Origin of the sequence: Streptomyces sp. NPDC049813 (assembly GCF_044465085.1) — a bacterium.
In the GTDB taxonomy this organism is placed as follows: domain Bacteria; phylum Actinomycetota; class Actinomycetes; order Streptomycetales; family Streptomycetaceae; genus Streptomyces.
The window spans coordinates 1-57109 of record NZ_JBITLI010000002.1 but is presented as its reverse complement, the minus strand read 5'-3'; the positions used below and the strand labels follow the sequence as shown (position 1 = coordinate 57109).

The following is a 57109-nucleotide window of genomic DNA, read 5'->3' as shown; positions in this document are numbered from 1 at the left end:
CGGCAGGCAGCTCGTGAAGAAAGGATTCGGTAAGTACTACCACCAGGGGCCGGGCCCCCGCTGGAGCGAGGCGGACCGGCGCAACGTGGAGGCGTTCCAGCGCGCCCAGGGCTGGCGGGGCAGGTCCGCGGACGGCTATCCGGGGCCCGAGACCTGGCGGCGGCTCTTCTCATGACGCGGCACGCCGGACGCGGCCCGGCGCCCGGCCCGGCCCCCGGACGCGGCCCGGCCCCCGGACGCGGCCCGGCCCCCGGACGCGGCCCGGCCCCCGGCCGCGGCCCCGGCGCAGCACGGAACGCAGGAACGGACGCGGTGTGGATCTCAGGACGGAGGCGCGGATGAGCACGACGACGGAACAGCCGGTACAGGTGGCGGAGGAGCCGACGGCGGGGGACGGGCCCGGCGAGGGGCGGACGGCGGGCGGCGGCGACGCGGTGGCCGCGGTGCTCGGGCTGCGCGGGACCCGGGTCATCCGCAACGAGACGACCACCGAGATCCCCGTGCACCTGCTCTTCCGGGACGACCCGGACCCGGTGGCCGTGCCGCTGCGGCCCGCGGTGGTGGGCACCGGAACCGGCGGCGGCCGCCCCGCGTCCCCGCCGAGCCCGCGGGACCGGGCCGTGCCCGCCGTCGACCCAGAACTGGGGGAGCGGCGCGGGCGCGTGCTGCCCGGCGCGGTCGGCGTCCTCGGCGGGGCCGCGGGCCTGGCCGGGGCCGCCGGGACGCTGGGCTGGGCCGGCCTGCTGCCGCGGATCGTGACGGAGGTGGCCGGGCTTCCCGGGTACGAGGGCGCGGGGCTCGGCGTCCGGCAGTGGGCGGCGTTCGCGGGCTCCGGAGCGCTCACCCTCTTCGGCCTCGGCGGCCTCGCGCGCGGCCGGGCCGGGCGTGCCTGGGTGCTCACCCTGTTCGGCCGCTACCGGGGGAGCGTGCGCAGGTCGGGGCTGCTGTGGGTGAACCCGCTGCTGCTGCGGCGCCGGGTCGACGTACGCCTGCGGCACTGGCGCAGCGAAGCGCTGCCCGCGGTCGACGCGAACGGGGTCGCGCTGCGGGTCGTCGTGCTCGTCGTGTGGCGGGTCAAGGACACGGCGCGGGCGACGCTCGGCGTCGAGGACCACGAGGAGTACCTGCGCGCGTGCGTGGAGGCGGGGCTCGCCCGGGTCGTGTCGCAGCTGCCCGTGGACGCTCCGCCGCCCGTCGCCGACGCGGCCGCCGCACAGCCGGGCGCGCCGACGCTGCGCGACGCGGAGGCCGTCGGGGAGCTGCTGACGCGGCGGCTCGCCGCGGACGTCGGGAGCGTCGGCGTCGAGATCTTCTCGGCGCAGCCGACCAGGATCGAGTACGCGCCCGAGGTGGCGGCGGTGATGCGGCGCCGCCGGGTCGCGGCCCTCGACGCGCAGCACCGCGACGGCGTGCTCACCTCCGTCGTGGACTCGGTGGAGGAGACGATGACGCGGCTGACGGCCCGGGGCCTGGTCGAGCTGGACGACTACGAGCGCAAGGCGCTCGTGAAGGACCTGACGGTGGCGTTCTGCACGGGCCGGGGTGAGTGAGCCGCGGTGAACCACCGGTGAGGTGAGGGGGCCGGGTCCCGGGGGTGTGCGGGGCCGTGGCGGCCGGTCCGTTCCGGTGCCGTACGAGACCGGGTCAAGTCTTTGTATGGACACGGCCAACTCCCGGCCATACATTGGGGGTTGGTCTAGACCTGAAACACTCGGCACCGCTGTGCGCACGGCTTCCGGTACTCCCCACACCCCCAGGAGCGGCAGCATGCGAAAGAAGATCTACGCGGCCTTGCTCGGCCTCACCACCGCCGGGGCGTTCGCGCTCTCCGCGGGCGGCGCGAGCAGCCACGGCTACACCGACCTGCCCATCAGCCGGCAGAAACTCTGTGCCAACGGCACCGTCGCCAACTGCGGCAACATCCAGTGGGAGCCGCAGAGCGTCGAGGGCCCCAAGGGCTTCCCGGCCGCGGGCCCCGCCGACGGGCAGATATGCTCCGGCAACCACGGCGAGTTCGGGCAGCTCAACGGGGCCCGGCAGCCGAACGGCTCCGCCTGGCCGACCACCAAGGTGACGGGCGGTCAGAGCTACACGTTCCGCTGGCAGTTCACCGCGCGGCACTCCACCACGGACTTCCGCTACTACGTCACGAAGAACGGCTGGAACGAGAGCCAGCCGCTGACCCGCGCCGCCCTGGACACCACCCCGTTCCTCACGGTGCCCTACAGCGGCCAGCCGCCGGCCACCCTCTCGCACTCCGGCACCCTGCCCTCCGGCAAGTCCGGACACCACGTGATCCTCGCGGTGTGGACGATCGCCGACACGGCGAACGCCTTCTACGCGTGCTCGGACGTCACCTTCTGATCCCTCGCGGGCGGCCTCCCCGTGCGCCGGTCCTGTCGCGGGCCGGCGTGCGGGGTCGCGCGCGGCAAGGCACGTAGCAGGTCTCCACTTCTGACGGTGCGTCAACTATGGTGCGCCGCCATGGGACCGACGACGCGCACCTTCGCGGAACTCGTCCAGGAGCGCTGGGGCGACCACCGGCCCGGGCTCGCCTTCGAGGACCGGGTCCTCAGCCACCACCAGCTGGCCTCGGGCGCGGCCGCGCGGGCCGCGCTCCTCGCCGGTCTGCTGCCGCGCGGTGCCGCGCCGCACGTCGGGGTGCTGCTGGAGAACACACCCGAGTTCCCGCAGTGGCTGGCCGCGGCGGCGCTCGCCGGGGCCGCCGTCGCCGGGATCAACCCCACCCGGCGCGGCGCCGAACTGGCCCGCGACATCGCCCACACCGAGTGCCGCGTCCTCGTCACCGAGCGGGCCCGGCTGCCGCTGCTCGACGGTGTCCGGCTGGACGGGGTCCGCGTCCTCGTCACCGACAGCGGCGCCTACGCCGACCTGCTCGCCCCCTACAAGGGCGCGGAGCCGGTGATCGCGGCGGGGGTCGGGCCCGCCACGCGGATGCTGCTCTACTTCACCTCCGGGTCGACCGGCGCCCCCAAGGCCGCGATCTGCACGCAGGGGCGGCTCGCCGCCGCCGGACGGTCCCTGGCCGCCACCTTCGAGGTGCGCCCGGACGACGTGCACTACATCTGCATGCCGCTCTTCCACGGCAACGCCGTCATCGCCGGCTGGGCCCCGGCCGTGGCGGCGGGGGCGGGCGTGGCACTGGCCCGGCGGTTCTCCGCGTCCCGGTTCCTGGACGACGTACGGCGGTACCGGGCGACGTACTTCACGTACGTGGGGCGGGCCGTGCAGTACGTCCTGGCCACCGCCGAACGCCCCGACGACCGGGACAACCCGCTGCGGGTCGGGTTCGGCACCGAGGCGGGGGCGGTGGACGCGGCGCGGTTCGAGGAGCGGTTCGGGGTGCGGCTCGTCGAGGGGTACGGGTCGTCCGAGGGCGGCGCCGCCGTGCAGCGGACCGGCGACACCCCGCCCGGCGCGATCGGCCGCGCCGCGCCCGGCGACGACCTGGCGGTGCTCGACCCCGCGACGGGGGCCGAGTGCCCGCCCGCCGTGTTCGGCCCCGGCGGGCGGCTGGTCAACGGGGACGCCGCGATCGGGGAGCTGGTGAACCGCGGGCGCTCGTCCTTCGAGGGGTACTGGCGCAACGAGGCCGCGTACGCGGAGCGGGTCCGGCGGCACGGGTGGTACTGGACCGGTGACCTCTTCTACCGGGACGCGGCCGGGTTCCTGTACTTCGCCGGGCGCGGCGACGACAAGATCCGGGTGGACGGCGAGAACCTCGCCCCCGCCATGATCGAGAACATCCTCGCGCGCTGGGCGGACGCGGCGGCCGTCGCCGTGTACGGGGTGCCCGACCCTGTCTCGGGGGACCAGGTGATGGCGACGGTGGCGCTTCGCGCGGGGGCCGCTTTCGATCCGCCGGCCTTCGCGGAGTTCCTGCGGTGCCAGGACGACCTCGGCACCAAGATGGCGCCCCGCTTCGTACGGGTGGTGGAGCGGATGCCGGTGACGGCGACGAACAAGGTGCGGCGCGGGGAGCTGCGCCGCGCGGGCTTCTGGAGCGGGGGCCAGGTGTGGTGGCGGCCGGCGGGCGAGGCGGCGTACCGGCTGCTGACGCCGGACGCGTACGAGGCCCTGGCCGGGGTGTACCGGGACCAGGGGCGGGCCGCGCTGCTCCCGGCGCCCTGACCCCCCGGCGATCTTGGTCGCGGGCACCCTCCCGGACCGGGTACTATTTTCCTGTCAGCAGGCGCCGCTAGCTCAGTTGGTTAGAGCAGCTGACTCTTAATCAGCGGGTCCGGGGTTCGAGTCCCTGGCGGCGCACGTTGTCGGTGGCGGGATCTGTTCGCGGTATACGCGAGCGGGTCCCGCCACTGTTGTTTTTGCGCGGCTGCGCCGCGCGTTGTGGGGGCTTCGCCACCCACACCCCCACGGGCCGGGTCGCAGTCCGCCCGCGCAGCCAAGCGCCTCCCGGCCGGGTCAGATCGTCAGGGACAGCACCAGTGGGGTCGCGCTCTTGTTCAGGTGGCGGGCCGCTTCGTGGAGGCGGTGGGCGTGTTCCACGGGGAGGGAGAGCGCCAGGCAGCCCACGGCGGCGCCCGCCGTGATCGGGACCGCGGCGCAGACCGTGCCGACCGCGTACTCCTGGAGGTCGAGGACGGGGACCGTCGCCGGCTGCGTGGCCAGCTTGGAGAGCAGCACCTTCTCGCTGGTGATGGTGCGCGAGGTGAGGCGGGCCATCTTGTGCCGGGAGAGGTGGTCGCGGCGGCCGTTCAGATCGAGCTGCCCGAGCAGGCTCTTGCCCACGGCGCTGGCGTGCGCCGAGACCCGGAAGTCCACCCACTCGTTCACCGCGGGCGCCCCGGGCCCGGCCGCGTACTGCGTGATGCGGACCTCCCCGTCGATGTACCGGCTCATGTAGACCGCCGCGCCCACCGCGTCCCGCAACGCGTCCAGGGTGACCTGGAGCTTCGCGGTGAGCGCCGCCTCCCCGTCCTCGGCCGAGCCGATCCGGTCCAGCGTCTCCCCGGTGACGTACGCCCCGTCCGCGGTCTGCTGGACGTACCCCTCGCGGCGCAGCATCCGCAGCAGCGCGGTCAGCTGCTCCGCCGGCAGCCCGGTCTCGCGCGTCAGCTCGGCCTCGGTGACCCCGGTGCCGCCGTGCGCGACGGCCTCCAGCGTCCTCAGGGCGTACTGCACCGACCGGTGCGGCCGGTGGGACGACACATCGGGTTCGTGCTTCAGCGCCACGGCATCCCCCTGCAAGGATCGGTTCCGGACAGCTGGCTTCGTCCACGATAGCCGTCAACACCCCCGAAAGGGACGGAGGTTGGGGAGATTGGCGGCGCGTTCCGTGCCTCTCAGCAGGAACGCGCCACCCTGGCATATGCCACAGTCACGAACCGGCACGCGCCTGCCTGGTCACAGCACCGCGCTCAGGAACTCCCGGGTCCGGTCATGATCCGGCTCGTTGAAGATCTTCTCCGGGGTGCCCGCCTCGATGACCCGCCCCGCGTCGAACATCAGGACCTGGTCCGAGATGTCCCGGGCGAAGCTCATCTCGTGCGTCACGCAGAGCATCGTGATGTCCGTGGTGTGCGCGATGTCCCGCAGGACGTCGAGGACCCCCGCCACCAGCTCCGGGTCGAGCGCCGACGTCACCTCGTCGAGCAGCAGCACCTGCGGCCGCATGGCGAGCGCCCGCGCGATCGCCACCCGCTGCTGCTGGCCGCCGGAGAGCTGCGTCGGATACGCGTCGCACCGGTCCCCGAGCCCCACCAGGTCGAGCAGCTCGCGGGCCCGCTGCTCCGCCTCGTCCTTGGGGAGGCCGAGCACGGTGACCGGCGCCTCCATGACGTTGCGCAGCACCTTCATGTTCGGGAAGAGGTTGAACTGCTGGAAGACCATCCCGATGTTCTTGCGGACCTCGCGGATGTGCTTCTCGCCGGCCGGCACCAGCTTGCCGTTCTTCTCCTCGTGCGTGAGGTACTCGCCGCCGACCCTGATCGTGCCCTCGTCCGGCTTGAGCAGCGTCATCAGCAGCCGCAGGATCGTCGTCTTGCCGGAGCCGGACGGGCCGATCAGCGTCACGTGCTTGCCCGACGCGACGGAGAAGTCGAGCTGGTCCAGGACCGTGTTGCCGCCGAACCGCTTCACGACCTTGTCGAAGCGGATCAGTTCCGTGCCGTCCACCTTGGGATTGGGCTGGTCTTTGGAGAGGTTCGCATCAGTGGACAAGACGGCGCTCCAGGGATCGCAGGAGAAGGGACGCAAGGTAGGAGACGACGATGAAGGCGACACCGACGACCGTGAGGGCCTCCGTGTACTGGAACGTCTGGGCCGCCTGCAGGCGCGAGCGCTGGAGCAGTTCCAGGACGCCGATGCCCGCGAGCAGCGGGGTGTCCTTCAGCATCGCCACCACGTAGTTGCCGAGCGCGGGCACGACGCGGCGGACCGCCTGCGGCAGGATGACCGCCGTCCAGGTCCTGCGGTAGGACAGGCTCAGCGCGCGGGCGGCCTCCCACTGGCCGGCCGGCACGGCCTCGATGCCCGCGCGGTAGACCTGCGCCGTGTACGTCGAGTAGTGCAGGCCGATCGCGACGACACCGGTGGTCAGCGCGGAGAACTGGATGCCCGCCTCGGGCAGCACGAAGTACAGGAAGAAGAGCTGGACCAGCAGCGGGGTGTTGCGGATGAACTCCGTGATGAGCCCGACGGGCCAGCGCACGAAGCGGGTCGGCGCCCGGAAGGCGAGCGCCCAGACCAGGCCGAGGCTGAAGGAGATCAGCGAGCCGTACAGCAGGACCTGGAGAGTGACGAGGAGGCCGTCCCAGAAGTGCGGCATGAAGTCGCCGACCGCGGACCAGTCCCAGTTCGTCGCGGCTGTGGTGATCACAGGGAGGCACCTCCTCCGCCGCCCACGGGGAGCTGGGCGGTCTCGTTCTGCTGGCGCAGGCTGAGCTTGCGCATGACACCGGACCCGCTCTCGGGCCGCTGCCCGATCCCTGCCTTGGTCCTGCGCTCCAGGGCCCGCATCCCGCGGGTCAGCAGGAACGCGATGACGAAGTAGATGAGAAGCGTGAGCGAGTAGATCTCCGTGCTCTCCGTCGTCGCCAGGCGCACCAGGTACGCGGCGAAGGAGACGTCGCCGATGCCGAGCAGCGAGACCAGGGCGGTGCCCTTGAGCAGCTCGATCAGCAGGTTCGAGAACGGCGGGATCATCTCCGGCACGGCCTGCGGCAGCAGGATCAGCCGCAGCCGCTGCCACGGCGTGAAGCTCAGCGCGACCCCCGCCTCGCGCTGCGCGGGCGCCACCGCGTTCAGGGCACCGCGCACGATCTCGGCCCCGTACGCGCCGTAGGAGAGCCCGAGGGCCAGGACGGCGGCCCACATCGGGACGAGCGACCAGCCCGCGAGCTGCGGCAGGACGAAGAAGATCCAGAACATCAGGACCAGGGCGGACGTGCCGCGGAAGATCTCGGTGTAGAGGCCGGCCACGAACCGTACGATCCACAGCCGGTGCGTGCGGGCCGTGCCGACGCCGAAGGCCACCACGGTCGCGAGCGCCGCGCTGTAGACGGTCAGCTGGATCGTGATCCAGATGCCGGGCAGTACCCAGTGTTCCCACAGTCCGGCGGTCATCGGCACAGCTCCTCGGCGGTCAGCGTCGTCATCTCCGCCTTGGTGAAACCGAACGGCTGGAGGATCCGGAACAGTTCGCCGCTCTTCTTCATCTTGTGGATCTCGACGTTGAAGGCGTCCCGCAGTTTCGTGTCGGTGGGCCGGAAGGTGAAGCCGCCTCCGTCGACGTGCTTCTTGCCGTCGACCGTCGGCGCGAACGGCTCGGTGTGCTCGGCCTTGCGGCTCTTCTTGGTGACCTCGCGGGTGGTGAGGGCGGTGCCCGCGAAGACGTCGATGCGTCCCGCCTCCACCGCGTTGAGCCCGGCCACCTGGTCCTGGAGGATCACGATGTCGGACTCCTTGTACCCGGCGTCGACCGCGTACTGGATCTCCGCGTACCCGGTGCCGGTGCCGAACCTGGCCTTCGCCTTCACGACGTCGGCGTAGTTGTGCAGGTTCTTCGGGTTGCCCTTGCGGACGATGAAGGAGTCCAGCATCTGGTACTCCGGGTCGGCGAAGATGACCTGCTGACAGCGGTCCTTGTTGATGTACATCCCGGCGGAGACGACGTCGAACTGCTGCGTGTTCAGGCCGGGGATGAGCGAGGCGAAGTCGGTGGCCACCGGCTGGACGTGGCCGACACCGAGCCGTTTGAAGATGACCTTGGCCAGTTCCACCGCCTCGCCGGTGAACTCGCCGTCGTCGTCGATGTACCCGTACGGCACCTCACCCGCGATGCCGAGGCGTACCGTGCCCTGCCCCTTGAGGCGGGCGAGCGTGTCCCCGTCCGGCACCCGGCTGCAGCCTGCCGCTCCCAGGGTGCCCAGGGCGCCGAGCGCGCTCGCGCCGATCAGTAGCGACCGTCTGCGAAGAGGGCGTCTCTCCGGAGTCTCGTTTCTACGTATCTGAGTTGGTGGAGCCATGGGCGCGCGGCTACCCGACCCGACGCAAGGTATGCCGATCAATTCACGCCGCGTTCCCGGGGGATGCGGTCTTGACCCACCGGGGTGAGCGGGGCAGACCATGGCGGGCATGGCTGACTCAACGGACCGGTTCATCGAAGTCTCCCTGGCCAAGCGGGGGGTGGCCTGCACGGCGAAACTCCTCGCCGACCGCGCGCCGCTGACCTGCGCGGCGGTGTGGGACGCCCTGCCCCTCGTCTCCGACGTCTACCACGCCAAATACGCCCGCAACGAGATCTACGCCCTGTTCCCGGCATTCGCGGAACAGGAGCCACCGCTGGAGAATCCGACGGTCACTCCCATTCCGGGCGACCTCTGTTATTTCTCCTTCAACGGAACGCAGTTGGGCACCCAGTCGTACGGCTACGGCGCCGGCGCCTCCCTCGCGGCCGGCGCCCCCGTCATCGACCTCGCGCTGTTCTACGAGCGCAACAACCTGCTCCTCAACGGTGACGTGGGGTGGGTGCCCGGCATCGTGTGGGGGCAGGTGGTGGAGGGCCTGGACGAGATGGCGGCGGCGTGCCAGGACCTGTGGCGGGCAGGGGCGGTGGGTGAAACGCTCGGATTCAAGCGGGTCTAGCGCTCGCCCGGCGAGAATCAGCCCCTCCGGCGATTGAGGAGCGGGGTCCGGGAAAGCAAGCCCCTCCGGCGATTGAGGAGCGGGGTCCGGGGCGGAGCCCCGTGGCCTGAGCCCGGACGCGGGGTCCGAGCCGAGCCCCTCCCCTCAAGCGCCGGGCGGCGGGCCCGAACCCCCCGCCACCCCAGCCTCGTACAACGCATGCGCAACCCTGAGCACCAGCCCGTCCGCATGCCGCGCCCCGACCACCTGCAACCCCACCGGCAAGCCCCCGGCGAGGCCGACCGGCACCGACGCCGCAGGCTGCTGCGTCAGATTGAACGGGTACGTGAAGGGCGTCCAGCCCGTCCACCGCCGCAGCCCCGACCCCCGCGGCACCTCCACCCCCGCCTCGAACGCCGTGATCGGCAGCGTCGGCGTCAGCAGCACGTCGTACGTCGCGTGGAACAGGCCCATCCGCCGCCCGAGCGCCATCCGCGCGTCCACCGCCGCCAGATAGTCGAGCGCGCTGAAACGGGCGCCCCGCGCACAGATCTCCCGCAGCCCCGGGTCGAGCAACTCCCGCTGCGCCGCGGGCAGCCGCTGCACCACCCGGGCCGCACCGCTGAACCACAGCACGTGGAACGCCTCGACCGGGTCGGTGAAGTCGGGGTCGACCTCCTCGACGTACGCCCCGAGACCGGCCAGCCGCGTCACCGCCTCCCGCACCCGCGCGGCGACCCCCGGCGCCACGGCGACCTGCCCACCGAGCGAGGGCGAGTACGCCACCCGCAGGCCGCGCACCCCGTCGCCCAGGCCCGCCCGGAAGCTGCCCGCCGCCGGGGCGAGCCCCGACCAGTCGCGCGGGTCGGGGCCGCTGATCACGTCCATCATCAGCGCCGCGTCGGCCGCGCTGCGCGTCATCGGGCCGACGTGCGCCAGCGTCCCGAACGCGGAGGCCGGATAGAGGGGGACCCGCCCGTACGTCGGCTTCAGCGCGAAGATCCCGCAGAAGGCGGCCGGGATGCGCACCGAGCCGCCGCCGTCCGTGCCGAGCGAGAGCGGCCCCGCACCGGCGGCGACCGCCGCGGCGCTGCCGCCGCTCGACCCGCCGGAGGTGCGCGCGGGATCGTACGGATTGCGGGTGACCCCCGACAGCGGCGAGTCGGTGACGCCCTTCCAGCCGAACTCGGGGGTCGTGGTCCGGCCGGTGAAGACGGCCCCGTGCTCCCGCAGCCGCGCCACGGCCGGTGCGTCCTCGTCCCACGGGCCCCGGACCGGCACCGTGCGCGACCCGCGCAGCGCCGGTTCGCCCCGCTGCAACAGGAGGTCCTTGACCGACACCGGCACACCGTCCACCAGGCCCTGCGGTTCGCCGCGCCGCCACCGCCGCGCGCTGGCCTCGCCGGCGGCCAGCGCGCCGGCCGCGTCGACCCGGACGAACGCGTTCAGGTGCGGCTGGGTCTCCTCGATCCGGGCGAGTACCGCCCGGACGGCGTCGACGGGGCTGAACTCCCCCTTGCGGTAGCCGTCGAGCAGGTCCTGCGCGGTCAGTCCGGTGAGCTCGCTCGTCATCCGCCCCTCCACCCCGTGGCGCGGCGCCACGGATCAGCGTTTCAGGATCAGCGTTCCGGTCGGCACCGCGGTCCGGCGCCCGGGATCAGTTCCCGGGGACATACCCACGATCCTTGTCCACTACATTCGTCAGCGGCCGGCCGTCTTCCCAGCGTCCGAACAACTCCACGAACTGGCGCCCCAGTTCGTCCCGCCAGCCGACCGTGTCACCACTCATGTGCGGGGAGACGAGCAGGCCGGGAGCGGTCCACAGCGCACTGTCCGGCTTGAGCGGCTCGTGCTCGAACACGTCGAGCGCGGCGCCCGCGATCCACCGCTGGTGCAACGCGGCCACCAGGTCGTCCTCGACGACCAGCGGCCCGCGCCCCACGTTCACGAAGCGGGCGCCGGGCTGCATGAGCCCGAACCGGCGCGCGTCGAACATGGCGCGGGTCTCCTCGGTCAGCGGCGCCGCGCACACCACCCAGTCGGCGCGTGCCAGCAGCCGGTCGAGGTCGGCGGGCCCGTGCACTCCGGCCCGGGGCCGCCGCCCGACCAGCGCGGTGACGATGCCGAGCGCCGCCAGCTGCGCGGCGATCGCATGCCCGATGGGGCCCGAGCCGACGACGCAGGCCCGCGTCCCCGCGATCCGCTGCGACTCGCGGTGGCGCCACTCACGGGACGCCTGGAGGGCGAGGGTGCGCGGCAGGTCCTTGGCCATCGCGAGCACGAGCGCCGCGACGTACTCGGCGATGGGGCCGTCGAAGACACCGCGGGCATTGGTCAACACGGTGTCGGAGTCGATGAGTTCGGGGAACATCAGCCGGTCGACGCCGGCGCTCGCGGTGTGCACCCAGCGTGGCCGGGGACCCGGGCCCGGCCAGGCCGCGCGCACCGCGTCGGAGAGGAAGTCCCACACCAACAGCACGTCCGCTTCACCCAGTTGGGCGCGCAGTGCGTCCGTGTCCGTGCCGTACGGGGCGTGCAGTACCCGGGCCCGGCCGGTGAGGGCGCCGAGCCGGGGCGCCGGTTCGCCCGGCGCGGCGTCCAGGACGAGGACCGTGGGCCGGGCGCCGGCCGCGCCCCCGGGGCGCGGTTCGCCGGGACCGGACACGGCGGGGAAATCGTTTCGCAACGCGGCTCCGCTTCTCTGGAGGGGCAGGCCGGGCCACGGCCGCCGGAATCGCCGAAATGACCGGGAACATCGCGATCATGACGGGTGGACCGTCTCGCGGCATCCATCTGACATGGGCGGATTGACCACGCTGGCACCTGAACCTACCTTCGTCAACAGGGGTGTTGCGCGCGCTCGTCCCCCTCCTCTTCGCTGTCCCGACGTCCCGGCGGCGGCCCGCCGGCTGAAGCACCGCAGGGCACCATCACGTCAGCTGAACTTGGGGCATGCTCTATGGACGTCTCTTTCCTGGGGGGACCGCAGCCGCAGCGCGGCGTCGGCGTGGTCGCACCGTTCGACTTCGCCCTCGACCGCGAGCTGTGGCGCTGGGTGCCCGACGAGATCTCCCTCCACCTCACCCGTACCCCGTTCGTCCCGGTCGAGGTCAGCCTCGACCTCGCGCGCCTGGTCAGCGAGCACGAGACCCTCGGCGAGGCGGTGCGCGCCCTCGGCGCCGCCGAGCCCGAAGTCCTCGCGTACGCCTGTACGTCGGGCAGTTTCGTCGGCGGCATCGCCGGGGAGCGCGCCCTGTGCGAGGCGATGCGCCGCTCGGGCGAACTGCCCTCCCTCACCACGTCCGGCGCGCTCCTGGAGGCGCTGACCGAACTGGGCGTCCACCGCGTCGCCCTCGTCACGCCCTACACCAGGTCGGTCACCGAGTCGCTGGAGGAGTACCTGAACCAGGCGGGCGTCGAGATCGCCGGGTGCGCCGACCTCGGCCTGACCCGGCACATCTGGAAGGTCCCCTACCGGGAGGTCGCGACGATGGCGCGGGACGCGCTGGGCGGGGCGGCCGACGCGCTCTTCATCAGCTGCACGAACCTGCCGACGTACGACGTCATCCCGCAGCTGGAGGCCGAGCTGCGCATCCCGGTGATCTCGGCCAACCAGGTCACGATGTGGGCAGCCCTGCGCCGACTGGGTACGCGGGCGGTGGGGCCCTATCAGGCGCTGCTCGACCCGGCGGCGCGACGGCAGTGGCCCCTGCCGGACGAAGGACTCCGGCCCGGACACGGCCTCCCGGAACTCCCGGAGGGCCAGGAAGGGTGGGCATAGGTCATGACAGCGCTCGGATTTCTCTACCCGGGACACTCCGCGGAGGACGACTATCCGCGCATCGAGATGTTGCTCGACAGCGACATCCGGCTGCCCGTCGTCCACACGGACATCGGTGAGGACGCGCACCGCGTCGACGCGCTCCTGGAGATGGGCGCGCCCGGCCGGCTGGCGGCGGGCGTCGAGGAACTGCGGCTGGCCGGTGCCGAGGCGGTGGTCTGGGCGTGCACCTCCGCCAGCTTCGTCTTCGGCTGGGAGGGCGCGCACGAGCAGGTGCGGGGGCTGGCCGTGGCGGCGGGCCTGCCCGCCTCCAGCACCTCGTTCGCCTTCGCGCACGCCGTCCGCGAGCTGGGCGTCCAGCGGGTCGCGGTCGCCGCGACGTATCCGGCGGACGTCGCCGAGCACTTCGCGGCCTTCCTGAAGGCGGCGGGCGCCGAGGTGGTGTCGGTGCGCGGCAGCGGCATCGTCACGGCAGCGGAGGTCGGCACCTGGGGCCGGGACGAGGTCCTGGCGATGGCCCGGGCCGCGGACCACCCCGAGGCGGAGGCGGTGCTGCTGCCCGACACGGCGCTGCACACCGCGGCGCACGTGCCCGATCTGGAGCGGGAGCTGGGCAAGCCGGTCCTCACCGCCAACCAGGTCTCGGTCTGGGAGGGGCTGCGCCTGGTGGACCGCCGGGTGCACGCCCCGCAGCTGGGCTCCCTGTTCACGAAGGCGCAGGTGGTGCAGGCGTGAGCCGGTGACGGCGGCGAGGGACGGTCGCCTCCTGGGACGGCGCACGCGGCGCGCGTCCCAGGGGCGCGGGGAACCGCGCGACCAGCCACGACGAGCCGGCTGCGCGTCCCCGGGCCGGTCCGCCGCGGCGGGGGCGAGCAGAGCTGACCCCCACGGCCTCCGGGACCAGGCCGGGGAATAAAGCGGAGCACGCCTCCGTTAAGCCGGGGTCACTCAGAACCACGTCACCAGGAGGACCCCCGTGCCGGCCAACCACGACGAGATCCGCGGCGCAGCCCACGGCACCGCCCCGACCCCCCTCTCCGTCCTGGACCTGGTCACCGTGGGCGCGGGCCGCACCGCCACGCAGGCCCTGCGCACCAGTGTCGACATCGCCCGGCTCGCCGAGAGCCGCGGCTACCACCGCTACTGGGTCGCCGAGCACCACTCCATGCCCGGAGTGGCCTCGTCGTCCCCGGCCGTGATCCTGGCCCACCTCGCCGCCCACACCGAGCGCGTCCGCCTCGGCTCCGGCGGCGTCATGCTGCCCAACCACGCGCCGCTGGTCATCGCCGAGCAGTTCGGCACCCTGGAGGCGATGGCCCCCGGCCGGATCGACCTCGGCCTCGGCCGCGCCCCCGGCACCGACGGCGCCACCGCCGCCGCACTGCGCCGCACGGACCGGCTGAACGAGGGCGCGGACGACTTCCCGCAGCAACTCGCCGAGCTGACCCGCTTCCTCGACGACGACTTCCCGCAGGGCCACCGCTACGCGCGCATCCACGCGGTCCCCGGCCCCGTCCAGGCCACCTCGCCCGGCGGCGTCCAGGACCCGCACCGCCCGCCGCTGTGGCTGCTCGGCTCCTCCGGGTTCAGCGCCCGCCTCGCCGGTGTCCTCGGCCTGCCGTTCGCCTTCGCCCACCACTTCTCGGCGCAGAACACGATCCCGGCGCTCGACCTGTACCGCGAGTCGTTCCAGCCGTCCGCGGTCCTCGACGAGCCCTACGCCCTCATCGGCGTCTCGGCGCTCGCCACCGACGACGACGGCACCGAGGCCCGCCGCCAGGTCCTGGCCGCCGCGCTCAACATGGTCCGGCTGCGCACCGGTCGCCCCGGCCTGGTCCCGACGCCGGAGGAGGCGGAGGCGTACCCGTTCAACGAGATGGAGCAGGACTTCATCCGCTCCTGGAACGCCAACGTCATCCACGGCTCCGTCGACGAGGTCCGCACCGGCCTCGACGACCTCCAGAAGCGCACCGGCGCCGACGAGCTGATGCTGACGGCCAACGCCCACAGCGGCGAGGTCCGGCTGCGCTCGTACGAACTCATCGCGGACGCCTACGGGTTGCCGCGGGCCTGACCCGGCCGCCGAGGGCGCCGTACCGCCGACACGCGGGACGGCGCCCTCGCGCGTCTGCGCGCGGCGGCGCCCTACCGCTCGGCCAGCAGCCCGGAGATCCGGGCCGCCGTGACGGGCCGCGAGTACAGCCACCCCTGCCCGGTGTCGCAGCCGATCCGGCGCAGCCGCTCCGCCTGCTCGACCGTCTCCACGCACTCCGCGGTCACGGTGAGCCCGAGCCGGTGGGCCAGCTGCACCATCGCCTCCACGATCACCGCGTCCGCCGGGTCCTCGGGTCTGCCGTCGACCGCCCCGTCCGGGAACCCGCGGACGAACGCCCCGTCGAGCTTGAGCACGGACACCGGGAGCTTGCTCAGGTAGGCGAGGTTCGAGTACCCGGTGCCGAAGTCGTCGATGGCGATGCGTACGCCCATGTCGCTGAGGTCCTGCAAGGCCCGCAGCGGCCGCCCGGTGGAGCCCATCACCGCGGACTCGGTCAGCTCCAGCTGGAGCAGCTCCGCGGGGAGCCGGGTCGCCGCCAGGATGCGGGCGACGTCGGCCACCAGGTCGGAGTCCCACACCTGGCGCACCGCCACGTTCACGCTCACGAAGACCGGTGGCACCCGCGGATGGGCCAGCTGCCAGGCGCGCGCCTGCCGGCACGCGGTCTCCAGGACCCACCGCCCCAGCTCCACGATGGAGCCGTCCTCCTCGGCCAGTCCGATGAACCGATTCGGCGTCAGCAGGCCGAACTCCGGGTGCCGCCAGCGCACCAGCGCCTCCACCCCGCGCAGCCCGCCGTCGTCGAGCCGCACCAGCGGCTGGTACTCCAGGACGAACTCGCCCCGCTCGACGGCGGGCCGCAGCCCGGCGGAGAGGGCCTGCCGGGTCATCCGGCGGGCGTTGCGCTCCGGGTCGTAGAGCGTCCAGCGGGCCTTGCCGTCGGCCTTCGCCCAGTACAGCGTCGTGTCGGCGGCCTGCATCAGGTCCGTCGCGCCGGTGCCGGCGACGGGCCGCTCGACGATGCCGATCGAGGCCGACACGGCGATCCGCCGGCCGGAGAGGTCGAACGGCTCGCGCAGCGCGCTCAGCACCGTCTCCGCCAGCTCCACCAGCTGTTCGGTGCCGGTCGAGCCCTCCATGAGCAGGGCGAACTCGTCACCGCCGAGCCGGGCCACCAGCGGCGCGCCGCCGGCGTGCCGGGCCAGGTCCGCGCAGTGCGTGAGCCGCTCGGCGACGGCGGCGAGCAACCGGTCGCCGATGTGGTGGCCGAGGGTGTCGTTGACCGCCTTGAACCCGTCGAGGTCGAGGAGGCACAGCCCCACCCGGGCCTCCTGCGGAGCCTGCAGGGCGCTGGTGAGCCGCTCGAAGAACAGGGCGCGGTTGGGCAGCAGCGTCACCGGGTCGTGGGTGCGCAAGTGCCGCAGCCCGTCCTGGAGTTCGCGGTGCGCGCTGACGTCGCTGAGGGAGACCAGGACGACCTCCTCACCGGGTACGGGCGAGACGGTGATGCGCATCCACACCGGGTGGCCGGCGGCGTGCTTGAGGCGGCGGGTGCGGCCGAGCGGGGCCTGGCGTCCGCGCAGCACCTCGCGGTAGGCGTCCCAGGTACGCGGATCGGAGGCGAGGTCGAGCAGGTCGGCGGCGACGAGACCGATCAGGGGCGGGGCGCCCGCGCCGTGCAGCACGGCGAGCGCGGCCGCGTTGGCGCCCACGACCAGGCCGCCGCGGTCGACGAGCAGCATGGGCTGCGGCGCGGCGAGGAACGCGGCGCCATGGACGGTGGGCGGCGGCTGCCCGAAGGAGCGGCCACTGTCCGTGACGCGCTCGGGACGCGGGACGGGTGCCGACACCTCCGCCGCGGTCATGGGCCCTTCGGGCTGTGCGCTCACCGCTCGCTCCCGTAGTGCGTCGTCTGGTCGCGTGGTCTGGTGCGGCCGGGTCCGGGCTGGAAAGTGTGCCGATCATAGAGCCAGGTCGGAGGGGCTATCCAGCCTTGCCCAAGGGCGCGGGTGCCACGAAGCGGCCGATCCACGCCCCGCCAGATCGTTTCTGCCCGTCCCTGGCCGTACTTAAGTCGCCGCCCGACCATCTGTGACGGACCGTGACCGCTCGGGGTGTCGGCCCTCACTCTTCCGGGCCAGATAAACAGGGCGAAACCGATCAAACCCCAACACTCTGGGTGAGGTGTTCCTCTCACCCCTCCCGGAGGTCGACTTGCCGCGCCCGCTGCCACCCGAGGGAGTGGACACGCGCCGTCTGCGTGCCGCCGCAGCGGCGCTGACCGCTCTCATCGCCCTGGCCGCCACCGGTCTCGTCGCGGGGCCCGCGGCCGCGACCGCCGGCGACGATCCGTGTGCCCTGGAGCGCACCTCCGCGCACCACTCCGAGGGCCTCGACACCTGGAACTCCGCGTATCCGCGGCCCGTGAAGACCCTGAACGCGGTACTGGTCTTCCTCTCGTTCCCGGACTCGGCCCCGCTGACCACGCCGCAGGAGCTGACCGCCGACTACTTCCCGGCGACCAGCCGCTTCTTCGACCGGGCCTCCTACGGCAAGTTCGACCTGGTCCCGCACGCGCAGCGGTCCTGGCTGCGGATGCCGCGGCCCTCCACGGCGTACGGCATACAGCGTGACTGGAACCCGGCGGGCCGCAGCGCGTATCTGCGGGACGCGCTGGCGGTGGCGGACCCGGAGACGGACTTCAGCGCGTACGACATCGTGTACTTCGTCGCCGATCCGGACGCGCCGGGGGTCGACTCGGACGCCACGAAGGTCGTCAACTTCGACCAGCCGATGCGGGCGGACGGCACCGACATCCGGCGCGCCGTCACGGTCTTCGAGCGGCACCCGCCGGACCGCAACGTCCTCGCGCACGAGACGGGCCACGTCTTCGACCTGCCCGACCTCTATCACCGGCCGTCCGACGGCAAGGGCGACTGGGACACCTATGTGGGCGACTGGGACGTGATGGGCAGTCAGTTCGGTCTGGCGCCGGACCTGTTCGGCTGGCACAAGTGGAAGCTGGGCTGGCTGGAGCCGCGGCAGGTGACGTGCGTGTCCCGGACGGGGGACACGCGGCTGACGCTGGAACCGCTCAGCGCGGGGCCGCGGGCGGCGGGGGCGCCGTTCGGCACGGGTGACGGGACGAAGCTCGCGGTGGTGCGGACCGGCCCGGACACGGCGATCGCCCTGGAGGCGCGCGGCGCGAGCGGCAACGACAGCACGACGTGCACGCAGGGGGTCCTCGTCTACCGGGTACGCGGCGACTCCTCGTCCGGCGGCGGCCCGGTCCAGGTCCTGGACGCCCACCCCGGCAGCGAGGCCTGCTACGGCGACTCGGTCTACCCGCCGCTGGCGGACGCGCCGGTCGGCGAGGGCGAGAGCTTCACGGTCCCCGGCGAACGCATCCGCATCACCACGGAGAACCGCACACCAACAGGAGCCTGGACGGTAACGGTGACCACGTCCTGACCCGGCCGCGCACGACGAACGACCCAGGGCCATGACCCGGCTCGGGAACACGCCCAACGCGGCGGCCCCCGACCCGGCCGGGCCACACATTCAAACGCGGCGGGCCGCGACCCCGCCCACGGGGGTGTGGGTGGCGGAGCCCCCACAGCGCGCGGCGCAGCCGCGCAGAAACAACGGTGGCGGGACCGGTTCGCGCTTTTTGCGAACAGATCCCGCCACCGACAACGTGCGCCGCCAGGGACTCGAACCCCGGACCCGCTGATGCTGCCATCCCCCGGGGGACGACCCCCGGACCCCCAGCCGCCGCCAGACTCGACCAGGCCGGGGCACATATCCAAACGCGGCGGGCCGCGACCCGGCCCGCGGGGGTGTGGGTGGCGGAGCCCCCACAGCGCGCGGCGCAGCCGCGCAGAAACAACGGTGGCGGGACCGGTTCGCGCTTTTTGCGAACAGATCCCGCCACCGGCAACGTGCGCCGCCAGGGACTCGAACCCCGGACCCGCTGATTAAGAGTCAGCTGCTCTAACCAACTGAGCTAGCGGCGCCTGCTGACGTCGTAGACCTTAGCATCCTGATCCGGGGCAGGAAAAATCGATATGCGGGCGGCGCGGACGCAGGCCCATAGGAGGGTCTCGGGGCCGGGCAGCCAGGGGCGGCGGGTGCCGGGGGCGACGAGCCAGCGGGAGTCGGGACGCCCGGCGGCGGGTTCCGTGGGGGCGGGGACGGTGACCGCGTCGCCGGTGCCGTGGCAGAGCAGGGGCGGCACCGCGGGACCCCACTCCTCCCACTCCAGGAGCGAGGGCAGCCGCTGCGCGGTCCCCGGCGCGGAGAACAGGAGCATCCGGCCCCGGTGCGCGGCGACCGGCCCCGACCCGGGCCCCTCGGTCCAGAGCCGGTCCAGCATGCGGCGGCCGAAGATGGCGGGGACGTTCACCACGTCGAAGACGGAACCGCAGGACAGCACCACGGGCGCGGCGGGGCGGGACTGCCAGTGGGCGAGGGTGGAGCGCGGGTACGGTCCCGCGGAGGCGAGCCAGGCGGCGCCCTCGGGGGTGACGCCGCTGGCGTCCAAGTCGTGCGGGGCGCCGGGGGCCGGGGCGAGAGGGGGGTGCACGTGGTTCATGTCCCCCACATCTACCGGGCGTGAGCGACCCGTTCCCCTGAGTTGCCGGAAACGGGGACACGAGCGGCCGCGGGGGAGTATCTTGCCCGTCCGGCATATGCCAGTCGATCTTCCCGGCCCCACGGGGCAGACCACAGGGCCCGGGGCCCCACCCGGCGCACCCCGGAAAGCCCGGCTAGGGCGCCTGCTCCGAACCGCTGCGCAGCAGATCGCGGCCGAACTCGACCATCTTCTTCGCGTAGTCCTCGGTCCACTGCGCCCGCGCCCCGATCTCCGCCGCGGTCAGCCGGTCGAACCGCCGCGGATCGGCGAGCTGGGCCGCGGCGATCGCCTGGAACTCCAGCGACCGGTCGGTGGCCGCGCGGAAGGCGAGCGTCAGTTCCGTGGCGCGGGCCAGCAGCTCGCGCGGGTCCTCGATGGACTCCAGGTCGAAGAAGTGCTCCGGGTCGGCGGCGGCCTCCGCGGGCTCGAAGATCAGCGGGGCGGGCCGCAGCCGCGGCTGCGGGGTACGGGGCCGGTCGGGCTCCGCCATGGTGGTTCCTCCTAGTGCCGGGTCCGGCCCGCTCGGTGCCCGGGCCGCCTTCCATTGTCCGACGCCGCGCAAGGGCGCCTCGGCGCCCGCCCTCCGGCGACCAGCCTGGCGCCCGCCCTACGGTGTCCACGGCACCCGGTGCTCCGCCAGCCGGGCCAGCACGGCGTGGTTGGCCTCCCAGCCGTCGGGGAACTTCACGTCCACGCCCAGCTGCACCGGCTCCGTCGAGGGATGCTCGTCCAGCAGCTCGGCGACCCCGGCCCGGCACACCACGACACACGCGTGCCGGTGCCGCGACGCCAGCACGCACAGCCGGCCCGTCTCCAGATGGAACGCCGTCGCGTCCGGCCGGCCCGACAGCGGATGCAGCACCACCGTCACGTCGTACTCCCGGCCCTGCAACCGGTTGGCCGTGTCCACGGTGACGTCCCGGACGCCCAGCTCGGCCAGCGCGGCGCGGACCGCCGCCGCCTGATCGCGATGGGCGGTGCCGACGCAGATCCGGTCGGCGCCCAACGGCACCTGCCCCGGCCCCCGCTCGGACCGGGTGACGCCCTCCCTGTCGAGCAGCCGCCGCACCACGAGCGCCACCGCCCGCACCGCCTCCGGATCGGTCCGCGGCGTGTGCGCGGCGGGCAGTTCGAGCAGCCCCCAGCCGGCCCCGGCCGCCTCGTCCAGCACCCGGTCGGGGCCGGACCCGTCCGACGGCACGCGAAAGCCCAGCTCCCGCTCGCCCGCGCCGGTGCCGCTGCGGAACGGCGTGAACGGATAGAACGCCCCCGACACCAGCGGCGCCGCCGACGCCGGCAGCCGCCACGACACCGGCAGCCGGTGCTGCGGCAGCTCTGGGTTGTGCGCGAGCAGCGTCGACACCGCCGAGGCCGACGGGTCGTACGACAGGCCCGCCCACTGCTCCGCGCCGACGATCGCGAACGGGTCAAGCTGCCCCGGGTCGCCCACGAACAGCGCCCGCTCGAACAGCCCCGCCACCGCGAGCAGCGCGTCCGAGCGCATCTGGTACGCCTCGTCCACGATGGCGTGCCGCCACGGCCCGCCCGCGTCGGCGGCCTTCACGTGCGCCCACTTCGCGGCCGTCGAGATGACCACCGGCAGCGGCGCCAGGTCGCCGGCCTTCGTCGAGGTGCGCACCAGCGGCAGATCGTCGAGCGCCTTGTCGTAGGCGTCCGGGTCGCTGCTGTGCAGCCGGCCGACGGGCAGCCCGGGATTCCTCTCGTGCAGGCGCAGGACGAGATCGTCGACCTGCGCGTTCGTCTGTGCGACGACCATCAACGGGCGTCCGGCATCGGCGAGTTCGAGCGCGGCCCGCACCACCAGGGTCGACTTTCCCGCGCCGGGCGGGGAGTCGACGACGACGCCGCGCGCGTCACCGTGGAGCGTGTCGCGCAGGATCGCGTCGGTGGCCCGCGTGGCCGCGGCGGACGGGCTGAGCGAGGCCGGGTCGAGCGGGGTCACGGTCACAGCAGGTCCTCCGCGGTCACGGGATCGGGCGTCGAGGCGTCGGTGCCGGGCGGCCCGCCGTGCGTCCACGGCGTCTCCTCCGGCTCCGGCAGCCTGGGCCCGCCGCGCTGCTCGTGCTCGAACAGCGTCCAGCACACCCGGTCGCCCTTGCGCGGCACGGACCCCTCCTCCGGCTCCTTGCCCCGCCCCATCTTGTCCAGCACGCGCAGCACGACCGCGTCCCGCGCCTCGCTCTCGTACGCCACGAACTCGGCCGACTGCGGCTTGCCGTCGAGGGAACGGAACACCTTCACCCGCTCCCCGAGGTGCGGCCGGTCGTCCGTGCGGACCGTGATCAGCGGCCGCGGCCGCTTCTTGTCGTTGTACGCCGCCACGACCTCGGTCACCTCACCCGCGAACGCCTCCCCGGCGAGCCGCCGGCCCGCCATCACCAGCGGGTCGTCGAGCGCCTCCTGCGCGTCCAGGCGGGCCTGCTCCCGCTCGCGCGTCGCCAGCTTGTTCGCCGCGGTCACCGCGTCGTCGCGGCGCGGCTGCGGCGGCTCGCCCGCGGCCACCCGGTCCCGGTGCCCGGTGAAGGACCAGCGGTCCCGCGTCCAGCGCTCCGCCGCCCGCGGCCCCTCCGGCAGCGTGCACAGCAGGTCGAGCCCGCGCCACACCGCGTCCCACGTGGGCCGGGTGCGGGAGGCGACCAGCACGTGGATCTCCCGCTCGGCCGCGGTCAGCTCGGCGAGGCGGCCGTCGGCCCGGACCGCGTCCTCGGCCGCCGCCCACCGCGTACGGGCCCGGTCGTACCGCTCGATGGCCGGCGCGAGCAGCTTGTTGTCGAAGGCGGGGTCGGTGGCGGGACCCGCGGGCGGGCAGCGCAGCTGGCCGTCCGGGTCCCGGTCGAGCTCGGCGCGGAGGGCGGCCTCGGCGCCCGACGTGCCCGGCGGGGCCGCGATCCAGGCGAGCAGCGCGCCCAGGTGCTGGTCCTCCAGGCTCGACTGGCCGGTAGCCCAGTGCCGGGAGAGCAGATCGGTCATGGCGAGCAGCAGCGCGGAGCCCGGGACCCGGGCCCGCTCCCCGAAGTGCGTCAGCCAGCGGCCCAGCAGGGGCACGTGCGGCGGCGCGGGGTACGGCGTCCCGGGGTCCTGCTCCGCGGTACGGCGAAAGCGCATCGAGCGGCCGAGCAGCCGCACCAGCTCGATGCCGGCCCGGCTCGGCACGATCAGCTGCGGGGCGTCCGCGCAGAGCTCGACCTCCACCTTGACCTTCTTGCCGGTCTCCGGGTCGGTCTCGCTGCGCTCGGCGGCCTCGACCCGGCCGGCGTACCCGTCGATGTAGGGCAGGACCGTCTCGGCGAGCTGCGTCAAGAACGTGAAGCGCTGGTCGCGGTCGCGGGGCTGGGGGACGACCAGCAGGCGGGGGGAGGTGCGCTCGGTGCCGACCAGGGCGCCGAGCGGCGCGCCGGTCTCGCCCGCGGTCGTCAGCGGCACGATGACCAGCGGCTGCTGGGACAGGTGCCGGTGCCGGACGGTGGCGACGGGCTGGGCGCGGCCGGTGCTGGTCGCCTCCAGGCGGGCCAGGTGGTCGATCAGGCTCACTGGGCGGGCTCCTGGGACGGGACTCCGGCGTCGGGGGTCAGCACCGGGCGCCTCCGAGGGCCTCGGCGCGCAGGGCGGCCGCGCGGCGCAGCGCCGCCACCGTGGGGTCCGTTGGGTCGCCCGCCTCGCCGTGGGCCGCGGCGAGCACCGCGTCCACCGTGGTCAGGCCGCCGAGTTCGGCCCGCAGCGACCGGCCGAGCGCCGTCACCGCGCCCGCCTGCCGGGACCGGTCCCGGCAGTGGAAGGCCAGCTCGCACGCGGCCAGGCACTCCGGCGCGTACGTGGCGGGCACCGCCTCGACGGCCGCCGCCAGCTCCTCCGCCGGCCGGGCCGGGTCGAGGACGGTGCCGGGCGGCAGCGCGTCCGCGATCTCCTCGATGCGGGTCAGCCGGCGCAACTGGCGCCGGGTCACGGAGAGCTGCTTGCGCACGTCCACGGCGGAGGCCGCCGGCAGGTTCGAGAAGTCCTTCGGGCAGACCAGCACCGCCCGGTCGCGGACCCGCGCGCCGGTGCCCGGCAGCCGCCCGGCCACTTCCTCCAGGGCGAGCACGTAGACCGCCGCCTGCCGCGCGGCCGCGCCCACCTTCGCCGCGTCCGCCGCGCCGTCGATCATCGGGAACGACTTGATCTCGACGACCGTCCAGCTTCCGTCCGGGTGCACCACGACCGCGTCGGGCTCCAGGAAGGCCGGGCTGCCCGCCACGTCCAGGGCGAGCATCGGATGGTCGAGGAACGTCCAGGTGCCGGGGGACTCCACCGCCTCGCGCAGCGCCAGCGCCGTGCGCGCGGTGCGGCCCTCGGGGCCGATCGCCGCCAGGTCGGGGGCGCGGACCAGCTCGGGTGCGGGCTCCGGGGCGGCGGCGTCCACGCGCGCGTGCACCAGGTGCAGCAGCTGGGAGCCGCCGTCGGCCTTCACCCGGGCCTCGAACACATTGCCCCGCGCCAGGGCGAACTGGGACTGGCCGAACGCCGAGGGCGCGCCGAGCGCTTCGGCGAGCCGGGCCTTGTCCACCCCCGCGCCGTCCAGCAGCGCGCGTCTGTCGCACCCCGGGTTCGCCGCGAGCGCCGCCAGGGCGCGGGCGTCCAGGGGGCGCGGCGGATTGTCGGGGCCGCGCACCTCAGCGAGCTGGTGCCGCAGCCCCGTCGCCGGTGTCGTGCGACGTGGCGGCCTTGCGCTGTCGGGGAATTCGCTCACCCGGCGAAGTCTGGCACTCTCCACTGACAATCGGGGACCGAGTGGCGGAAGGGACGGCACGGGAACCGGCGGCGAACGCCGTCGCGGCCCGGTCCCTGATCCGCGCCGCGAGCCGGGTGACCGGCTTCGTCAGGAGCAGCCCGGCGCCCATCACGGCGGCGCCGGCCAGCGCGTCGAAGAAGTAGTGGTTGGCCGTGCCCATCACGACGAGCGTGGTGATCAGCGGGTAGGCGACGCCGGCGGCCTTCGCGTACGGGGTGCGGCCGTTGCGCCACAGCATGACGCCGCACCACAGCGCCCAGCCCACGTGCAGGCTGGGCATCGCCGCGTACTGGTTGGTCATCCCGCCGAGACCCTTGGGCGCGCTGGCGGCCCCGCCCCACCAGCCGTACGAGCTGTACTGCGCCATGGTGTCGACGAAGCCGTGCCCGGCGGTGAGCAGCCGGGGCGGGCAGGTCGGCAGCAGCGTGAAGCCGATCAGGCCGATCAGCGTGGACGTCATCAGCCAGGTCCTGGCCGCCCGGTACAGGTGGGCGCGGCGCCGGAAGATCCAGATGAGGACGGCCGGGGTGACGACGTAGTGCAGCGAGGCGTACCAGAAGTCCGCGGGGACCCCGAGCCAGGGCTCGCGGGTGAACAGACGGTTCAGCGGGTGTTCGAGGTTGAGGTGGACGGCCTTCTCGGCCCGCAATATCGCCAGGCCGTGGTCGACGGCCGTGCTCACGTCACCGCGGGCGAGCAGCCGGCCCGCCGAGTACGCCCCGTAGACCATGAGGATCAGCGGCAGCTCGGTCCACCACCGGAGCCTGACATGGGGGGTCGCCTCCGTGCGTGGTGCGTGGTCGGTCTGCGACATGCGGGCCGCTCCCCCTCTGTTTCGTCCGGCGGCCTCCGGCCACATTGCTCACCCTAAGGTGTATGTGGGGTGCTTCGTGGGTGACCCCTGACCCTCGTAGACGCGGAGATCAGTCACCGGGTTGCCCGCGCGCCGGTCCGCAATCCGGTTACGCGATGATGGAGGGGGCGATGCTGCCCGTTCCTCCCTCGTTCACCCCGTACGTCCCCCGTCTCGTCCGTGTAGTCGTGAAAGGTCCCCGCATGGCACCCCGCATTCTGTTGGCCCGGCACGGACAGACGGAGTGGTCCCTTTCCGGACGGCATACGGGCAGGACGGACATTCCGCTTCTGGAGGAGGGGCGGCGCGGCGCCAAGCTGCTCGGCGAGCGGCTGCACCGGCCCCCCTACGACGGGCTGGCCGCGGCCGAGGTCCGGACGTCGCCCCTGGTGCGGGCGAGCGAGACGTGCGCGCTGGCCGGTTTCGGTGAGCGGGCCACTCCGTGGGACGCGCTCATGGAGATCGACTACGGCGCCTACGAAGGGCTCACGCCGGCGCAGATCCACGAGGAGCGGCCCGGCTGGTTCATCTGGCGCGACGGTGTCCCCGACGGGGAGACGCTCGACGAGGTGACGGCGCGGGCCGACGAGGTCGTGGCCTACGCCCGGTCCGCCGACCGGGACCTGCTCGTCTTCGCCCACGGGCACATCCTGCGCTCGATCGGCGCGCGCTGGCTCGGCCTCCCGCTGGACTTCGCGGCCCGCATCCGGCTCAATCCGACGTCCCTGTCGGTGCTGGGGTGGGCGTACGGGGAGGCGGCGGTGGAGAGCTGGAACGAAACGGGGCACCTGGCGGTGGGCTGAGCCGTCCTACCCCGCCCGGGGTCCGGGGGCCGGCTTGGTCCCGGTCGCGGCTGCGGGCCGGTGGGGGCTGGTCGCGCAGTTCCCCGCGCCCCTGAAGCATGCGGCTCCGCCGCAGCTCCCCCCTGAAGGATGCGGCTTCGCCGCTTGCTTCCCGATGAGATGGCGCACGCAGTGCGCATCTCAGGGGCGCGGGGAACGGCGCGAGAAGCCCCCACCGGCCGGAAGCCGGGGAACTGCCTAAGGGCGCGCCCAACGATGGGGGCCTGCCTGCAAGAACGCCGCCACCCCAGACGCCCGCCGATGCGGCAGCAGCACCCGCGCCGTGCTCGCCACCATCGCCTCGACCCGCGACGACCGCACCTCGCGGAGCAGATGAAGCGCCCGGATCCCGGCGGCAGCCGCCTCGTCGGGCCGCCCCGAGCGGGCCAGGTCGTCCGCCAGCTCGGCCGTGTACAGCGCGGTGTTCCGGGTGAAGTGCGGGTCCTGGAGAGTGACCGCCCGCCGCGCGTGCCGGGCCGCCCGCCGCCAGTCGCCCAGCGCCGACCAGCACTGCGCCTCGAGCCCGGCCAGCTCGGCCTCGCCGTAGAAGGACATCCACTCCGGATCCGCGTCCGACGCGCCCCGCGCGAACAACGCCTGGGCCCGCCCCAGCGCCCGCTCGCAGGCGGGCCGGTCGTCGAGCCCGGCCCAGCCGCCCGCCTCCCGCAGCGCGAGCAGCGACAGCAGCCGCGGCGAGCCGAGCGGCGCCGCCACCCGGGCCGCCGCCTGCGCGGCCCGCACCGCCTCGCGCGGGCGCCCCACGTCCCGCGCGAGGAACGCGGTGTTGCAGAACGCGTGCGCCTCCAGCGCCTCGTCGCCCGACATCCGCGCCGTGGCCAGCGCCTCCGCGTAGTGCGAGCGCGCGTCGTCGTAGCGGCCCGAGTCGTGCGCCAGCCAGCCCACGGAGATGGCGAGTTCACCCGCCCCGGCCTGGAGCCGGTCGGCGACGTCCCGCTGCGCGGTGCCCGAGTCGAGCAGTTCGAAGGCGGTCCGCAGCGGGACCGCGGCCTGCCGGTACAGCCCGTCGGCGCCGTGCCGGTCGTCGAGCAGCCGGATGCGCCGGATCGCCTCCTGCACGGCACGGGCGCCCGCGCGCGCGGGGTGCCGGTCGAGGCCGGCGTCGCCCGGCCCCGCGCCGGGCGGGACGCCGAACGGGGTGAGGGTGGCCACGGCCACGGTGGCCGTCGAGCCGGTCAGGCCGGTCATGAATGCGCGACGCCGCACGTCGCTCTCCTCGTGGTGCGTGTGCTCGGTGACTTCTGGGCTTTCGGCGTCCCGGCCCCGCGCGCCGCGGCCGCGTACCGAGGCACGCGGCGCGAACCCGAGGTCCGTGAGGGACCGGCCGGGGAACATGTGCAGGAACACCCGCTCGTAGGCGTAGTTCGGACAGCGGATCGCGCCGGACTCCACACGTCCGATGTAGCGCGCGTCGCAGCTGACGCACTCGCCGATCTCGCGGGCGGCGCGCCGCACCGCCGCCGCGAACTCGCCCGGTGAGCGCCGGCCGCGCAGCCGCCGGAAGGCGAGGTTCGGGCGCGGGGACGGCGGCGCCGGGGTGTCCGGAGGGTACGCGGACGACGTCATGGGCGGGTCCTCCCGTGCGAACCGTGCCGGGCGGCAGGGGAGCCGTCGGCACCGGGAAGCCGGTGGAGCTCGCGGGCCGGTGACTCCCTTGTTCCGGCGAGGCACGAAGGTACCGGCTGTCACCGTGCCGACACGCAGTGTTTGGCTACAAAACGGATATCTCACCCACGATCTGCCATGAACTGCCATCCTTTGCGGCGGCGTGCCGCCGTAGCCGTTGACGCCCCGAGGCGTTGAACCCGGTGGCGACACCCCCACGGGCCGCGCTGCGTGTCCGCGAAGAGCGAGGAGGGGCCGACGTGATGGACGCCTCACAACCCCCGACGTCACCCTGTGCCGCGCCGCCGCCGACGGTGCGGCGGCTGCCGCCCGAGGAGCAGGCCGGACAGCAGCCGCCCGGCGCCTGCGACCTGGTCACGGTGCCGTCCCGGCAGGGCCTGGAAGCGGTCGACATCCTGCGCCGCGGCAGCGCGGAGCCGGTGGGCCCGGTGCTGCACGACGGCGGCGAGACCCTCGGCTTCCTCGTGCCGCCCGGCACCGCCGCCGGCTGGGACGTCCCGGGCAGCGCCTGTACGCACACCGAGGGCCGGGGCCGCTCGCTCGCGCCGCCCGTCGAGGGCACCGGCTGGCTGCTGCCGCCCGCCCCGGACGGCTCGCGCGACGCCGACCTGGTCACCGACCCCGCGGTGCTGCGGGCCGCGCTCGACGAGGCGGCCCGGCTCATCGAGGCCGCGGACAGCTGCCGCTGAGCCGCGCCGCCGGGCGCCGCGGATAATGGCGGGATGGCACGGGCACGCGGGAACCAGGGGCGCAAGGGCGAGCGGGGCGGCCGGGGCGTCAGGGAGCCCGTCGTGCGCGATGTCGACGGCGGGCTCGCCGAGCTGATACCCGACCGGGAGCGGCCCGCGGGCTGGACGCTCTTCCTCGACGGCGCCCCGCAGTCGCACGTCGACCTCGACGACCCGGCCCACCTCTCCTTCGAGTACCAGCGCCGCATCGGCCACGTCCTGGACCTGGCCGCCGACCCGGGCCGCCCGGTGCAGGCCGTGCACCTCGGCGGCGGCGCCCTCACCCTGGCGCGCTACCTCGCGGCCACCCGGCCGCGCACCACCCAGCAGGTCGTGGAGCGGGACGGGCCGCTGGTCGAACTGGTGCGCAGTGCGCTGCCGTTGGACCCGGGGGCCCGGATCCGGGTGCGGACCGCCGACGCCCGCGAGGCGCTCGGCCGGCTCCCCGACGACTGGGCCGACGTGCTCGTCGCGGACGTCTTCAGCGGGGCCCGCACCCCCGCCCACCTCACCACGACGGAGTTCCTCGCCGAGGTGCGCCGGGTGCTGCGGCCCACCGGCTGCTACGTCGCCAACCTCGCCGACGGGCCGCCGCTCGCGTACCTGCGCGGGCAGATCGCCACCGCCGCGGCCGTCTTCCCCGAACTGGCCCTGGTCGCCGACCCGGCGGTGCTGCGCGGCAAGCGGTTCGGCAACGCGGTGCTGGCCGCCTCCGCGCGGCCGCTGCCGGTGGCCGAGCTGACCCGGCGCGCGGCAGGCGACCCGCATCCCGGGCGGGTGGAGCACGGGCGGGCGCTGGTGGCTTTCGCGGGCGGCGCGGCGCCGGTGAAGGACGCCGCGGCGAAGGCCTCGCCCGCGCCGCCGCCCTCGGTCTTCCGCTGACCGGCCCGGGACCGTACGCGGGCAGCACCCGCGCCGGGTCCGTGCGCGGGCAGCGCCCACGCCGGGGCCGTACGGGGGCAGCACCCGCGCCGGGGCCGTCCACGGGCAGCACCCGCGCCCGGGCCGTATGGGGGTAGCACCCGCGCCGGGGCCGTACGGGGGCAGCACCCGCGCCCGGGTCCGTGCGCGGGGCAGCGCCCGGCTCAGTACGTGGCGATCTCCACGGACGGCCGGTGGTCGTGCCACGTGCAGAACGCCGACACCCGCTGGTCCCCGGACGTGAACTCGACGCGGATCCACGTCGGTTGCTTCCACACCTGCACCGACCAGCCGGCGGCCGGGGTCGCCGACACCAGCGTCGCCGAGGTCGTGCCCAGGTCGAAGACGGCCCGGCCGCCGGCCGTCGCGTAGCTCTTCACGGTGCCCGCCGACGCGGTGCCGGGCGGCGACGTGCCGGGCCGGGGCGGTGCCGACGGCGTCCGGCGCGGCGCGGCCGGCGTCTCCGGCCCCGGCGACCCCGAGGGGCGCGCGGCGTCCGACGACGCGCCGGACGGGCTCCCGGAGGACGAGGAGGGCCCGGGCCGGTGGGTGGACGAGGCGAGCGGTGCCGCCGAGCCGGACGCGTCCGCGACCACCGGCAGCGCCCGCGGCGGGTCGTAGGCCGTGCCCGACATCACCGTGTGCACGCCCCACCACGACAGGGTCACCGCCGCCCCGGTCGCCAGCAGCCACGCCACCGCGTGGACCAGGCCCCGGCGCAGGGGACGCGGAGCCCCGGCTCCTCGCGGCCGGTCCGGGGCCTCGGGCGGTGACGGCGGTGTCGGTTGCATCGCGGGCCATACTGCACCACGCCCGTCACCGCTGTCCCACGGAGCCCGGGGTCACCCGGAAGGAGATCACCCTCGCCCGGATGGCGTACGGTGCCGCCCATGGCAAGTGTGCTCGTGGTCGAGGACGACCAGTTCGTACGCTCGGCCCTCATCCGGCACCTGACCGACGCGGCGCACACCGTCCGCAGCGTCGGCACGGCCCTGGAGGCGCTGCGCGAGGTCGCCCATTTCCGGTTCGACGTCGTCATCCTCGACCTCGGCCTGCCGGACCTGGACGGGGCGGAGGCGCTGAAGATGCTCCGCGGCATCACCGACGTACCCGTGATCATCGCCACCGCCCGCGACGACGAGGCCGAGATCGTCCGGCTGCTCAACGACGGCGCCGACGACTACCTGACCAAGCCCTTCTCGCCCGAGCACCTGTCCGCGCGGATGGCCGCCGTGCTCCGCCGCGCCCGCGGCAGCGTGGCCGCCGAGCCGCCGTCCCGGGTCCTGCGGGTCGGCGGGCTCTCCATCGACCCGCTGCGCCGGCAGGCCGAGCTGGACGGCGCGCGGCTCGACCTGACCCGCCGCGAGTTCGACCTGCTCGCCTTCCTCGCCGGGCGCCCCGGCGTCGTCGTCCCCCGCAAGGAGCTCCTCGCCGAGGTGTGGCAGCAGAGCTACGGCGACGACCAGACCATCGACGTCCACCTGTCGTGGCTGCGGCGCAAGCTGGGGGAGACGGCCGCGCGCCCCCGCTACCTGCACACGCTGCGCGGGGTCGGCGTGAAGCTGGAGCCGCCGCGCCCGGAGCCCGCGTCATGAGGTGGGCGCTGGTCAAGGTCTGCCTGGCGGTCACCACCATGGTGGTGGTGGCGTTCGCCGTGCCGCTCGGCCTCGTCATCAAGGAGATGGCCAGGGACCGGGCGTTCTCGAACGCCGAGCGGACCGCCGCCGCCCTCGGGCCCACCCTCTCCATCACCACGGACCGCGACGAGCTCGCCCGCGCGCTCGCCACCGCGCAGACCGGCGCCGAGGACCGGATGTCGGTGTACGTCCCGGCCGCGGGCGGCAACCCCGAGATACGCCTCGGACGGCTGCGGGTGCCCGCGGACGAGCTGGACATCAACCGGGCCAGGGCCGACGAGGTGCCCGGCGGCTCGGTGTGGCTGCAGCCGATCGCCGTGAGCACCGACAAGATCGCCGTCGTCGAGGTCTTCGTCCCCGAGGCCGAGGTCAGCAACGGCGTGACGACCGCGTGGATCGTGCTCGCGGGCGTCGGCATCGCGCTCATCATCGGGTCGGTGGCCGTCGCCGACCGGCTGGGCGTGCGCATGGTGCAGCCCGCGCAGCGGCTCGTCGGCGCCGCCCACGAGCTGGGCGAGGGCCGGCTCGGCGCGCGCGTCCCGGAGGACGGCCCCACCGAACTGCGCCTGGCCGCGATCGCGTTCAACTCCATGGCCGACCAGGTCGTCCAGCTCCTCGCCAACGAACGGGAGCTGGCCGCCGACCTCTCGCACCGGCTGCGCACCCCGCTGACGGTGCTGCGGCTCAACGTGGCCTCGCTCGGCACCGGCACCGCCGCCGAGCAGACCCGGGTCGCCGTCGAGCAGCTGGAGCGCGAGGTCGACACCATCATCCGCACGGCGCGCGACGCCAAACCGCAGACCGCCGCGGCCGGGCCCGGCGCGGGCTGCGACGCCGCCGAGGTGATCCGCGAGCGGATGGACTTCTGGTCGGCGCTCGCCGAGGACGAGGGCCGCAAGGTGCGGGTCGCCGGGATCGACCGGCCGGTGCGGCTGCCGGTGGCCCGCGGCGAGCTGGTCGCCGCCCTCGACGCGCTGCTCGGCAACGTCTTCCGGCACACCCCCGAGGGCACCGCCTTCGCGGTCGACGTGCACAGCGGCGAGGACGCCGTGATCGTGCTGGTCTCCGACGCGGGGCCCGGCATCCTCGACCCGGAGGCGGCGATGGCACGCGGCCGGGGTTCGGGCAGCGACGGCTCGACCGGGCTCGGCCTCGACATCGTGCGCCGGCTCGCCGAGTCCACCGGCGGCGACGTGCGCATCGGCTCCTCCGTGCTGGGCGGCACCGAGGTGCGGATCTGGGTGCAGCTCGACGGGCGCGGGCCGCGGGCGGGCCACCGCGCCCGTGGCCACCGGGGCCGGGAACGCAAGGGACTGGTCCCGACCTTTAATCGCTCCCGATCCCTCCCTTAAGCGAACCCTAAGATCCGCAAGTCCCTTCCCGGTTGCCCGAATTGACGGTTTCCGGCTCGCTAGCGTGCTGCTCACCCCCCCACCCCCGTACAGCTAAGGCAGGCACGACGATGAGCAGCACGCACCGGCGCAGGGTCAGCGGCAGGAACAAGGCGATAGGCGGCATCGTCGCGGCGGCCGTCGTGGGCGGCGGCGCGTTCGTCTTCGCCTCCAGCGCCTCGGCGGCCTCGGTCGGAGCCGCGTACTCGAAGACCAGCAGCTGGTCCGGCGGCTACACCGGGCAGTACGTCATCGAGAACGACACCGACACGGCGCAGTCCGGCTGGACGCTGGAGTTCGACCTGCCCGCGGGCACCAAGCTCAGCTCGCTGTGGAACGCCGAGTCGACGGTGAGCGGTTCGCACGTCACCGTGAAGCCCGCCTCCTGGGACAAGGAAGGCATCGCCGCCGGCAAGTCGGTCACCGTCGGCTTCGTGGTCTCCGGCTCCGCCGACCCGACCGGCTGTCTCATCAACGACGCGAAGTGCTCCGTCGACGGCGGCGCGACCCCGGAGCCCAGCGGCCGCCCGTCCGAGACGGCGACCCCCACCCCCACCGCGTCGGCCTCCACCCCGGCCGAGCCGACCGGGACGGCGACGGCGAGCCCGTCCTCGTCCTCGTCGTCGTCCGCCGGCACCGGCACGGGCACCGGCTCCACGGCGGCCGCCGGGTTCGCCCCGTACGTCGACACCTCGCTCTACCCGAAGTTCGACCTGGTCGCCTCCTCGAAGGCCACCGGCGTCAAGGAGTTCAACCTCGCCTTCATCACCTCCGGCGGCGACTGCGCCCCGAAGTGGGGCGGCGTGAGCGACCTCGGCAGCGACGAGGTCGCCGCGCAGATCGGCGACCTGCGGGCCGCGGGCGGCGACGTCCGGGTCTCCTTCGGCGGCGCCTCCGGCACCGAGCTGGCGCAGGCCTGCTCCTCGGCGGGCGACCTCGCGGCGGCGTACCAGAAGGTCGTCGACCAGTACAAGCTCACCAAGGTCGACTTCGACATCGAGGGCGGTGCCCTGCCGGACACGGCCGCCAACACCGAGCGCGCCCGGGCCATCGCCACGCTCCAGAAGGACAACCCCGGCCTGAACGTCTCCTTCACCCTGCCGGTGATGCCCGAGGGCCTCACCTCGGACGGCGTGAACTTCCTGAAGAACGCCAAGTCCAACGGGGTGCGGGCCGACCTCGTCAACATCATGGCGATGGACTACGGCGCCTCGTACAGCGGCGACATGGGCACCTACGCCGAGCAGGCCGCGACCGCGACCCAGGCGCAGCTCAAGAGCGCGCTCGGGCTCTCCGACGCGGCCGCCTGGAAGGCCGTCGCGATCACCCCGATGATCGGCGTCAACGACGTCTCCTCCGAGATCTTCAAGGTCGAGGACGCCACGCAGCTGGTCTCCTTCGCCAAGGAGAAGGGCCTGGGCGGCCTGTCGATGTGGTCCGCGACCCGCGACCAGCAGTGCCCGGGCGGCGCCACGAACTCGGCGCAGCCGACGTGCAGCTCGGTCGAGCAGAGCGCGAACGCGTTCCAGAAGGCGTTCGCCGCCTTCAAGTAGGCGCTGGGCCCGACCAGTAGGCCAAGCCATTTCGAGCAACGGGGGTCGCAGCCCCGGCCGGCGCTCCGCAGGAGCCCCCCACCCCGGCCGGGGCCGCGCCATGTCGGCTCGTGGACGGTCGGACGGTCAGCCCGTCGCGTCCCGCCACTCCTGGGCGTAGTCGTCGAAGATGGCCCGCAGGTGGTGGCCGATCTTCAGGTAGTCCAGGTCGTCGAGGTTGGCCAGCGAGACGCGCACCGACCACTGCGGGCCCTCGAAGCCGCCGCCGTTCAGCAGGACCACGCCGGTCTGGCGGGCGAGCCGGAACAGCGGGTCGACCGGCTCGTAGGTGTCGTTCAGGTAGGCCGCGAACTCCTCGCCATGCTCCAGCTGGGCCTGCGCCATCAGGTCCAGCTCGATGTAGTACCCGGCGCGGTGGGGGTCCTCGGCGATCTTCATCTTGGCGCCCTCCAGGAGGAGTTCGAGGCGCTGCTGGACGATGCGGCGGATGCGCAGCTTGTACGCCTGGCCCTCCTCCAGCATGTCGAAGAGCGAGAAGAGGCTGAGCATCACCTGCTGGGGGAGGGAGAGCCCCGCCGTGTGGTTGAGCGCCACCTGCCGGGAGTCGGCGACGAGCCGGTCGATGAACCTGATCTTCTCGGGTTCCAGGGTGAGCGTCCCGTACCGCTTGTCCAGCCGCTCCTTCTCCGCCGCCGGGAGCGCGGCGAGCATCTCGTCGATCACGTTGTCGTCGGCGAGGCCGATGACCCCGAGCCGCCAGCCGGTGCAGCCGTAGTGCTTCGAGTACGAGTACACGAGCAGCGTGTTGCGCGGCAGGTCCGCGGCGATCGAGCGGAAGCCCTCCACGAACGTGCCGTACACGTCGTCGGTGACGATGAGCAGGTTCGGGTTGTCCGTCGCGACGATGTCCTTGATCTGGTTGGCGACGCGCTGCGACAGGGCGAGTGAGGGCGGGTTGGAGGGGTTGACCAGGCAGACCAGCTTGATCTCCGGGTCCGCCAGCTTGGCGACCTCCTCCTGCGGGTAGCGCCACTCGCGCACGCCGGCCTCGGCGAACATGCTGGCCTGCACGTACGTGACGTCGAACTCGTAGGTGTCCAGCTCGGGGATCTCGACGTACGGCGTGAAGACGGGGACCATCAGGGCGATCTTGTCGCCCTTGCGCAGGATGCCGTTCTTCATGAGCGAGTCGAAGATGTAGCACATGGCGGCCGTGCCGCCCTCGGTCGCGAAGTACGAGAAGTCCCCGGCCGGCGGCTTCTTGGCGAACATCTCGTCCGCGATGTAGCCGCGCACGATCTCCTGCGTGTGGTGCAGGATGCGGTCCGGCACCGGGTAGTTGTCGCCGATCGAGCTGTCGGTCAGCTCGTGCACGAAGGCGTCCTTGTCGAACCCGAACCGCTGGATGCCCAGCTGCACGCACTGGGCGAGCAGTTCGATGCCGGGCAGGTCCGGGTGGCGGCGCACGAACGTGTCGAAGCGCTCGTAGGAGCCCGGCTCCTCGGGCATGCCGCCGAGGTTGTCGGCCGTCCACACCCGGCGCGACTCCTCCAGGGCGAAGTAGCCGAGCGCGTAGAACGCCTCGCGGGGGCCCGTGGCGATCCAGTTCGGGTTGCCCCGGCCCGCGTTGAGCATCTGGACGCTCGACTTGTCCTTCTGCCCGGGCTGGTCGCCCTGGGCCTCCTTGGCCAGCTCGATGAAGACGTTCTTCAGCTCGAAGGGGGAGAGGCGGGCGTAACTCTGGATCTGCTCGCGGGTCAGGTTCGTCTTCGGCATGAGGTCTCTGCTTCCTTGCGGTGCTCAGTGGTGGAGGAGGACGATCACGGCGCCCCAGATGGTCAGCAGCACGTTCCCGACGGCGTACGGGATCGTGTAGCCGAGCGTCGGCACCTGGGACCGGGACGACTCGTTGATCGCGCCGATCGCGGCCGTCGTGGTCTGGCCGCCCGCCAGGACGCCCATCAGGATCGGGAAGCGGATCTTCTGGATGTGGTGGCCGACCAGGAAGCCGACGATCAGCGGGACGACCGTGGCCACCGCCCCGAAGACCAGCAGCCCCCAGCCGGCCGTCGACAGGCCGGAGGTGAAGCTGGGCCCCGCGTTGATGCCGACGACCGCGACGAACAGGCACAGGCCGAGGGTGTCCATGAACCACTGGGCGCCGGGCGGCACGTTGCCGAACGTCGGGTACTTGCCGCGGATCCAGCCGAAGACCAGGCCCATGATGAGCGCGCCGCCCGAGGTGGAGAGCGAGATCGGCACGCCGCCCGCGGTCAGCGCGGGGATGCCGATGCAGCCGCCGAGGAAGATCCCCAGGCCCACCCAGATCATGTCGGTCGCGAACGACGTCGGCACGGGCTTGCCGAGCTCCCGCCCCGCGGGGTCCACCAGCCGCTTGGGGCCGGTCAGGACGAGGGTGTCCCCGCGCTCGACCGTGGTGGAGAGGCGGTAGGGGAACTCGGCGCCGGAGCGGTAGAGCCTGTCGACGTAGACGCCCACCATGAACGGCTCCTTGCGCAGTTCGGCGATCGTGCGGCCGAGTTGTGCCTTCTCCGCGGCCACCACGTGCAGCGTCTCCGTCTGGTAGCCGAGCAGTTCCACGTCGTCGGTCTCGGCGCCGATGTGGGTGCGGGCGTCGAAGTCGACGAGCGAACCGCGCAGGGCGCTCAGCGCCACCACGTCGCCCGCGCGCAGCACGGTCTGCTGGTCGTGGTCGAGGATCTGCCCGTCGCGGCGGACCCGGGTGAGGTAGATGCGGTGGCCCAGCTGCTGCTGTTGCTGCTCGAAGTCGTCGATGGTGCGGCCGACGATGTCCGGGCGCTGGATGGTGTAGGCGCGCAGCACCACCTCGTAGTAGCCCTCGTGCAGGTCGGGGTCGTCCTCGGGGGCGTCCAGCTCCTTGGCCAGCGCCGCGGACTCGGCGGCGAGGTCCTTGCGGTAGAGCCGCGGCAGGACGTTCGCCAGGAGCATCGCGCACAGGATCGTGCCGAGGGGGTACGTCACCGCGTAGCCGATGGCGACGAGGTTCTGCTCGTCCTTGGCGGCCCCGCCGGACAGCCCCGGCAGGTTCCCGATGGCGTCCTGGGCGACGCCGATCACCGCGGACTGGGTGAGGGCCCCGCCCAGCAGACCGGCGCTCAGGCCGGGCCCGTAGCCGAGCAGCGCCGCGAAGCCCCAGCAGACCAGGAGCCCCGTGACGCAGACGACGACCGCGTTGACCACCTGCGGCAGGCCGTCCTTCTTGAGGCCGCGGAAGAACTGCGGGCCCACCTTGTATCCGAGGGCGAACAGGAACATCGTGAAGAACAGGTTCTTCACGGTCCCGTCGACGGTGACCTTGAACTGGGCGCCGAGCAGCAGCCCCGCGACCAGGCAGCCGGTGACGGCGCCCAGCGCGATGGCCCGGTAGCGCAGCTTGCCGAAGAGGAAGCCCAGCGCCACGGTGAGGAAGACCAGCAGCTCGGGGTGGGGCTGGAAGATGTTGCGGTTGAGGAAGTCGATCACGTGCGGCCCGCCTGTTCAGGAACCGAGGATGCCGACGAGCACCGGGCCGGTCAGCGGGAGCAGGAAGTTCGAGAGGGCGTAGGTGATGGTGTAGCCGAGCATCGGCACCGAGGACTGCGCCACCTGGGTGACGGCGGTGATCGCGGGGGTCGAGCACTGCTGGCCCGCGATGGCCCCGATCAGCAGCGGCGGCTCGATCTTCAGCAGCTTGCGGCCCACCACCAGCGAGATCGTCGCGGGGATCAGCACCATCGCGATCCCGGCGAACGGCAGCAGCGCCCCGTACTGCTTGATCAGCGGCCAGGCCTGCGGGCCCGACACCAGACCGGTGCAGGCGATGAAGACCGCGAGCCCCATGTCCTTGATGGTGGACGCGGCCTGCGGCGGGAACGCCCCGAACGTCTGGCTGCGCGAGCGGAACCAGCCGAACAGGAGCCCCGAGATCAGGCAGCCGCCGCCGGTGCCCAGCGACATCGGGACGTCGCCGAACTTCACCACGACCTGTCCGAGCAGCGAACCGGCGGCGATGCCGAGCCCGAGGTAGATGAAGTCGGTGGTGTCGTTCTTGACGACCGAGCCGAGCTTGGCGACCAGTTTGGCAAGGCCCGAGCGGGCGCCCACCAGGGTGAGGACGTCGCCGCGGTGCACGACCGTGTCCCCGTTGGCGGGCAGGTCCGTGTCGGCGCGGGTGACGTCCGTGACGTAGACGCCGTCCTTGAGGAACTCGGGGTTCTCCCGCTGGATGCGGTCGATCGTCTTGCCGTCGTCGGCCTTGCGGGTGATCGACACCTGGCTGGTGGCGAGCGGCGAGTCGAGGCCGGGCACGCCCGCGGTCTCGGGGCCGATGAGCCGCCCCGCCTCGATGGTCTGCGCCCGCCGGCCCACCACGAGGACCAGGTCGGAGAGGGTGAGCTCCAGGTCAGGGGCGGGGGTGAGCACCTTGCTGCCGCGTTTGACGGTCTCGATGGTGACCCGCTCACCGAGGCGCGACTCCAGGTCGCCGACGGTGCGCCCGTCGGCCGTCGTCACCAGGAAGGTGCGGCCGACCATGCCGGGCAGCGCGGGCCGCTCGTCCGACTCCAGGCTGCCGCTGCTGCGCGTGCGCTCCCACAGCTCGCGCGCCGCGTCGCGCAGGTTGACGCGCATCAGCATCGGCATGATCTGGCTGGTGTAGAGCACGATGGTGATCAGGCCGAAGAGATAGCAGACGGTGTACGCGGTGGCGACATTGCCCTGGTACTCGTTGATCTGCTGGGCGGTGAGCCCGGAGAGCTTGCCGATGGACTCGGTGGCGGTGCCGACGACGGCGGACTCGGTGGCCGCGCCCGCCAGGATGCCGGAGGCCGTGCCGACGTCGAGGTCGAACCACTTGGCGAGGCCGAACGCGATGCCGAGGACGGCGGCCAGCTCGATGGCGCACAGCACGAAGAAGCGCAGGCTCTTCTTGTTGAGGTTGCGGAAGAACTGCGGCCCCGCCATGTAGCCGAGCGCGAAGATGAACAGCGCGAAGAACACCGTCTTCACGTCGTCGGAGACCGCCGCCTTGGTCCAGGCACCGAGGAGCAGCGAGACGATCAGTGTTCCGCAGATGCCGCCCAGCGTCAGTGGCCCCACGCGCAGCTTCCCGAGCAGGTAGCCGAGCGCGAGGCTCACGAAGAGGACGAGTTCCGGGTGGTCCTTGAGCACGCCCATGGCGGCTCAGCGGAGTTCAGTACGAGCGATACGGGCGATAAGGGTCATGTCGGTAAATTAAGGTCCGGTACGGTTCGCCGCCACGCGGCGTACCGGACCCGGGCGGCTACGCGTCGGCGGGCAGCCCCCCGGCGCGCGCGACCCGGGAGTACCAGGCGGCGCTCGACTTCGGGATGCGGGTCTGCGTCTCGTAGTCGACGTAGACGGCGCCGAACCGCTTGCCGTACCCGTACGCCCACTCGAAGTTGTCCAGCAGCGACCAGAGGAAGTAGCCGCGCACGTCGGCGCCCTGGGCGATCGCCTGGTGGACGGCGGCCAGGTGCGCGTGCAGGTAGCGGACGCGGTCCGGGTCGTGGACGCGGCCCTCGGCGTCGACGGTGTCCTCGTAGGCGGCGCCGTTCTCCGTCACGTAGAGCGGAACCCCGGGGGCCTGAGCGGTGTAGTCAAGGAGTAGGTCGGTGAGTCCGGTCGGGTCCACCGGCCAGTTCATCGCGGTGACCTCGCCGGGCGCGTGGTGGAAGACCACGTCGTCGGCGGCGGGCCAGGGGGAGTGGTCGCTGGCGCCGTGGCCGTCGAGGCGGGGCCCGTCGGTGTCACCGCGCGGACCGGAGACGACAGCGGGGGTGTAGTAGTTCATGCCGAGGAAGTCGAGCGGCTGGTGAATGGCTTCGGTGTCGCCGGCCTGCACGAAGGACCAGTCCGTCACGCGCGCGGTGTCGGCGATCAGGTCCTCGGGATAGGCGCCCCGGAGCAGGGGGCCGGTGAAGACCCGGTTGGCGAGCGCGTCGATGCGGCGCTTGGCGTCCAGGTCGGCCGGGGCGTCGGTGAGGGCGCGCACCACGCTCGGGTTGAGGCTGATGCCGATCTTCGCCCGCGCCGGGAGCGCAGCGCGCAGCGCCGTCGTGGCGAGCCCGTGGCCGAGGTTGAGGTGGTGCGCGGCGCGCAGCGCGGCGGCGGGGTCGGTGCGCCCCGGCGCGTGCACCCCCGACCCGTAACCGAGGAAGGCGCTGCACCAGGGCTCGTTGAGCGTCACCCAGCTCTCGACACGGTCGCCGAGCGCCTCGCCGACGATCCCGGCGTACTCGGCGAACCGGTAGGCGGTGTCGCGCTCGGGCCAGCCGCCCGCGCTCTCCAGCTCCTGCGGCAGGTCCCAGTGGTAGAGGGTCACCATGGGCTTGATCCCGTGCGCAAGGAGTTCGTCGACGAGCCCCCGGTAGAAGTCGAGCCCGCGCTGCACGGCGGGGCCCCGGCCGGTCGGCTGCACGCGCGGCCACGCCACGGAGAAGCGGTAGGCGGTCAGGCCGAGGTCAGCCATGAGGCGCACGTCGTCGCGCCACCGGTGGTAGTGGTCGACGGCGACGTCGCCGGTGTCCCCGCCCGCCACCTTGCCCGGGGTGTGGCTGAAGGTGTCCCAGATGGAGGGCGTCCGCCCGTCCTCCCGCACGGCGCCCTCGATCTGGTACGCGGCGGTGGCCGAGCCCCAGAGGAACCCTTCGGGGAACCGGGTCGCCTCCGGCGGGGCGAGGGTGGGGGCGGTGGTGGCCGCGGTGCCGGTGTGGTCAGTGGTGGTCATAGGAGCGCTCCCATGGGTTGGGGGGAAGTGGAATCAGGGGCCGGCCCACGTGTCGGGGCGGGCGGTCCGCCGAGTGCGGCTCTCGTCGTGGTTGCTCGCGCAGTTCCCCGCGCCCCTACGAGGCGCACTGCGTGCGCCCTCTTGGGGCGGCGGCGAAGCCGCACGCTAAAGGGGCGCGGGGAACTGCGCGAGAAGCCCCACCGGGGGCGCGGCGGCGAGGAGGCCGGAGAACCCCCGACGGGATTCCGCGCACCGCCCCCAGGGGGAGCCGGGTCACCCCTTGACGGCACCCTGCATGATGCCGCCGACGATCTGCTTGCCGAACAGCAGGAACGCGATGAGCAGCGGCAGCGTCCCGAGCAGCGCACCGGCCATGATGACCGAGTCGTCGGGGATGTAGCCGGTGCCCAGGGCGTTGAGGGCGACCTGGACCGTCGGGTTCTCCTGGTTCAGGGCGATGATCGGCCACAGGAAGTCGTTCCAGGCCATGACGAACGTCAGCAGCCCGAGCACGGCCATGGCGGGCCGCGCCGCCGGGAAGACGACGTGCCAGACCACCCGCAAACTGCTCGCGCCGTCCACCCGAGCCGCCTCGATCAGCTCGGTCGGCAGCGCCTGCACCAGGTACTGCCGCATGAAGAACGTGCCGAAGGCGCTGACCAGGGTCGGCAGGATGACGGTCTGCAGCTGGTTGGCCCAGCCCAGGTCCGACATCCACAGGTACAGCGGGACGACGGCGAGCTGCGGCGGCACCATCATCGTGCCGATGGTCGCCATCAGCAGCACGCTGGAGAACCGGAACTTCAGTTTGGCGAAGGCGAACCCGGCCAGCGTCGAGAAGAGCACGGTGCCGACCGTGATGCAGGACGCCACGAGGATGGTGTTCCACATCGCGGTGCCCATGCCGGCCTGGTTCCAGGCCGTCTCCAGGTTCTTGAACAGGTTGCCGCCGAACCAGAAGGGCGGCGGCGTCTGCGCGAGCCGCGCGTTGGTGCGCGAGGCCGCGATCGTCGTCCACAGCAGTGGCGCGAGCGAGACCACGGCGAACAGGACCAGGACGACGTAGGTGACGGGCCCCGCGTGCAGCTGCTTGCCCGCGCCCATGATCCGCCGGCGCCGGACCGGCCCGGCGTCGGGGCCCTGCACCGCCTGGGCCGGGGGCGTCACATCACTGATGGTGGTCATTGGGTCTTCCTCAGCCGTCGGGTGACCAGCAGGTTGATCGCGGCGATGACCAACAGGATCAGGAACATCGACCAGGCGATCGCGGACGCCTTGCCGAGGTTGCCGACGATCCAGCCCTGGTCGTACATGTACAGGCCGAGCGTCTGGTACTGGTGCTCGGACCCGCCCTTGGTGCCGCTGACCCCGCCGAACAGCAGGGGCTCACCGAAGAGTTGCGTCGCACCGATCGTGGAGACGACCACGGTGAACAGGATGGTCGGCCGCAGCATGGGGATGGTCACGTGCCGGAACTGGTTCCAGCGGTTCGCGCCGTCCAGCGCCGCCGACTCGTAGAGGTCCGCCGGGATGGCCTGCATGGCGGCGAGGTAGATCAGCGCGTTGTACCCGGTCCACCGCCAGATGACGATGGAGGAGACCGCGAACTGCGAACCCCAGTCGGACTCGCGCCAGTTGACCGGGTCGATGCCGATCAGGTCGAGCGCCCAGTTGATCATCCCGTTCTCGGGCGAGAACAGCAGCACGAAGACGAGCGTCGCCGCCGCCACCGAGGTCGCGTAGGGAGTCAGCATGATCACGCGCCACACGGTGGAGCCGCGCAGCCGGTAGTTGAGCATGTGCGCGAGCCAGATCGCCACGACCAGCTGCGGCACGGTCGACAGGACGCCGATGCTGAACGTGTTCTGCAGGGCGTTCCAGAAGAAGTCCGACGTGAAGAGGTTGGTGTAGTTGTCCAGGCCCGCCCAGGTCTGGTGGTCCAGGGACGACAGCTGCACGTTGTGCAGCGAGTACCAGGCGGTGTAGAGCAGCGGCACCAGCGAGAAGGCGCCGAAGATGATGAAGAAGGGGGAGATGAACGCGTACGGGGACGCCTTCATGTCCCAGCGGTACAGCCGGCTGCGCCAGGAGGAGCCCGGGGAGCCCGGGGAGGAAGTACCCCGCGGCGTACCGCGGCCTTGAGCGCCCCGGGCCGTGCCCGGCTCCTTCGCGGAGCCGGGCACGGCGTCGGCGCTCGACGCGGAGTGCGCGAGAGCCTGTTCGGAGCTGGTCACTGGCCGAGCACGTCCTTGACTTCCTTGGTGGCCGCGTCCCAGCCCTGGGCCGGGGACTTGCCCTTCTGCTCGACCTGGAGGATGCCGGTGTCGGTGATCGCGGTGAGGATCGGCTGGTCCTTGGCACCGTGGTACGCCGTCGGGATCGTCTTGGCGGCGTCGGTGAAGATCTGCGTCATCGGCGCGTTCGAGAAGTAGGCCGTGGTCTCGGGCGACATCTTCAGGTCGCCGTAGGCGTCACTGCGCGAGGGGAAGCTGGCCTGCTTGGCGAAGACCTTGTCCTGCTGCTCCGGGTCGGTCAGCCACTTGGCCAGCGCGATGGCCTCCTTCTGGTGCTTGCTCGCCTTCGGCACACCGATGAACGAGCCGCCCCAGTTGCCGGCGACGGGCGCGGGCGCCACGTCCCACTTGCCCTTGCCGGCCTCACCGGACTTCTCCTGGATGTAGCCGATCATCCACGGCGGGCAGGCCACGGTGGCGAAGGTGCCGTTCGCGTACCCCTGGTCCCACGGCTTGTCGAACTGCTTCAGCTTCGCCGACATGTTGGAGGTCGCCGCCTGCATGGCGTCGTTCCAGGCCCGCTTGACGCCCTCGGACTTGTCCCAGACGACGTTGCCGTCCTTGTCGTAGTACTGCGTGGTCTCGCTGCTGATCGCCGAGTTGTAGACGGAGGCCGCGGAGTCCACGAACTTGGTGCCGCTGGGCGCCTTCTTCATGTACTGCTTGCCGAGGTCGACGTACTTGCTCCAGTCGCCCTTCCACAGCTTGGCCAGCTCATCGCGGTCGGTGGGCAGACCGGCCTTCTCGAAGAGGTCCTTGCGGTAGCACAGGGCCATCGGGCCGATGTCCGTACCGAGGGCGATCGTCTTGCCGTCCTTGGTGGTGGCCTGGGCGTTCTTGAAGTCCAGCCACTTGGACTTGTCGACTTCCTTGCCGATGTCGATGAACTTGTCGGCCTGGGTCTGCACGGCCTCGGTGATGTTGCCGATCTCGATGGCCTGGACGTCGTCGGTACCGGAACCGGCCTGCAGGCGGGTGAGCGTCTTGGGCCAGTACACGTCGGTACGGGTGGTGACGTTCTCCTTGATCGTGATGTCCGGGTGCAGCTTCATGTACTCGTCGTAGAGGCCGGCCTGCTTGTAACCGAAGGTGCCGAAGGTGCCGACCGTCAGCGTGGTGCCGCCCTTGCCGCCGGCACCCCCGCCCGAGGCATCGTCGGAACCGCCGTCGTCGCTCGCGCATCCGGCAAGCAGCCCTGTGGCCATGGCGGCGACGACCGCGAAGGTCATCGCGCGTCGGGACGTACGGGCAGTGCGCATTTGCGTCCTCCAAGTGCTCTGTTGCTCTGACGTGCCGATCCCGGCCAACGGCCTTGCGGGGCCCGTTCGTTCTCTTGCGGCTCGGGCGGGAAACGTGCGGCTTCTGTATGCGTCCACTAGGGTGGGAGCGCTCCCATGTGTGATGTGTTGAAGGGTCGTCGCTCGGCCCGGGGGTGTCAAGAGACTCGGCAGCGACAACTTGCCGCGGTTATCGGGCTGTTAGATTCCGCGGAGGACTGAGGGAGGTAGGAGTCATGGCGGCTCGCGGCACTCACGGCAGGCGTCCCACCCTCGAGGAGGTCGCGGCCCGGGCAGGCGTGGGCCGGGGTACGGTCTCGCGCGTCATCAACGGATCACCGCGGGTCAGCGACCGCACCCGGGCCGCGGTCGAGGAGGCGGTCGCCGAACTCGGCTACGTGCCGAACACGGCGGCCCGCGCCCTCGCGGCCAATCGCACGGACTCCATCGCGGTGGTTGTTCCGGAGGCCGAGTCGCGGTTCTTCTCCGAGCCGTACTTCTCCGGCATGGTCGGCGGCGTCGGCGTCGCCCTGGCCGAGTCCAACCTCCAGCTGCTGCTGACCTTCGCCCGCGGCGAGCGCGAGCAGGACCGGCTGGCCGCGTACCTCGCCGCGCACCGCGTCGACGGCGTGCTGCTGGTCTCCGTGCACGCCGACGACCCGCTCGCGGACCGGCTGCTCCAGATGGACATCCCGACGGTGATCAGCGGCCCGCGCTCGGCCGACGAGCCGCTGCCCTCGGTCGACACCGACAACTTCGCGGGCGCCCGCTCCGCCGTCGGGCACCTGACGTCGCGCGGGCGCCGCTCCGTGGCGGTCATCACCGGCCCGCTCGACGTGTACGGGGCGCAGCGCCGCCTCGCCGGGTACGAGAGCCAGCTGGCCGCGGACGGCATGGCGTACGACGAGAAGCTGGTGGCGTACGGAGACTTCACCGAGGAGGGGGGCCGGCGCTGCATGGCCGAGCTGCTGGAGCGCAGCCCCGGGCTCGACGCGGTCTTCGCCTGCTCCGACCTGATGGCGTCCGGCGCCCGCCAGGTGCTGCGCGAGGCCGGCCGCCGCATCCCGGACGACGTCGCCCTGGTCGGCTTCGACGACTCGGTGATCGCCCGCCACATGGAGCCGGGCCTGACCAGCGTGCGCCAGCCGACGCGGGACATGGGCCGGGCGATGACGCAGCTCCTCCTCGACGAGATCGCGCTGGCGGCGGACGGCAAGCGGTCCTCCGCGCGGCGGGGGGCGGAGCGGCATGTGGTGCTGCCGACGGAGCTGGTGGTGCGGGCGTCTTCTTGAGGGGGGCTTTGGGGTACCCCGGGGCGTGAGAGTTCGGCGGGGTGACGCTGTTGGTCGCCGCCCGGCGTTGGGGCCTCCGCTCCTAAGGGGCGGGCGACCGCAGCGAGCGCGGCCACGCCGCGGCCGGCACGTCGACGCGCGCGGTTCCCGCTTCGCGATCTCGTACGAGTGGGTGGCGGCGCCCCTTTCCGACGCGCCGCCGTCCGTTCGCCCGTACCCGGCAATGGTGGGGGTGTGGGAGGCGTGCGGCGGCCGCCCGGGGTGCAGGCCCCGAGCGGCCACCCGGACCCGCCGCGGAGGATGCGTGATGAGCAAGCGGCGGGAGCTTGTTCAGTCGGCCTGCGACTCGCCCTTGCGTCGCGGCCAGCTGACGCCCGGCCGGATGCCGGACGAGTTCGTCACGCCTGCGTAGAAGTTCTTGTGGTCGTCGTTGTGGTCCGGGCGCCGGGTGCAGCGCAGCAGGCTCTGCGGCTCGCGGATGTAGCAGACGTGCCGCATGGGTACGAACTCGGCGGTCAGAGTCTTCGCCCATCGGCCCACGCGCGCCGCATCTCAGCGGAGCCAGGGCAGTATTGGCCACCTTCCACACACCCTGAGCAGCTGGCGACATGGTTTATCAGCTGGTTGTAGACAGTGAGCACCGCGCACTGCGGGCACGCCCGCGGGAAGATCCTTCGTCCTGCCTCGTCGTCCCGTTCGCCGAGGTTCACGCTGGCCCGCCCCATGAGGGACAGACCGCACCACGTGCAGTCCCGGCCGCACAACTCGGCCTCGGTCAAATCGATGCTCGGCGGCACGAGAACGGGTTGCACGTCCAGGCCGGCGGCTTTGGGGCTGGTCATCAGAAGGCCTCCGAGGGGGCGGCCGGAGGGACCGACGCCGCGGCGAAATGGGCGGGTTCCCGGGGATGCGGTGTCGGTGGGGCCATGACCGGGACCGTACGACGCCAGGCCCGGCAATTGTTGATCGATTGCGCAAGATTGCGAATCCGAATGGGCCAGTTGCTCGGGTTGCTCAGGAAAGGTCGAGCGAAGCGCGGGCCCGGCCGATCAAGTGCCGGGCAATCGGCCCTTGCTCAGCTGACTCGACGAGCCAGTCCCATGCCCGCTCGTACAAACGGAGATCGTCGTCCGCGCTGAGCCACAGCTCCTCGGTGATCGTCTCGACGATGACCTGCCGCCGGTCATAGATCCAGAAGGAGTGCGCCGGGGTCCGCCGCAGCTCCGCGCCGAAAGGGATGACGGCCAGTTCCACCTGCGGCATGCCTACCACCCCGTACAACCGGTCGAGCTGCGCGGCCATCACGTCATTCGCGCACGACCGGTGGTAGAGCGCCGCCTCGCACAACAGGAACCGGAACGACTTGCCGGGTTCGTACAGGGCCTCCTGCCTGCGCATCCGGGTGGCGACGGCCTTCTCCGTCGTAGCCGGAATCTCGCGGAACGCAGCGTTCGACTCGAAGATGGCGCGGGCGTACGCAGGGGTCTGCAACAGGCCCGGGATGCGGGCCACCTCGAACGCGCGGATCAGCCGCGTCGCCTCGGTCTCGCGGATCGCCAGTTTTTGGCGCTCGGCGTGGCCGCCTGCCAGCTGCCGGCGCCACGTGCGGTGCTTCAGCTCGACGCCCGCCCGCAGCCCTTGGAGTTCCGGCTCGACATCGGGGCGGCCCACGGCCGCGGCCCACACGGTGATGTCGGACGCGGTCGCGGTCTGCTTGCCGTTCTGGAGGCGGCTCACCTTCGACGGTTGCCAGCCGAGCTTGGCCGCGATGGCCTTTCCTTCCAGGCTCGCCTCGGCGCGCAGCTCGGACAGGCGCGCGCCGAGGATCTGCCGGGCTTCTTGGAAGTCACTCACGCACTGGAACGTACCCCGCGCTGAAACTCGCTGGTAGGCACCGCGTGGTGCCAGGCCGTGTCGCGGGCCTGGCAGGCGGCCAGGACGTCGGTGGGGTCCTCGGTGACGTACACACCGAGGGTGGTGTCCTTCTCATCGAACGCGAAGCGGACCAGGGTCCTGGAGTCGAACAGCCAGAAGTCGAAGTCTGGCAACCGCAGTTCCCGGGCCCGGGCCCGGGTGAGGTTCCGGATGTCCTCACCTGCTGCCACGTTTCCGAGCCCGCCGGCGAGGAGGAACTCCTGCCCCTGCGTCGCGGGCTCGTCGACGATCCGTACCCGCTCGAACCGCTTGCCTGCGGCGACCTGAGCGCGGACATTCTCACGCCAGGCGTTGTCCGGGTCGGCGGCGATGTCCTCACCTGCGAGCCAACGCGCCCACCTCGTGCTGTTGCGGTCGGAGGCGTAACCGCCGCGGGTCTCCAGGCGCCAGGCAGTGTGCCGGAAGCCGCGGAACAGGTGGCTGACCTCTTTGAAGGGCACCAGCTCCGGAGCTGCGGTTCGCGGCGCATACTGGGTGAGGAGCGAGCGAGGGACGCGGACGAACGACTCGGACGGTTTCACGTCGCGCAGTTGGACCAGGTGGGCGGGGTCGGTCTCGACGTCCCCCTGGACGAGGATCTCGTCCGTCTCGGAAATCTCATACAGGGTGGGGCAGTCGCCGTCGTCGCTGGTGGTGCCGAGGAACCGCAGCGTCATGTCGTCCTCCGTCAGCGAGTGTTGGACGATCAGCATGTCCCACATTGACGAGCCGCCGTGCGCTCATTGCGCGGAATTGCAAATCCCCTCGCGGCAGGCACGATTGCTCGCAACCAGGCATGCCAATGGCGCCGCAGCCGTGCGGCGGCTGTGCGGCCTGACCGGGCCCCACGCCGCACAGCCGCCCGCCTCGCAGGCGTCCGCCCGTCGCGCTCTGCGTCGATCTTGGGGCACCGCCTGGCCACGGCCTCGGCCACGACAAAGGCCCGACCCGCTTTCGCAGGTCGGGCCTTGATCATTCAGGGTGAGTGACGGGACTTGAACCCGCGGCCACCTGGACCACAACCAGGTGCTCTACCAACTGAGCTACACCCACCATGTCCGGTCTTCTGTCGCTCTTCCGACCGGCCGAGAAAAAGTGTACAGGGTCCGAAGGGGTGCTCGCGCACCCCTTTTCGGGACCCCGTACGGATGGACGGGGGACGGGCCCCAGAGGGGCTACTGCGCAGGCAGGACGTGCTTCGCGGCGATCGTCTTCGCCGTGTCGGAGTCGGGTCCGGGCTGCGGGACGAAGATCGCCTCGCGGTAGTAGCGCAGCTCGGCGATGGACTCGCGGATGTCGGCGAGCGCCCGGTGGTTGCCGTTCTTCTCCGGACTGTTGAAGTACGCCCTCGGGTACCAGCGCCGGGCCAGTTCCTTGACCGAGGACACATCGACGATCCGGTAGTGGAGGTACTCCTCCAGCGTCGCCATGTCACGCAGCAGGAAGCCGCGGTCGGTGCCGACCGAGTTCCCGCAGAGCGGGGCCTTGCCCGCATCCTTGACGTGCTCACGTACATAGGAGAGGACCTGCGCCTCGGCGTCGGCGAGCGTCGTACCGCCCGCCAGTTCGTCGAGGAGCCCCGAGGCGGTGTGCATGTTCCGCACCACCTCGGGCATCGTCTCCAGGGCCTCGTCCGGCGGGCGGATCACGATGTCCACACCGTCGCCGAGTACGTTCAGCTCCGAATCGGTGACCAGTGCGGCCACCTCGATGAGCGCGTCGTTCGCCAGCGAGAGTCCGGTCATCTCGCAGTCGATCCACACCATGCGATCGTTCATGCGACCAACCCTACGGGTCGGACCTTCCCGCTGGCAGACGACGGTCGTCAGCTTCCTTGCCGCCCTACGCGTCCCGCGGCTTCCTACGGAGCCGAGCGCGGCCCGGGCAGGCTCGCGCGGCCCTGTGCGAACACCTCGGCGGCCTGCTTGACGCCCTCCGCGTGCCCCGCCGGGCCCGTCTGCATCGAGGCCGCGGGCGCGCCCAGCGTGTGCGCGGCGGCCGCGGTCCGCCGGGACTGCGCGGGCACCGGCCCGGGCCCCGCGGTCTCGGGACCCGGCACCGCGGCGAGGTCCAGGGACCGGTCCGCCTTGACGGCGGCCCCGGAGTCGCCCGCCTGCGGCCGGCGCGCACGGTACGCCGCCCGGTACGCGGCCGGGGACGAGCCCAGCTGGCGCCGGAAGTGTCCGCGCAGCGCGACCGGCGAGCGGAAGCCGCAGCGCCCGGCGACCTCGTCGACCGAGTAGTCGGAGGTCTCCAGGAGCCGCTGGGCCTGCAGCACCCGCTGCGTGATCAGCCACTGCAGCGGGGCGGACCCCGTCAGCGACCGGAAGCGGCGGTCGAAGGTGCGGCGGCTCATGTAGGCGCGGGCGGCCAGCGTCTCCACGTCGAACTGCTCGTGTAAATGCTCCAGGGCCCAGGCGACGACCTCGGCCAGCGGGTCGGCGCCGATCTCCTCGGGCAGCGACCGGTCGAGGTAGCGCTCCTGGCCGCCGCTGCGGCGCGGCGGGACCACCAGGCGGCGGGCGAGCGCCCCGGCCGCCTCGTTGCCGTGGTCCGTGCGCACGATGTGCAGGCACAGGTCGATACCGGCCGCGGTGCCGGCGCTCGTCAGGACGTCCCCGTCGTCCACGAAGAGCTCGCGCGGGTCCACGTGGACCGACGGATAGCGCTTGGCGAGCGTCGGGGCGTACATCCAGTGCGTGGTGGCGGGCCGGCCGTCGAGCAGGCCGGCCGCGGCGAGCACGAACGCGCCGGTGCACAGGCCGACGATGCGCGCGCCCTCCTCGTGGGCGCGCCGGATCGCGTCCAGCGCCTCCTCCGGCGGCGGCGAGGTGATCGACCGCCAGGCCGGCACGACGACCGTGCCCGCCCGCGAGATCGCCTCCAGGCCGTGCGGCGCGGTGAGTTCGAGGCCGCCGGTGGTCCGCAGCGGCCCCTCTTCGCCGGCGCACACGAGCAACCGGTACCGGGGAACTCCCGCGTCCTGGCGGTCGATCCCGAACACGGAGAGCGGAATGGAACTCTCGAAGATGGGTCCGCCGCTGAACAGCAGCACCGCGACGATCTCTCGTCGGCGGCGCCCCGCCAGCTTGCGAGCCGCCGCCTCCGGCGCGGTGGTGGAGTCGTGGCTCATCCTGCTAAGCCCCCCTCGGTGATCGCGGCTCCCTCAATACTTTGACGGGCTGTTCGCTCCTGCACGTTTCCCCTCGGTCCTGCACGAAGTCCCCCGCCGCCTACAGATCAGACAGTCATGATCGAATCTACTGTGTCCCGTGGTGCCGTCGTGACCAGTTAAAGACCTGGCACATTGTCGACATGGCAACGTGGCGTGAAGCAGTCGATCACGAAGCGTCGCACTCGTGGGCGTCGCTGGGAAGTACGCCTCGACCCAGTGGCCGGTCCCCGTATGGCGCAACAGCCCTCCATGGCCCTTTCCGCCCTGCTGGAACGGGGGTTGGAGGGGCGCCGGGGCAAGGGTGGTGCCCCGCAGTGAAGTTGGCTGAAAATATACGGAGCGCGACCCGCGCGCGGTCATTCCACCGGCGCACTCCGGTCCACTCGGCGACCCCCCGCGCGCGCCCCCGGACCGCCCCGTCCGTGACGCCCACGATGGGGGCAACACTGTTCACTGTGCAACTGTGCTGCGCCACGTTCCGAACGGCGCAGCAGCAACCGGCAGGCCGCGGTGACGGCGGCGAGCCCCAGCGCGCAGCCCGCGGCGCCGGCCGCCGAGGTGCCGTACCAGACGAGGACGACCGGTACCAGGACGCAACTGAAGGCCGCCCAGCGGACGACGTCCCCCACCCCGTCCGCCGCCGGGACGGGGGGCGCGGCGGGTCCTGTCGGCGCGCCGGCGTGCGGTTCGGGCGCCGGCGCGGGCGCCGGAACGGCGCGGCGTACCGGGGTGGCGTGGTCGGCGGCGTGGTGCGCAGGGGTCGGTCCGGGCACGGGGTGCTCCCTGTTCCATCGGTTCGGGAGTTCAACGCACGGCACCCGCCCCGGTCACTCGGCCAGGCCCGGACAGCCGCCACAAGAGTGCGCAAAACGCCTGTACGGGGCAGCAACCATTGCCATACGGGCGGGGCCTCGTGCATGCTCCCCTGAACGCTGCGGAGCGTGACCCACCAGCAGGCCGGGAGCAGGCCTGTCGCCAGGCCCGCGACTGGGCGGAGGAGGAGTGTCGCCGTACCCTTGGGGGTATCAGGTGGGGAAGATGATTCCCGGACACCGCTCCGCCGAGTCCGTTGTCGTCCCCTCACCCAGAGGCCCACGAGGTACACGCCGAGACACTCATGGCCGGTCACGAGATTCCTGAACCCGCGGACCGCAAGCGGCAGGTCGCCGACCCCACGGTGACCCCCCGAGCGGCGGAAGAGACACGTCACGCCTGTGATCCCGCTTTCCGGCACGGTGTCGTCGTCGGCTTCGACGGCTCGACGTCGAGCGAGCGCGCGCTGGCCTACGCGATCGGCATGGCCCACCGCTCGGGCTCCGGCCTGATCATCGTGCATGTGGCCAACCGGCTGCCGACCACGGTGTGGGCCGGCTGCGAGCCGCCCGTCTTCGTCGACGTACCGGACCACCGCACCGAGGTGCTCGGTCTCGAACTGGCCTGTGCGGAGTACCTCGCCGAGGTGCCCTGGATCCTCGTCGAGCGCGGCGGCGACATCTGCCACGAGCTGGAGGAGGTCGGGCGGGAGTACTCCGCGGACGCCATCGTCGTCGGGTCGACGCACGGGCTCGTCGGGCGGATCTTCGGCTCGGTCGCGGGGCGGCTCGCCCGGCGGGCACAGCGGCCCGTCATCGTCATTCCCTGACGGCACCCCACGAGGCGGACGCGGCCGGTGCGACCTGCGTCAACTCTTGTACGGGCCACCCGAGTCGGCCCGACCATCGCCCGTCACCGAACCGCCGAACCTACCCGCGCGTAGAGGTGCCGCGGGCCCCCGCGCCGGGTACGTACCGGTCACCGGACGCCCGGGCCGGGGTAATGGGCGACCCCGGCCCCGCGGGGACGGGTCCTCCGCGCAGGGTGGCGCGCGGCGGGCCCGTTCGTCCGGCCTCCGTCCGTCAGGGAGTCACGCCGCGAGCCACTCCACGAGCCACGCCGCGAGTCACGCGGTGAGTCACTCCACCGTCACGGACTTCGCGAGGTTGCGCGGCTTGTCGATGTCGCGGCCGAGGGCCAACGCCGTGTGGTAGGCGAGCAGTTGGAGCGGGATGCCCAGGAGGATCGGGTCGAGCTCGTCCTCGTTCTTCGGCACGACGATGGTGCGGTCGGCCTTCTCCTGCTCCTGGTGCGCCACCGCCAGGATCCGGCCGGAACGCGCCTTGATCTCTTCCAGCGCGGCGCGGTTCTTCTCGAGCAGGTCGTCGTCGGGGACGATCGCGACCGTGGGGAGCGCGGGCTCGATCAGGGCGAGCGGGCCGTGCTTCAGCTCGGAGGCCGGGTAGGCCTCGGCGTGGATGTACGAGACCTCCTTGAGCTTCAGGGACGCCTCGCGGGCCACCGGGTAGCCCCGGACGCGGCCGATGAACATCATCGAGCGGGCGTCCGCGTACTCCTCGGCGATCTTCTTGATCTCCGCCTCCTGCTCCAGGATCGCGGTGATCTGCGCGGGCAGCTTGCGCAGCCCCTCGATGATCCGCTTGCCGTCGGCGACGGACAGGTCGCGGATGCGGCCCAGGTGCAGGGCGAGCAGCGCGAAGGCGACCGTGGTGTTGGTGAAGCACTTGGTGGAGACGACGCAGACCTCGGGGCCCGCGTGCACGTAGACGCCGGCGTCGGACTCGCGGGCGATGGCCGAGCCGACCACGTTCACCACGCCGAAGACCCGCGCGCCCTTCCGCTTCAGCTCCTGGACGGCGGCGAGCACGTCGTAGGTCTCACCGGACTGGGAGACGGCGATGTAGAGGGTGTCGGGGTCGACGACCGCGTTGCGGTAGCGGAACTCGGAGGCGGGCTCGGCGTCCGCGGGGATGCGGGCCAGCTCCTCGATCATCTGCGCGCCGATCAGGCCCGCGTGGTACGAGGTGCCGCAGCCGAGGATCTTCACGCGGCGCACGGTGCGCGCCTCGCGGGCGTCCAGGTTCAGGCCGCCCAGGTGCACGGTGGAGAAGCGGTCGTCGATGCGGCCGCGCAGCACGCGGTCCACGGCGTCGGCCTGCTCGAAGATCTCCTTGTGCATGTACGTGTCGTGGCCGCCCATGTCGTAGGAGGCGGCCTCGTACTCGACCGTGGTCGGGGACGCGGTGGTGCGGGTGCCCTCGGTCGTGTACGTGCGGAAGTCGTCGGCCTTGAGGGTGGCCATCTCGCCGTCGTCGAGCGTGACGACCTGGCGGGTGTGCGAGACGAGGGCGGCGATGTCCGAGGCGACGAACATCTCCTTGTCGCCGATGCCGAGGACGACCGGCGAGCCGTTGCGGGCCACCACGATGCGGTCGGGGAAGTCCGCGTGCACGACCGCGATGCCGTACGTGCCCTCGACCAGGCGCAGCGCGTCGCGGACCTTGTCCTCCAGATCCGTCGCCCGCGAACGGGCGACGAGGTGGGTGAGGACCTCGGTGTCGGTCTCGGAGAGGAAGGTGACGCCCTCGGCGACCAGCTTGGCGCGCAGCTCGGCGGCGTTGTCGATGATGCCGTTGTGGACGACGGCGACCTTGTCGTCGCCCGACATGTGCGGGTGCGCGTTCTCGTCGGAGGGGGCGCCGTGGGTGGCCCAGCGGGTGTGGGCGATGCCGGTGGTGCCCTTGAAGCGCGCCGGGACCTTCGCCTCCAGGTCGCGGACCCGGCCCTTGGCCTTGACCATCTTCAGGCCGGCCGCCTTGGGGCTGGTGATCACGATGCCCGCGGAGTCGTAGCCGCGGTACTCCAGGCGCTGGAGCCCCTCCAGGAGGAGCGGCGCCACGTCACGCCTGCCGATGTAACCGACGATTCCGCACATAGGTAAGAAGGGTCCCCTCTGGTGGTGGATCTGTTCCGTGCCGGGCGCGCCGGTCAGCCGTAGACGATGCGGCGCAGCTGCCGCTGCGAGAGCTCGGGCGGCGCCACCGCCCGGTACCGCAGCTCCGCGGTGATCTGTTCGAAGATCGCCGCGTTCACAAGGCCGGCGCTCTGCAGCTCCCGGTGGCGCCGGCGGACGAAGTCCTGGGCCGACTCGTCGAAGTAGGCGAGCACGTCCTGGACGACCCGCAGCGCCTCGCCCCTGCCCAGGGACGTGCTGCGGGTCAGATGGTCGACCAGTTCCTCGTGCACCCGGTCGATCCTGGGGGACCGGCGGGTCTTTCGCAAGAAATCTGCCCGATATCGGGCAGGAACCGGCACGAGCGGCCGAATCGCGGGAGGCTTGGCCGGAATATGGGCAGGGCTTGGAAGGTGTTATGCCGGTTGTTCCGGCCGCGTTCATCCGGCGTACCCGGGTGGGATGGGTGCCCCCAGCAACTTTCAGGCCATGGACATTCCACGCATGGGCGTACCCGACGAGCTGGCCGACCGGAGCCTGGCCGAGCAGCACGAATACCTGCGCAGCAGGTTCTCCCGCCGCACGATGATGCGCGGCGGCGCCGTCACCCTCGGCGCGGTCGCCGGCGGCGTCTTCGTGCCGGGTGCCGCGCACGCCGCGACCCCGGCCGCGTCGGCGGCCTCCGCGGCCACCACGACGTCGCACGAGCACGTCGACGGCGCGCTCGTCGCCCCCTTCGGCCGCCACCTCTCCTACGGGAGCGACCCGCGCACCCAGATGACGGTGTCCTGGCAGGTGCCGGTCGCCGTCAAGAACCCGTACATCCGCATCGGCGCGCACGCCGGTGACCTGTCGCGGAAGAACCCGGCCGAGGTCCGCGCGCTGTACACGCCGGCCGGCGTCGGTACGAGCGCCGACCACACCCAGTACTACGTGCACGCCGAGCTGACCCACCTCAAGCCCGGCAAGACGTACTACTACGGCGTCGGGCACCAGGGCTTCGACCCCGCGTCCCCGAAGTTCGCCGGGACCGTCGGCACCTTCACCACCGCGCCCTCGCGCGCGGAGCGCTTCACCTTCACCGCCTTCGGCGACCAGGGCGTCAGCTACCACGCCCTCGCCAACGACAGCCTGATCCTCGCCCAGGGCCCCTCGTTCCACCTGCACGCCGGTGACATCGCCTACGCGGACCCCTCGGGCTCGGGGCAGACCACGGACACGTTCGACGCGCGGACCTGGGACCAGTTCCTCGCCCAGACCGAGTCGGTCGCCAAGACCGTGCCGTGGATGGTCAGTTACGGCAACCACGACATGGAGGCCTGGTACGCGCCGCACGGCTACGGCGGCCAGGAGGCCCGTTTCGTGCCGCCGCGCAACGGCCCGGACCCGAGGAACCTGCCGAGCGTCTACTCCTTCGTGCACGGCAACACGGCGGTCATCTCGCTCGACGCCAACGACGTGTCCTGGGAGATCCCGGCCAACCTCGGCCTCTCCGGCGGCACGCAGACCAAGTGGTTCGAGGCGCAGCTGAAGAAGTTCCGGGCGCACGGCTCCGGCATCGACTTCGTCGTCGTCTTCTTCCACCACTGCGCCTACTGCACCGCCACCGCGCACGCCTCGGAGGGGGGCGTGCGCAAGGAATGGGTGCCGCTGTTCGAGAAGTACACCGTGGACCTCGTCATCAACGGCCACAACCACGTGTACGAGCGCTCCGACGTGCTCAAGGGCGAGAAGGTCACCAAGGAGCTGCCGATCGGCGGCACCGCGTACCCGGAGACCGACGGGGTCGTCTACGTGACGGCGGGCGCGGCCGGCAAGAGCCTGTACGCGTTCCCGGTCGCCGACACGTACCAGGGGCACGAGAAGGAGGTCGACCCGTTCGCGTCGTACGTGACGCAGGCCGACGGCAGCAAGAAGGCGGTGACCGTGGACTGGTCCCGGGTGCGGTACACCGACTACTCGTTCCTGCGGGTCGACGTGGAGCCCGCGCCGGTCGGCCGGACCGCCAGGCTGACGGTGCGGGGCATCGCGGAGACGGGTGAGGAGGTCGACCGCTTCGTGGTGGCCCGCAAGGTGCGCTAGACGCTGGCCGCTGGGGTCGGGGCCGGGGTCTCGGTCGCCGAGGTCGTCCAGCCCCGCCTGGGCGCGGCCCACGGGGCTCCGCCCCGGACCCCGCCCCGGGAGAGGCCAGCCCACTCAGGGGCGCGGGGAACTGCGCGCTCGGCCCCCACCGGGCCGAGGACGGCGAACGACACGGGGCTCCGCCCCGGACCCCGCTCCTCAAGCGCCGGAGGGGCTGCACTTTCGGCCCCTGGGAGAGGCCAGCCCACTCAGGGGCGCGGGGAACTGCGCGCTCGGCCCCCACCGGCGCGAGGACGGCGAACGACACGGGGCTCCGCCCCGGACCCCGCTCCTCAAGCGCCGGAGGGGCTGCATTTTCGGCCCCTGGGAGAGGCCAGCCCAGCCAGGGGCGCGGGGAACTGCGCGCTCAGCCCCCACCGGCGCGAGGACGGCGAACGACACGGGGCTCCGCCCCGGACCCCGCTCCTCAAGCGCCGGAGGGGCTGCACTTTCGGCCCCTGGGAGAGGCCAGCCCAGCCAGGGGCGCGGGGAACTGCGCGCTCAGCCCCCACCGGCGCGAGGACGGCGAACGACACGGGGCTCC

General features: G+C 72.6%; 48 protein-coding genes and 3 tRNA genes (1 of these 51 cut by a window edge). 19 read left to right on the top strand and 32 right to left on the bottom strand.

The genetic code is table 11. From position 1 onward, the window contains the following. From ACIBW6_RS04325 to ACIBW6_RS04305, 5 genes are all read left to right on the top strand, one after another. Window positions 1-175, top strand: partial view of a peptidoglycan-binding protein gene (locus ACIBW6_RS04325; RefSeq protein ID WP_399057648.1) — the end only. The gene continues 1118 nt to the left of window position 1, outside the view; the window shows 175 of its 1293 coding nt (coding positions 1119-1293); its start codon lies off the left edge, out of view; it ends in the stop codon at window positions 173-175. Between the two features lie 163 nt (window positions 176-338). After that, complete coding sequence (locus tag ACIBW6_RS04320) at window positions 339-1550, top strand: SPFH domain-containing protein (protein WP_399056519.1); 1212 nt, start codon at window positions 339-341, stop codon at window positions 1548-1550. A gap of 217 nt (window positions 1551-1767) precedes the next feature. Next, on the top strand, window positions 1768-2364 hold the full coding sequence (locus tag ACIBW6_RS04315) for a lytic polysaccharide monooxygenase (RefSeq protein WP_399056517.1): 597 nt from the start codon (window positions 1768-1770) through the stop codon (window positions 2362-2364). Between the two features lie 120 nt (window positions 2365-2484). After that, window positions 2485-4152, top strand: coding sequence for an AMP-binding protein (locus ACIBW6_RS04310; RefSeq protein WP_399056515.1), 1668 nt, complete (start codon window positions 2485-2487; stop codon window positions 4150-4152). Window positions 4153-4213: 61 nt separating this feature from the next. After that, window positions 4214-4287 (top strand) — tRNA-Lys (locus tag ACIBW6_RS04305). Window positions 4288-4443: 156 nt separating this feature from the next. Here ACIBW6_RS04305 and ACIBW6_RS04300 read toward each other — a convergent pair. The 5 genes from ACIBW6_RS04300 to ehuB all read right to left on the bottom strand — a co-directional run bounded on the left by ACIBW6_RS04300 (window position 4444) and on the right by ehuB (window position 8507). Next, window positions 4444-5214, bottom strand: coding sequence for an IclR family transcriptional regulator (locus ACIBW6_RS04300; protein WP_399056513.1), 771 nt, complete (start codon window positions 5212-5214; stop codon window positions 4444-4446). Window positions 5215-5385: 171 nt separating this feature from the next. Further along, on the bottom strand, window positions 5386-6156 hold the full coding sequence (gene ehuA / locus ACIBW6_RS04295) for an ectoine/hydroxyectoine ABC transporter ATP-binding protein EhuA (RefSeq protein WP_399057646.1): 771 nt from the start codon (window positions 6154-6156) through the stop codon (window positions 5386-5388). A 34-nt stretch (window positions 6157-6190) separates the two neighbouring features. Further along, window positions 6191-6808, bottom strand: a complete 618-nt coding sequence (ehuD, locus tag ACIBW6_RS04290; RefSeq protein WP_399057644.1) for an ectoine/hydroxyectoine ABC transporter permease subunit EhuD — start codon at window positions 6806-6808, stop codon at window positions 6191-6193. A 47-nt stretch (window positions 6809-6855) separates the two neighbouring features. Next, a complete protein-coding gene (ehuC, locus tag ACIBW6_RS04285) occupies window positions 6856-7605 on the bottom strand; it encodes an ectoine/hydroxyectoine ABC transporter permease subunit EhuC (RefSeq protein ID WP_399056511.1) in 750 nt (249 codons plus the stop codon). Further along, the gene (gene ehuB / locus ACIBW6_RS04280; protein ID WP_399056508.1) at window positions 7602-8507 is read right to left on the bottom strand and encodes an ectoine/hydroxyectoine ABC transporter substrate-binding protein EhuB; all 906 of its coding nucleotides are present in this window, start codon (window positions 8505-8507) and stop codon (window positions 7602-7604) included. Before ehuB ends, ehuC begins: the two co-directional genes overlap by 4 nt. 109 nt (window positions 8508-8616) lie before the next feature. On the opposite strand from ehuB, the gene ACIBW6_RS04275 reads away from it, so the two are divergent. Then, window positions 8617-9126, top strand: a complete 510-nt coding sequence (locus tag ACIBW6_RS04275; RefSeq protein ID WP_399056506.1) for a DUF3830 family protein — start codon at window positions 8617-8619, stop codon at window positions 9124-9126. Window positions 9127-9270: 144 nt separating this feature from the next. Here the strand turns inward: ACIBW6_RS04275 and ACIBW6_RS04270 are convergent, their stop codons facing one another. Next, complete coding sequence (locus ACIBW6_RS04270; RefSeq protein WP_399056504.1) at window positions 9271-10677, bottom strand: amidase; 1407 nt, start codon at window positions 10675-10677, stop codon at window positions 9271-9273. Window positions 10678-10762: 85 nt separating this feature from the next. Beyond that, window positions 10763-11770, bottom strand: a complete 1008-nt coding sequence (locus ACIBW6_RS04265; protein WP_399056502.1) for a D-2-hydroxyacid dehydrogenase — start codon at window positions 11768-11770, stop codon at window positions 10763-10765. Window positions 11771-12064: 294 nt separating this feature from the next. Between ACIBW6_RS04265 and ACIBW6_RS04260 the strand changes: the two genes are divergently transcribed. The 3 genes from ACIBW6_RS04260 to ACIBW6_RS04250 all read left to right on the top strand — a co-directional run bounded on the left by ACIBW6_RS04260 (window position 12065) and on the right by ACIBW6_RS04250 (window position 14960). Continuing rightward, window positions 12065-12886 (top strand): aspartate/glutamate racemase family protein, encoded by an 822-nt coding sequence (locus ACIBW6_RS04260; protein ID WP_399056500.1) that lies wholly within the window; start codon window positions 12065-12067, stop codon window positions 12884-12886. 3 nt (window positions 12887-12889) lie between these two features. After that, window positions 12890-13621 carry a decarboxylase gene (locus ACIBW6_RS04255; RefSeq protein ID WP_399056498.1) on the top strand — a complete coding sequence of 244 codons (732 nt, stop codon included), beginning with the start codon at window positions 12890-12892 and terminating at the stop codon, window positions 13619-13621. A 241-nt stretch (window positions 13622-13862) separates the two neighbouring features. Further along, the gene (locus ACIBW6_RS04250) at window positions 13863-14960 is read left to right on the top strand and encodes an LLM class flavin-dependent oxidoreductase (protein ID WP_399056496.1); all 1098 of its coding nucleotides are present in this window, start codon (window positions 13863-13865) and stop codon (window positions 14958-14960) included. A 71-nt stretch (window positions 14961-15031) separates the two neighbouring features. Here ACIBW6_RS04250 and ACIBW6_RS04245 read toward each other — a convergent pair whose 3' ends face one another. After that, the gene (locus ACIBW6_RS04245; RefSeq protein WP_399056494.1) at window positions 15032-16831 is read right to left on the bottom strand and encodes a putative bifunctional diguanylate cyclase/phosphodiesterase; all 1800 of its coding nucleotides are present in this window, start codon (window positions 16829-16831) and stop codon (window positions 15032-15034) included. 295 nt (window positions 16832-17126) lie between these two features. Here ACIBW6_RS04245 and ACIBW6_RS04240 point away from each other — a divergent pair, with 295 nt between their 5' ends. Beyond that, window positions 17127-18413, top strand: coding sequence for a M6 family metalloprotease domain-containing protein (locus ACIBW6_RS04240; RefSeq protein WP_399056492.1), 1287 nt, complete (start codon window positions 17127-17129; stop codon window positions 18411-18413). Window positions 18414-18884: 471 nt separating this feature from the next. Here the strand turns inward: ACIBW6_RS04240 and ACIBW6_RS04235 are convergent. From ACIBW6_RS04235 to ACIBW6_RS04205, 7 genes are all read right to left on the bottom strand, one after another. Then, window positions 18885-18958 (bottom strand) — tRNA-Lys (locus ACIBW6_RS04235). Next, complete coding sequence (locus tag ACIBW6_RS04230; protein WP_399056489.1) at window positions 18949-19536, bottom strand: bifunctional DNA primase/polymerase; 588 nt, start codon at window positions 19534-19536, stop codon at window positions 18949-18951. The genes ACIBW6_RS04235 and ACIBW6_RS04230 overlap by 10 nt, the downstream gene beginning before the upstream one ends. Window positions 19537-19711: 175 nt before the next feature. Then, window positions 19712-20068, bottom strand: a complete 357-nt coding sequence (locus ACIBW6_RS04225) for a hypothetical protein (RefSeq protein WP_399056487.1) — start codon at window positions 20066-20068, stop codon at window positions 19712-19714. 117 nt (window positions 20069-20185) lie between these two features. Next, on the bottom strand, window positions 20186-21547 hold the full coding sequence (locus ACIBW6_RS04220) for an AAA domain-containing protein (protein ID WP_399056485.1): 1362 nt from the start codon (window positions 21545-21547) through the stop codon (window positions 20186-20188). After that, window positions 21544-23130 (bottom strand): hypothetical protein, encoded by a 1587-nt coding sequence (locus tag ACIBW6_RS04215; RefSeq protein ID WP_399056482.1) that lies wholly within the window; start codon window positions 23128-23130, stop codon window positions 21544-21546. Before ACIBW6_RS04215 ends, ACIBW6_RS04220 begins: the two co-directional genes overlap by 4 nt. A gap of 37 nt (window positions 23131-23167) precedes the next feature. Further along, on the bottom strand, window positions 23168-24325 hold the full coding sequence (locus ACIBW6_RS04210) for a hypothetical protein (RefSeq protein WP_399056480.1): 1158 nt from the start codon (window positions 24323-24325) through the stop codon (window positions 23168-23170). Then, a complete protein-coding gene (locus ACIBW6_RS04205; protein ID WP_399056478.1) occupies window positions 24249-25181 on the bottom strand; it encodes a phosphatase PAP2 family protein in 933 nt (310 codons plus the stop codon). Before ACIBW6_RS04205 ends, ACIBW6_RS04210 begins: the two co-directional genes overlap by 77 nt. A 242-nt stretch (window positions 25182-25423) precedes the next feature. On the opposite strand from ACIBW6_RS04205, the gene ACIBW6_RS04200 reads away from it, so the two are divergent. Next, on the top strand, window positions 25424-26023 hold the full coding sequence (locus tag ACIBW6_RS04200; RefSeq protein ID WP_399056476.1) for a histidine phosphatase family protein: 600 nt from the start codon (window positions 25424-25426) through the stop codon (window positions 26021-26023). Window positions 26024-26260: 237 nt separating this feature from the next. Here the strand turns inward: ACIBW6_RS04200 and ACIBW6_RS04195 are convergent, their stop codons facing one another. Then, on the bottom strand, window positions 26261-27646 hold the full coding sequence (locus ACIBW6_RS04195) for a tetratricopeptide repeat protein (RefSeq protein ID WP_399056473.1): 1386 nt from the start codon (window positions 27644-27646) through the stop codon (window positions 26261-26263). A 302-nt stretch (window positions 27647-27948) separates the two neighbouring features. On the opposite strand from ACIBW6_RS04195, the gene ACIBW6_RS04190 reads away from it, so the two are divergent. Beyond that, window positions 27949-28395 carry a hypothetical protein gene (locus tag ACIBW6_RS04190; protein WP_399056471.1) on the top strand — a complete coding sequence of 149 codons (447 nt, stop codon included), beginning with the start codon at window positions 27949-27951 and terminating at the stop codon, window positions 28393-28395. Window positions 28396-28428: 33 nt separating this feature from the next. Next, window positions 28429-29316: a spermidine synthase gene (locus ACIBW6_RS04185; RefSeq protein WP_399056469.1), complete on the top strand. Its 888-nt coding sequence runs from the start codon at window positions 28429-28431 to the stop codon at window positions 29314-29316. A gap of 203 nt (window positions 29317-29519) precedes the next feature. On the opposite strand, the gene ACIBW6_RS04180 is transcribed toward ACIBW6_RS04185, so the two are convergent. Next, window positions 29520-30077, bottom strand: a complete 558-nt coding sequence (locus ACIBW6_RS04180) for a hypothetical protein (protein ID WP_399057642.1) — start codon at window positions 30075-30077, stop codon at window positions 29520-29522. Window positions 30078-30245: 168 nt separating this feature from the next. Between ACIBW6_RS04180 and ACIBW6_RS04175 the strand changes: the two genes are divergently transcribed. From ACIBW6_RS04175 to ACIBW6_RS04165, 3 genes are all read left to right on the top strand, one after another. Beyond that, window positions 30246-30950, top strand: coding sequence for a response regulator transcription factor (locus ACIBW6_RS04175; RefSeq protein WP_399056466.1), 705 nt, complete (start codon window positions 30246-30248; stop codon window positions 30948-30950). Further along, entirely contained in the window at window positions 30947-32344 is a 1398-nt protein-coding gene (locus ACIBW6_RS04170) for a sensor histidine kinase (protein ID WP_399056464.1), read from the top strand. Before ACIBW6_RS04175 ends, ACIBW6_RS04170 begins: the two co-directional genes overlap by 4 nt. Before the next feature lie 110 nt (window positions 32345-32454). Further along, complete coding sequence (locus tag ACIBW6_RS04165) at window positions 32455-33936, top strand: cellulose binding domain-containing protein (RefSeq protein ID WP_399056462.1); 1482 nt, start codon at window positions 32455-32457, stop codon at window positions 33934-33936. A gap of 126 nt (window positions 33937-34062) precedes the next feature. On the opposite strand, the gene ACIBW6_RS04160 is transcribed toward ACIBW6_RS04165, so the two are convergent. From ACIBW6_RS04160 to ACIBW6_RS04130, 7 genes are all read right to left on the bottom strand, one after another. Continuing rightward, window positions 34063-35712, bottom strand: a complete 1650-nt coding sequence (locus ACIBW6_RS04160) for a bifunctional aspartate transaminase/aspartate 4-decarboxylase (protein WP_399056460.1) — start codon at window positions 35710-35712, stop codon at window positions 34063-34065. Window positions 35713-35736: 24 nt separating this feature from the next. Next, window positions 35737-37440 (bottom strand): aspartate-alanine antiporter, encoded by a 1704-nt coding sequence (gene aspT / locus ACIBW6_RS04155; protein ID WP_399056458.1) that lies wholly within the window; start codon window positions 37438-37440, stop codon window positions 35737-35739. A gap of 15 nt (window positions 37441-37455) precedes the next feature. Continuing rightward, a complete protein-coding gene (gene aspT, locus ACIBW6_RS04150; RefSeq protein ID WP_399056456.1) occupies window positions 37456-39132 on the bottom strand; it encodes an aspartate-alanine antiporter in 1677 nt (558 codons plus the stop codon). A 106-nt stretch (window positions 39133-39238) separates the two neighbouring features. After that, on the bottom strand, window positions 39239-40705 hold the full coding sequence (locus tag ACIBW6_RS04145; RefSeq protein ID WP_399056454.1) for a GH1 family beta-glucosidase: 1467 nt from the start codon (window positions 40703-40705) through the stop codon (window positions 39239-39241). 273 nt (window positions 40706-40978) lie between these two features. Continuing rightward, a complete protein-coding gene (locus tag ACIBW6_RS04140) occupies window positions 40979-41890 on the bottom strand; it encodes a carbohydrate ABC transporter permease (RefSeq protein WP_399056451.1) in 912 nt (303 codons plus the stop codon). Next, window positions 41887-42939: a carbohydrate ABC transporter permease gene (locus tag ACIBW6_RS04135; protein WP_399056449.1), complete on the bottom strand. Its 1053-nt coding sequence runs from the start codon at window positions 42937-42939 to the stop codon at window positions 41887-41889. Before ACIBW6_RS04135 ends, ACIBW6_RS04140 begins: the two co-directional genes overlap by 4 nt. Beyond that, entirely contained in the window at window positions 42936-44258 is a 1323-nt protein-coding gene (locus ACIBW6_RS04130; RefSeq protein ID WP_399056447.1) for an ABC transporter substrate-binding protein, read from the bottom strand. Before ACIBW6_RS04130 ends, ACIBW6_RS04135 begins: the two co-directional genes overlap by 4 nt. A 254-nt stretch (window positions 44259-44512) precedes the next feature. On the opposite strand from ACIBW6_RS04130, the gene ACIBW6_RS04125 reads away from it, so the two are divergent. Beyond that, entirely contained in the window at window positions 44513-45568 is a 1056-nt protein-coding gene (locus ACIBW6_RS04125; RefSeq protein ID WP_399056445.1) for a LacI family DNA-binding transcriptional regulator, read from the top strand. A gap of 330 nt (window positions 45569-45898) precedes the next feature. Here ACIBW6_RS04125 and ACIBW6_RS04120 read toward each other — a convergent pair whose 3' ends face one another. From ACIBW6_RS04120 to ACIBW6_RS04095, 6 genes are all read right to left on the bottom strand, one after another. After that, a complete protein-coding gene (locus ACIBW6_RS04120; RefSeq protein ID WP_399056442.1) occupies window positions 45899-46108 on the bottom strand; it encodes a hypothetical protein in 210 nt (69 codons plus the stop codon). Between the two features lie 474 nt (window positions 46109-46582). After that, window positions 46583-47422 (bottom strand): helix-turn-helix domain-containing protein, encoded by an 840-nt coding sequence (locus ACIBW6_RS04115; RefSeq protein ID WP_399056440.1) that lies wholly within the window; start codon window positions 47420-47422, stop codon window positions 46583-46585. Further along, window positions 47419-48159 (bottom strand): DUF6879 family protein, encoded by a 741-nt coding sequence (locus tag ACIBW6_RS04110; RefSeq protein WP_399057640.1) that lies wholly within the window; start codon window positions 48157-48159, stop codon window positions 47419-47421. Before ACIBW6_RS04110 ends, ACIBW6_RS04115 begins: the two co-directional genes overlap by 4 nt. A gap of 303 nt (window positions 48160-48462) precedes the next feature. Next, window positions 48463-48535, bottom strand: a tRNA-His gene (locus ACIBW6_RS04105). Window positions 48536-48657: 122 nt separating this feature from the next. Continuing rightward, window positions 48658-49260: an oligoribonuclease gene (gene orn, locus ACIBW6_RS04100; protein ID WP_399056438.1), complete on the bottom strand. Its 603-nt coding sequence runs from the start codon at window positions 49258-49260 to the stop codon at window positions 48658-48660. 83 nt (window positions 49261-49343) lie between these two features. After that, window positions 49344-50615 carry a helix-turn-helix domain-containing protein gene (locus tag ACIBW6_RS04095; protein ID WP_399056436.1) on the bottom strand — a complete coding sequence of 424 codons (1272 nt, stop codon included), beginning with the start codon at window positions 50613-50615 and terminating at the stop codon, window positions 49344-49346. A 1159-nt stretch (window positions 50616-51774) separates the two neighbouring features. Between ACIBW6_RS04095 and ACIBW6_RS04090 the strand changes: the two genes are divergently transcribed. After that, a complete protein-coding gene (locus ACIBW6_RS04090) occupies window positions 51775-52299 on the top strand; it encodes a universal stress protein (protein ID WP_399056434.1) in 525 nt (174 codons plus the stop codon). Window positions 52300-52608: 309 nt separating this feature from the next. Here the strand turns inward: ACIBW6_RS04090 and glmS are convergent, their stop codons facing one another. Both glmS and ACIBW6_RS04080 read right to left on the bottom strand, forming a co-directional pair. Further along, window positions 52609-54426, bottom strand: coding sequence for a glutamine--fructose-6-phosphate transaminase (isomerizing) (gene glmS / locus ACIBW6_RS04085; protein ID WP_399056431.1), 1818 nt, complete (start codon window positions 54424-54426; stop codon window positions 52609-52611). A 53-nt stretch (window positions 54427-54479) separates the two neighbouring features. After that, entirely contained in the window at window positions 54480-54737 is a 258-nt protein-coding gene (locus ACIBW6_RS04080) for a hypothetical protein (RefSeq protein ID WP_399056429.1), read from the bottom strand. 196 nt (window positions 54738-54933) lie between these two features. Between ACIBW6_RS04080 and ACIBW6_RS04075 the strand changes: the two genes are divergently transcribed. Continuing rightward, a complete protein-coding gene (locus ACIBW6_RS04075) occupies window positions 54934-56526 on the top strand; it encodes a purple acid phosphatase family protein (RefSeq protein ID WP_399056427.1) in 1593 nt (530 codons plus the stop codon). Window positions 56527-57109 lie beyond the last annotated feature (583 nt).

Bases quoted from the DNA above. Each gene is read 5' to 3' on its own strand.
- ehuB (WP_399056508.1), bottom strand. From the start codon at position 8,507: ATGGCTCCACCAACTCAGATACGTAGAAACGAGACTCCGGAGAGACGC.
- ACIBW6_RS04125 (WP_399056445.1), top strand. From the start codon at position 44,513: ATGGCGGCTCGCGGCACTCACGGCAGGCGTCCCACCCTCGAGGAGGTC.
- ACIBW6_RS04090 (WP_399056434.1), top strand. From the start codon at position 51,775: ATGGCCGGTCACGAGATTCCTGAACCCGCGGACCGCAAGCGGCAGGTC.
- ACIBW6_RS04110 (WP_399057640.1), bottom strand. From the start codon at position 48,159: ATGACGCTGCGGTTCCTCGGCACCACCAGCGACGACGGCGACTGCCCC.
- ACIBW6_RS04095 (WP_399056436.1), bottom strand. From the start codon at position 50,615: ATGAGCCACGACTCCACCACCGCGCCGGAGGCGGCGGCTCGCAAGCTG.
- ACIBW6_RS04130 (WP_399056447.1), bottom strand. From the start codon at position 44,258: ATGCGCACTGCCCGTACGTCCCGACGCGCGATGACCTTCGCGGTCGTC.
- ACIBW6_RS04200 (WP_399056476.1), top strand. From the start codon at position 25,424: ATGGCACCCCGCATTCTGTTGGCCCGGCACGGACAGACGGAGTGGTCC.
- orn (WP_399056438.1), bottom strand. From the start codon at position 49,260: ATGAACGATCGCATGGTGTGGATCGACTGCGAGATGACCGGACTCTCG.
- ACIBW6_RS04190 (WP_399056471.1), top strand. From the start codon at position 27,949: ATGGACGCCTCACAACCCCCGACGTCACCCTGTGCCGCGCCGCCGCCG.
- ehuD (WP_399057644.1), bottom strand. From the start codon at position 6,808: ATGCCGCACTTCTGGGACGGCCTCCTCGTCACTCTCCAGGTCCTGCTG.
- ACIBW6_RS04165 (WP_399056462.1), top strand. From the start codon at position 32,455: ATGAGCAGCACGCACCGGCGCAGGGTCAGCGGCAGGAACAAGGCGATA.
- ACIBW6_RS04205 (WP_399056478.1), bottom strand. From the start codon at position 25,181: ATGTCGCAGACCGACCACGCACCACGCACGGAGGCGACCCCCCATGTC.
- ACIBW6_RS04175 (WP_399056466.1), top strand. From the start codon at position 30,246: ATGGCAAGTGTGCTCGTGGTCGAGGACGACCAGTTCGTACGCTCGGCC.
- ACIBW6_RS04160 (WP_399056460.1), bottom strand. From the start codon at position 35,712: ATGCCGAAGACGAACCTGACCCGCGAGCAGATCCAGAGTTACGCCCGC.
- ACIBW6_RS04320 (WP_399056519.1), top strand. From the start codon at position 339: ATGAGCACGACGACGGAACAGCCGGTACAGGTGGCGGAGGAGCCGACG.
- ACIBW6_RS04075 (WP_399056427.1), top strand. From the start codon at position 54,934: ATGGACATTCCACGCATGGGCGTACCCGACGAGCTGGCCGACCGGAGC.
- ACIBW6_RS04315 (WP_399056517.1), top strand. From the start codon at position 1,768: ATGCGAAAGAAGATCTACGCGGCCTTGCTCGGCCTCACCACCGCCGGG.
- ACIBW6_RS04310 (WP_399056515.1), top strand. From the start codon at position 2,485: ATGGGACCGACGACGCGCACCTTCGCGGAACTCGTCCAGGAGCGCTGG.
- ACIBW6_RS04225 (WP_399056487.1), bottom strand. From the start codon at position 20,068: ATGGCGGAGCCCGACCGGCCCCGTACCCCGCAGCCGCGGCTGCGGCCC.
- ACIBW6_RS04140 (WP_399056451.1), bottom strand. From the start codon at position 41,890: ATGACCACCATCAGTGATGTGACGCCCCCGGCCCAGGCGGTGCAGGGC.
- aspT (WP_399056456.1), bottom strand. From the start codon at position 39,132: ATGGGCGTGCTCAAGGACCACCCGGAACTCGTCCTCTTCGTGAGCCTC.
- ACIBW6_RS04145 (WP_399056454.1), bottom strand. From the start codon at position 40,705: ATGACCACCACTGACCACACCGGCACCGCGGCCACCACCGCCCCCACC.
- ehuC (WP_399056511.1), bottom strand. From the start codon at position 7,605: ATGACCGCCGGACTGTGGGAACACTGGGTACTGCCCGGCATCTGGATC.
- ACIBW6_RS04195 (WP_399056473.1), bottom strand. From the start codon at position 27,646: ATGACGTCGTCCGCGTACCCTCCGGACACCCCGGCGCCGCCGTCCCCG.
- ACIBW6_RS04230 (WP_399056489.1), bottom strand. From the start codon at position 19,536: ATGAACCACGTGCACCCCCCTCTCGCCCCGGCCCCCGGCGCCCCGCAC.
- ACIBW6_RS04170 (WP_399056464.1), top strand. From the start codon at position 30,947: ATGAGGTGGGCGCTGGTCAAGGTCTGCCTGGCGGTCACCACCATGGTG.
- ACIBW6_RS04275 (WP_399056506.1), top strand. From the start codon at position 8,617: ATGGCTGACTCAACGGACCGGTTCATCGAAGTCTCCCTGGCCAAGCGG.
- ACIBW6_RS04185 (WP_399056469.1), top strand. From the start codon at position 28,429: ATGGCACGGGCACGCGGGAACCAGGGGCGCAAGGGCGAGCGGGGCGGC.
- ACIBW6_RS04270 (WP_399056504.1), bottom strand. From the start codon at position 10,677: ATGACGAGCGAGCTCACCGGACTGACCGCGCAGGACCTGCTCGACGGC.
- glmS (WP_399056431.1), bottom strand. From the start codon at position 54,426: ATGTGCGGAATCGTCGGTTACATCGGCAGGCGTGACGTGGCGCCGCTC.
- ACIBW6_RS04260 (WP_399056500.1), top strand. From the start codon at position 12,065: ATGGACGTCTCTTTCCTGGGGGGACCGCAGCCGCAGCGCGGCGTCGGC.
- ACIBW6_RS04255 (WP_399056498.1), top strand. From the start codon at position 12,890: ATGACAGCGCTCGGATTTCTCTACCCGGGACACTCCGCGGAGGACGAC.